A 57,671-nucleotide genomic window follows, 5' to 3' on the forward strand; every position below is an offset into this window, starting at 1 on the left:
TCCGATTCGTTTTCCTGGTCCGCCGAAATGACGTTGGCCAGCACCTGCACGTCCTCATTGAGCCCCTTGGGGAACAGGGGCCGGATGGGCCGGTCGATAAGCCGCGAAACCAGCGTCTCGCGCTCTGAGGGCCGCCCGATTTCCCGGCGGAAAAAGCTGCCGGGGATGCGCCCGGCGGCGTACATTTTTTCGGAATACTCCACCGTGAGGGGGAAGAAGCCCTTGTCAAATTCCAGGGGCTGGGAGCACACGGTGACCAGCACCACGGTGCCGCCGCACTGCACCCACACCGCGCCGTGAGCCTGATTGGCCAGACGGCCCGTTTCAAGAATGATTTCCTTGCCGCCTACCTGGGCCGTAACCCGCGTGGGAGTAAAAATATCTTGTTGCATACTGTTCCTTTGCACTGGCGAAGGGGATTCCGGCAAAAGCGGGCAGAGCCGCGCCCTGCCTGATTTTCCCGGACCCCCCTTCCTTGGCGATGTTGGCCCCTTACGGGGCATTGTACCATTGCGGGGGCGCTCCGGCCTGGCCGGAGCGCCCCCGCGCGCCGCGTTACTTGCGCAGACCGAGTTTTTCGATCAGCGCGCGATACCGCTGCACGTCTTTCTTCTTCAAGTAGTTCAGAATGTTGCGACGGCGGCCCACCAGCTTGAGCAGGCCCGTACGGGAATGGAAGTCCTTTTTGTGTTCTTTGAAGTGCCCGGTAAGCCCCTCAATACGTGCGGTAAGCAGGGCCACCTGCACTTCAGGGGAGCCCGTATCGCCTTCATGTTTGGCATGGGCTTCAATCACCGTTTTTTTCGCTTCAGCATCCATAGCCACAGCAGTTCTCCTTGATTCTCGGGGTTAGTTCCAAAGTCCCCGCAAAACGGTCCAGCAGGGCCCGGCGGGCGTTGCCGCCCTTTGCGCCAGGGCCAGAGCCCGCCCCTGCTCCAAAAGCAGGGCGCGCTCGCCCGTGGCCTCCGTGCGGCAGGGCACGGCCACGCCGTTGCGCACCCGCGCGGCTTCGTCCGGCATAAGCTCCACCTGCGGCCAGCACGGCAATGCCGCGCTCAAGGGCTGCACGCAGCCCGGCAACAGGGTGGGATCGGCCGTGAAGTCCGCGGGGTCGCGGGCCAGGTCCAAACCGAAGGGGTGACTGTACTCCCGGGTCAGTTCCGTGAGCACGGCTCCGCACCCCAAGCGCGTCCCCAGGCTGTGGGCCAGGGAGCGTATATAGGTGCCGGAACTGCATGCGACCCGAAAGCGCACAAACGGCAAGCTCACTTCGAGCGTGTCCGCCTGTGAAATTTCTATGCGTTTGACCTTGCTCGGCGCGACAAGCCCCTTGCGCGCCAGCCGGTACAGGGGCTGCCCCTCATGTTTGGCGGCCGAATAGGACGGCACAGGCTGCTCCGCAAGGGCGCGCCAAGCGGCGATCTCTTCCCGCACCCGCGCGGCGCTCACCCCTTCCCATGGCGCTTCGGCCGTAAGCGTGCCCGTGGCGTCCCAGGTGTCCGTGGTCTGCCCCAAGCGCAACGTGCCCGTATAAACTTTGCCCCCCCCTTCCAGCAAATACCCGGAAAGTTTGGTGGCCTGGCCCAACAGCACCAGCAGCACACCCGACGCCATGGGGTCCAGCGTGCCGGCGTGCCCGATCTTCCGCTGCCCCAGGCGCTTGATGGCCGTAAGGCACTGGGCCGAACTGGGCCCAGTCGGCTTGCGCAGCACCAGCACGCCGTGCAGCTGCGGCAATGGCGCAGGCCCGCGGCCCGTGGCCCGGACTGCGCCGGGGGCGGTTTGCCCCAAAGAACCCTCGCGGGGGGCAGCCGAAGCCGCCGTTACTTCCATCATACGCAACAACACACCATACCCGCAGCGCCGGGGCAAGTCAAAAGTCAGATCCACAGGATTTTTGGCCGGATTCAGGATTTTTCGCAACATCAGGCCCTTCTTCCGCCCCTGCCGATCGCTCCCGTTCTTCCAGCCGAATCGCCTCCAGCAAGGCCGCCTGGGCCGCCGGCAACGAAAGGTGCACCGTGCCGCCCGCCGCATTGCGGTGCCCGCCGCCGCCCAACCGGACCGCCACGGCCCGCACGTCCACCGGCCCGAACGAACGCAGGCTGAACTTGCAGCGCTCCGGCGCGTCCTCCCGCAGCAGCACCGCTACCCGCGTGCCGCGCAGCCGCCGCAAATGCTCCACAAAGCCTTCCAGATCTTCCTTAAAGGCCTGATGACGCCGAAAATCTTCCAGATACACCGGACAAAAAGCCACGCTGCCGCCCTCCAGCAGCTGCGCCCGGCCCATGAGCTCGCCCCAGAGGTGCAGATGCCCCAGCGTCCAGGTATTGTCCATGCGCTCGCGCATGTCCGCCAAATCGCAGCCCTCGGCCACCAAATGCGCGGTCAGCGCCAGCACCGCCGCACTGGTGTTGCCGTGCGCAAAGCCGCCCGTGTCCGTAACCAGCCCCAGCAGCACGCCCTGGGCCAGCCCCCCCGTCAAAGGCAGACCGGCCGCCAGGGCCACATACCCCACCAGCTGCGCCGTGGCCGCCGCATCGGGATCCACCCAGTTGTCCACACTGCCCATGCCCTTGCCGCCCAGATGATGGTCAATATTTACGCTCTCCAGCCGCGGCAGCAGGGCCGCCAACTCCGGCCCCAGGCGCTCCGGCTCGCCGCAGTCCAGCAGCAAAGCCGCGCGCGGCGCAAAAGGCGGGCGCTCCAGACTGGTATACAACGGTGCGGGAAGAGTGAAAAAATCCAGATACCGCGGCAGACCAGGCCGGGCGTAAAGCATAAACCGCCGCCCCAGCGCCCGCAAAATATGCCCCGCCGCAGCCAGCGAACCCACGGCATCTCCATCCGGATTCACATGCGCGGCCACCACCACATCGTCCAGCCGGGCCAATGCCGCAGCCATACGCGCGGCGTGCTCCCGGCAGCCACCGGGCACAAGCTCAATCTGCTGCATAGATCTCCACCTGACTGTCCACCATCTCTTCCGGGCAGACAGCCTCCATCATCAACGCGCATTTGTCCATACGGCTGCGTAAATGCCGCTCGCTGTTGGATACGGAAACTACCGCCAGCCGCAAACTGGTCAAACTCTCCTCCGTACCCGCCTCGGCGATGGCTACATTGAAACGGTTGCGGGTCTTCTGCTTCAGACTGTTGGCCACCCGCCGCTTGGCCTTGAGGTTGTCGTTGCCGTGCAGGCTGAACTCCACGGTAAGCACCGCCATGAACATCCGTACACCCTCCCGGTCCGCCGGGCACAACGCCAGGTTGGTATGGTGGGTTGGTGGGGAAGAGGTTTTCTGGTGGGGGGAGGGGAACTTTTGTGAACAAAAGTTCCCCTCCCCCCACACCCCCCACCCTTCAAAAAACTTTCTTCACTCAGGAAACATGCCGGGCATACCCTGAATGAAAGGAGCGCACTGGAGGATAACAGCCCCTGAGCCGCCGGGGAGGCAGCCCTCTGCGTTTATAACTCTGGGGATGGCGACAGCATGGCCGCGCGACACATTCCCAAACTACCACTCTTTACAGCGTTGCGGCTTCTTCAACAGTTTCAAAGACTTCGATGCGCCAGCCTTTACGACAAAGGAAGTTAGGGAAGGCGACAGCATGGCCGTGCGACACATCCCCAAACTACCGTTTTTTACAGCGTTGCGGCTTCTTCAACAGTTTCAAAGGCTTCGATGATGTCGCCGATCTTGACATCGTTGAAGTTCTCCAGGCCCACGCCGCATTCGTTGCCTTTAACCACTTCCTTGGCGTCGTCCTTAAAGCGCTTCAGCGAGGCTATCTTGCCGGTGTAGACCACCACGCCGTCGCGCAGCAGGCGCACGCCGGCGTTGCGGGCTATCTTGCCGTCCGCCACATAGGAACCGGCAATGGCGCCCACCTTGGGCACGTTGAAGGTATCCCGCACCTCAGCCTGGCCCAGATAAACTTCACGCTGCACCGGGGCCAGCATGCCGGCCATGGCGCTCTTGATGTCGTCCACCAGCTTGTAGATGATGTCATAGAAGCGGATATCCACATTCTCGTGTTCGGCAACATCCTTGATCTTGGCCGTAGGCCGCACATTGAAGCCGATGATAATGGCCTTGGAAGCCGACGCCAGCAGGATATCCGATTCGGATATGGCGCCCGTGCCGCCGTGCACCACGCTGATGCGCACCTTGTCCGTGCTCAGCTTGTTGAGGGCCTCGGTAATGGCCTCCAGACTGCCCTGCACATCGGCCTTGACCACCAGATTAAGAGTAAGGGCTTCCTGGTCGGAAGCGCGCTGCGAGAGGAAGGTTTCCAACGTAACGCGGGATTCCGAAGCCAGCTCGCGTTCGCGCTGCTTGACCATGCGCGCGTCGGCAATGCGGCGGGCCACTTTTTCGTCGGCCACCACAAAGAATTCTTCGCCCGCTTCGGGCACGCCCTCAAAGCCCTGCACTTCCACCGGCAGGGAGGGCCCGGCCTCCTTGACCTTCTTGCCCTGGTCGTTGCTCAGGGCGCGCACGCGGCCTGAGAACGAACCGCAGACAAAGTTGTCGCCCTGATGCACGGTGCCTTCCTGCACCAGCACCGTGGCCACAGGCCCCCGGCCCTTATCCAGCTTAGCTTCCACAATGTGGCCGCGCGCGGGCTTGTCCGGGTTGGCTTTGAGCTCCAGAATCTCGGCCTGCAGGGCCACCATTTCCAGCAAAGCGTCCAGCCCTTCACGGGTCTTGGCCGAAACCTTGGCCACAATGGTGTCGCCGCCCCAGTCTTCGGGCTGCAGACCCAGTTCGGCCAGCTCACGCAACACGCGGTCAGGATTGGCGCCGGGTTTGTCAATTTTGTTCACAGCCACCATAATGGGCACATTGGCCGCACGGGCGTGGTTGATGGCCTCGCGGGTCTGTTCCATGACGCCGTCGTCGGCGGCCACCACCAGAATGACCAGGTCCGTCACCTGCGCACCGCGGGCGCGCATGGCCGTAAAGGCCTCGTGGCCGGGCGTGTCCAGAAAGACAATCTCGCCGCGCTTGGTCTTGACGTGGTACGCGCCGATGTGCTGGGTGATGCCGCCCGCTTCGCCGCCGGTGACATTGGTTTTACGGATGGCGTCCAGCAGGGAGGTCTTGCCGTGGTCCACGTGGCCCATAATGGTGACCACAGGCGGGCGAGGCCTGAGGCTCTCCGGCGTGTCCACCTCTTTGGGCAGCAGGTAGTCGTCCTCGGAGAAGCCCACCTTCTCCACCTCATAGCCGAATTCAGAAGCCACCAGAGTGGCCGTGTCTATATCCAGCGACTGGTTAATGGTGGCCATGACGCCCAGACCAAAAAGCACCTTGATGATCTCATTGACCTTGAGGCCCATCTGGTGGGCCATGTCCGCCACGCGGATGGCCTCGGTAATACGGATCTTGCGCTTGGCCGCCTTGAGGGGCTGCGTGGCCTGAGCCACAGGCGCGCCACGCCCCAGCTTGCGGCGGCCTTTGCCGCGGTTCAGCCGACCGCTGTCGTCATCATCGCGGCGGCCAAAATTGCCCTGCTGAAAGTCCACAGTACGCCGCCCCTTAAGGCGCTTCTTCTTGCTCTGCCCTTCCCGACCCTCGGACGCAGGCGCGCCAGGCTGCTGGCCAAACCCGCCGGGACGGGGAGCGCCAGGACGGGGAGCGCCGGGACGGGGAGCGCCAGGGCGCGCAGGGCGGGGAGCCCCGTCGCGGCCGACGCCGGCACGCGCGCCCGCCGCCGGTCTGGCGCCGGCAGGACGTTGCGTGGCGGGATCCGGACGAGAGATGATCCGCACCTGCGGCGCGGCAGACGCTTCCGCCCGAGAACGGTGCGGCGCAGCCTCGCCCCCATCCTTACCCTCCACCCGCTCAGAGCGGCCTTCGGGCGCGCGCGGCGGCAGGGTGGGCGCCGAAGACCCCTCAGGCACGGCAGAGGCGTCGGGCCGGGCCAGACGCGCCGCGCGGGCGGCCTTTTCCGCACTTTCTTCCGCAGCCTTGGGGGCGGCCGCTTCCGGAGCAACAGCCTTGGGAGACGCCTCTTCCTCAGCGAGGATTGCGGATTTTGCGGCAGGGGCGGCAGGGGCGGCGGGGGCAGCCGCCGGAGAGACTTCGGGTTCCACGGCCGCAGGTTCAGCCACAGGGACGGCGGGGGCCGGCGGCGTATCGCCGGGGCGGTGCAGCACGCGCGCGCCGGTGGTTGCCCTGGCAGGCTTGACCACACGGGCAACAGAGGCCGTAGCGCCGGCCTCCGCAACAGGGGCGGCAGCTTTGGCTGCAACGTCCGATGCGGACGCAGCGGGGGCTGCTGCTTCGGGCGCAGGCGCGGCGGCTTCCGACGCCCCAGCCTTGAGGGCCGCCTCCGTTTCGGACGCTTCAGTTTCAGGCGCTTCAGGGGAAGACGCCACAGCCGCAGCGGGCGCTTCCGCAGGCGCATCGACCGATTCCTTACGGCGACGGCGCACAATAACATTGGGGTGGGAATCCACACGCCCGGCTTCGGCCTGTTTCTGCTCGGCCACATGTGCGCGCACGCGGGCCGCCTCCTCCGGGCTTACAGAGCCGGAAGAAGTCCGCGCCGGAATGCCCAGATCACGCAGAATGCGCAACATGTCCTTGGGACTTGTGGACAGTTCCTCGCCGAGAAGTTTAATCTTTATTTTCGCATCAGCCATGGTTACCCCCCTTACGCCGTGTGCCGGGCCTGAATTTGGCGAATCTGGCCGTACAGACAGGATCGGAACACACATACCAGCCCCTGCCCGGTCTGGTTTTTGCAGCGTCAATACTCAAAATTCCTTCCGCCGTGAGCACATGGCGGGTCAATTGCGCCTTGGCGAACCGGCGGCGGCAGATAACACACATCCGCACCGGCCCTTCCGACCCGGCCGCAAGGCCGGCGTCGTGCTCAGGCTTCCCCGTCATGCTCAGGCATCTCCGTCCCGCGTGTCGGGCGTCGCGGCGGGCGCATCCTCCACACCTTCCCCGGCTTCAGAAACGCCGTCTTCAGCGGCCGGGGCCGCATCCGCAGCATCCGTTTCAGCGGCGGGGCCGCCCAGATGCACGGCCGAAGATTCGGGCGTGGTTTCCACCACAGGAGCCAGAAAATTGATGGCCGAACGCAGGTCGGCAATGCGCGAAGCGCTGATAATCAACTTATCGGCCAGGTCTTCATCCGAGGCTTCACGCAGCTTGTCCAGCGAGCTGTAGCCCGCAGCCAGCAGGGCCTCAATGGAAACTTCAGCCACACTGGCCACCTGCTCCAGACCGTGGCCGATGGCGTTGGCCTCGTTGTAGCGGGTTTCGGTAAAGATATCGACCTTCCAGCCCAGCAGGCGCGCGGCCAGCTTAACGTTCTGCCCCTTACGCCCAATGGCGTTGGTAAGCTGATCGTCAGGCACGATGACTTCCAGCAAATTTTCCTCTTCGTCCACCACGATGCGCGAAACCAGGGCCGGGGCCAGGGCATTGCGGGCATAGGTGGCGATATCGGCGCTCCAGACCACGATGTCGATGCGCTCACCGTGCAACTCCTGCACGATATTCTGGATGCGCGAACCGCGCACGCCCACGCACGCGCCCACGGGGTCCACGTCCCGCTCACGCGAGAGCACGGCCACCTTGGCGCGCGAACCGGGGTCGCGGGCCACGCCCATAATCTGCACCACGCCATCGTCCACTTCAGGCACCTCGCGCCGGAACAAGGCCGCCATGTAATCGCGGTGCGAACGCGAAACCACCACCTGCGGCCCGCGTCCTTCCTGACGCACTTCGACAATCAAGGCCTGTACGCGGTCGCCGCGCTTGTAGTGCTCACGCGGGATCTGCTCCTCACGCGGCAAAATGGCCTCGGTACGGCCCAGGTTGATGACCCAGCCGCCCTTGTCGCGCCGCTGAATGATGCCCGAAACAATCTCACCCACGCGGTCTTTGTATTCTTCGTAAATAATGCCCTGCTCGGCGTCGCGCATGCGCTGAATGATGACCTGCTTGGCCGACTGCGCGGCAATGCGGCCCAGATCCTCCACCCGCACGCGAAAGCCCACCTCGTCGTCCAGCTGCACGGAGGGGTCGTGGGTACGGGCCTCGACCAGCTCAATCTGCGTGTCAGGGTTGGCCACGTCGCCGTCCGGCACAACGATTTTGAACTGATAGACCTCAATATCGCCGGTGTCGTCGTTGTAGCTCACCTCCACGTCCGTATCTTCACTGAAGCGACGTAACACCGAAGTGCGCACGGCGTCCTCCAGCGTTTCGATGAGCATATTGCGGTCCAGGCCCTTGTCTTTGCTGATCTGGTCAATGGCCTTTTTGAGTTCAAGATTCATCTGTGCCTCCGGCTGCCGCCAAGGGCGGCGTAACTTCTCTGCTTCCGGCGCATCCGGCCCGCGTCGGCGGGGCGGGACCGGGACTATCCGGGAATGCGGCCCGCCGTGGTTGCGGCCGCCTCTTCCGGGGTTGCGCCGGGCGCGCGTCCGGCTTCCGCATTGCCGCGGCCGCCCTCGTCGCCCTTTTCCTTTTCAGATTTTTTGCTGGGCTTCTTCCCGATGCCCTTGCCGCGCCCTTGCCCCGGCCCTTTGCCAGGCTTGACAGGCTTACGGAACACATACATGCGGCTGACCCTGCGGGCGGCCTCCCAGGGAATGCGCGCCGCGGGCAGATCCTCGGGCAGCACATCTCCTTCGGGGCTCACCTGGGCCGGTGCAAGCACAAAGCCCGTGTCTTCTACTGCCCGCAAAATGCCGCGCCAGACGCGCCGGGCAGGCAGCTCCGACGGGGCCGCGTCCGCAGACTGCGGGGCCAACGGCCGCTCCAGGCGGGCTTCCACCACATCCCCCACATAGGGGGACATCTGCTCCAGGCAAAAAAAGACGCGGGTCAGGCCGGGGGTGGAAACCTCCAGCACATAGGGGTCGGCAAAACAGTCTTCCACGTCCAGGGCCAGACCCAGCTGACGGGAAATTTTTTCGCACTGGTCCACCGTGGCGGAAAGCGCGGACAGCGGCGGGGGCACGGCATCCGTGGCTGGACTTGCGGCTGGACTTGCGGCTGGATTTGCGGCTGGATTTTCGACGGAAAGACCGCATCGGCCATCCGCAGGATGGCCCGCAACGCCGCATGCGGCAACGGGCACGTCCACATACACCCGGACCAGAACGCGCCCGGCGCGCACCACTTCAACGCCCCAAAGCACCAGGCCCAGGGCGTGCGCCAGGGGTTCAACCAAGCGGATTATGGCGTTTTTGCAGGCTTCTTCGGTCATGCGTTCCTTTGGCAGCGCAAGCGCAAGGACAAAAAAAAGGGGGCCCCTTCAGGCCACCCCGCTGGAACAAGTTCCGTCTCAGGATGCACGGCCGACGTGAACGCCAGCCGCCTTGAATGGGTGTCAATACCCTTTGGCAATTTTCCTGTCAAGTCTTTTTGCTTTTGCGCCTTTGGCGACAGGCCCCGGCCTCTACAGCCCGGATCCACGAGGAACCCGCCCAAATGTCAAATTTTCCCTCTCGCGCCCTTAACATGGGCGCAAACCGGCCGTTAAGAAGTAAAAAATTCGTAACAATTTTCTTTTTTAGGGGGAGAAGCGCTATGGTTTCGTCACCCAAGATGTTGCTGCCCGGGGGCGCAGGCCTGCTGCTGGGCGCGGCTTTGGCCGCCCTGGCCGGTGCGCTGGGGGCCGGGCCCGCGTTGGCCGGCCTTGCAGCCGCAGCCGCGGCCGTGATTTGCACGCTGGTTGGTCTGCGCCTGCTGGCGGGTACGGCCCTGCGCGAGAACCTGCGCGTCGTGGCGGCCGCCGCCCAGGGCGCGGCCCTGGACGGTTCCGCCGCCATACCTCCACCGCTTCTCATGGCCCTGCAGGACCTGGGTCACGAGCTGAGCCAGACCAGGGGGCGTCTGCACGGCATTCTGGCAGGCATCCCCATGCCGTATCTGCTGGTGGATACAGAAGAGCGGACCCTGAGCACCAATCAGGACTGCCTGAACATGCTGGAAATCAATGACAGCGTGGAGGATTGCCTGGGCAAGACTCTGGCCGAACTTTTTTACAATGACCCCACGCGGGAAACCGCCGTGGGCAAAAGCATCAAAAACGGCCAGTATTTCCGCAATCTGGAGGTCACCATTGGCGGGCACAAGGGCTCGCGCGTCAACGTGCTGGCCAACGTCTTTCCCATCTACAGCCAGGAGGGCGTCTGCATGGGCGGCATGTGCCTCTATGTGGATATGACCGCCCTCAAAAACGCCCAGCAGCAAATTTCGGACAAAAACCAACGCATGGCCGAGGTGGCCGCAGCCCTGCAGGAAACGATGGATACTCTCAGCGTCATTGCCGAAAGCCTTTCGCAGGGTATCCGCCAGTCGGACGAAAACGCCGCAGAAGCCGCCCGCCGTCTGGCCGAGGCCGCCACAGCCATGGACCGCATGAACGCCGCCGTACAGGAAGTGGCCCACAACGCCGATGTGGCCGCTGAAGCCTCCTCCCACACCCGCGACAAAGCTCAGGGCGGCGCGGACGTGGTGCGCAACGCCCTGGAAAGCATTGAGGCCGTGCACGAGCTTTCCCTGACCCTGCGGGATGACATGACCCAGCTGGACAGCCATGCCAGAGCCATTTCTGCAATCATGAACGTCATTTCGGACATTGCGGACCAGACCAATCTGCTGGCCCTCAACGCCGCCATTGAAGCGGCCCGCGCCGGCGAAGCCGGACGCGGCTTTGCCGTGGTGGCCGACGAGGTGCGCAAACTGGCAGAAAAAACCATGGCTTCCACCAACGATGTGGCCAAAGCCATTGCCGCTATTCAGGACAGCACGGCCAAAAGCATGGTTTCCACAGAAAATGCCGTAGGCCAGGTGGAGCGTGCAACAGACTTTGCCGGGCAATCTGGATCAGCCCTTCAGGATATTGTTGGGACGGTGGAAAACACCGTAGAACAGGTCAAGGCCATTGCCGCGGCCAGCGATCAGCAGTCCGCTACCAGCGAGGGCATCAACCGCACCATCGACCAGGTCAGCACCGTGGTTGCGGATACGGCCCACTCCATGACCAGCGCCCGCCATGAAACCAACAAACTGCTGGAAATCACCCGCTCTCTGGAACAGTTGACGGCGCAATTGCAGGAATGAGACCACACCTTGGGCGACCTACCCCTATCACACCCCGTGTCGTGCAGGGGGAAAAGGAAACTTTTTGAAGGATAGGAAAAGGGGGGGAAGGGAACTATTGGTCAGCTGCAGCCGTTGCGACAAAGAACGTTACGGATGAAGGCAGCGATGATCAAAAGTTCCCTTCTCGCCACAAAATCGCTTTGCTACGACCGCTTCAGTTCCATGGCCTTCTGCAGCATCTGGTCGGCAGTGGTGACCACCTTGCTGTTGGACTGAAAGCCGCGCTGGGTAATGATCATATTGACCATTTCCGTAGCCATGTCTACGTTGGAGGTTTCAGTGGCGTAGGCTTCTATGCTGCCGTAGTTTTCCGTGCCTGCCACGCCCATGTCCATTTGTCCGGCTTCGGGAGTAGCGGAAAAAAGGTTGTTGCCTTCGCGGTGCAGGCCATCTTCACTGGTGAAGCGGCAGACGGGTATCTGCCAAAGATTCATATCTTTGCCGTTGGAGTAGGAGCCGGTGATGGTGCCGTCGCTGCCAATGGAGATGCCGTTGAGCGTGCCTGCGCCATAGCCGTTCTGACTGGCTATGCGGCTGGTGGGTGAGGTATCCGTATAATTGGTGGTAGCATCGGCAGTTACCGTGGCCTTGGCCATGCCGCCCAGAGCCGTGGGGTCGACGCCTACGGCAGCGGCGCTGTCCGGCGCATTGGTCCAGCCGCCCCCGGCGCTGATGCCCAGATTGACGGTAACGGTCTGCCCGTCCACGCTCATCTGCGGCAGGCCGGAGGAGGAGAGCGCCGCGGGCGTCCAGTCGGCCAGGTTGGTGCTGTCGGCCACGCTGGGCGTAAAGGCCGTCATGTCCGTGAGCTGGCCGCTGCTGCTGAAGGTGAGCGTGCCGGACATGAGCAGACCGGAACCCGCCGTGGCGCTGGTGCCGTCTGTGGTCACGTCATCGCTGGCAATAAGGTATTGCACCACAGAATTGGGGCTGTCGGCCGGGGCCGCGTCATAGTAGATGGTGGCCGTCTGGGTGGAGCCGTCCGCGCCGTAGAGGGTCACGCCCGTGCTGTAACCATAGGCGGTATTGGATATGGGCGGGGAGTTGTTGGCGTTGTACTGACCAATCAGGCTGAAGTAGGGGTCGGTGGCGCTGGTGCTGTTCTGGCTGGTCAGCCCCAGGTTGCAGCGCAGGTCCACGCTGGTGGTGGCCTTGGCCGCCATGGTGCCGAATTTGTCCAGAGTCACCTGCTGCAGCGCGCCTTTGCTGCCGTCCGCATTATACATGTAACCGTTGACGGCCAGGCCCGTGGGCGTGCGCAAAACAGCATCGTTATAGGTGCGGAAGTCTCCGGCGCGGGTATAGTAGAGGTTTGTGCCGTCCGTAACCTGAAAAAAGCCTTTGCCGTTGATGGCCAGATCCGTCACGGTATTGCTGGTTTCAAAAGAACCCTGGTTGAAGAGGGTGCGCACCGTGTCGACCTGCAGGCCCTTGCCGGTCTGCCCCACAGCCACATAGGAATCGGTCTGCGCGCCCCACCAGTCGCCTATGCCCCCCTGCCCCGTGGAGATAAGGTCCGAGAACAGGATGCTCTGCTGCTTGTAGCCAATGGTGCTGATATTGGCCAGATTGTTGGTGATGACATTCATGCCCTCACTCAGGCCCTTCATGCCCGTGGCGCCGATGTAGAGTGCGGAGTTCACGGTTGCCTCCCAAAAAAAGGACGGCGGAGGAAAAAACTTCCTCCCCGTCCCTGTTTTAGCAGGAAACGTGCCAGGGCGACCGCTATTCTTGCAGGGGCAGGCCCTGGGCCTGCCAGCCGACAATGCCGTCCTTCATATGCAGAATGTGCCGCACCCCGACCGTGCGCAGGGTTTCCTGCGCCGCCTCGGAGCGGTTGCCCGTGCGACAATAGAGCAGCACAGGCGCGTTCTTGGGCAACGTCTGGATCTGCGCCTCAAAGGGACCACCGAAATAATCCATATTTACGGCGCCGGGCAGATGTCCGGCCCGGAACTCCGCCGGGGTGCGCACGTCCAGCACCACCAGGCCTTCGGGCGGCTGGCGCAGCAGGGCCGCGGCCGCGGACACGCTTATGTCTTCGGCCAGAGCGGAGGCGGCCGCCAACAGCAGGGGCAGGGCCAGGGCGACGGCCAGGGCAAGGCCCGTCCAAGGGCGGGACAGGCGACGGGTGTGGCTTGCATTCATAGCCATAACCTTAAAAGCCAGGGTTAGCCGATCCTGGCCCGCGCGCGGGCAAAGCCTTCGGCCGCGTTGCGGATGACGCCCTCGTCCACGCAGAAGGCCAGACGGAAGTAGCCGGGGCAGCCAAAACCCGAACCGGGCACGGCCAGGACTCGTTCTTCCACCAGGGCGTTGACAAAGGCCACGTCGTCGCCGCCCGGCGCTTTGGGGAAGAAGTAAAAGGCTCCGGCGGGCATAAGGAAGTCATAACCGGCTTCGGTAAGCACCTGGGCCATGGCCTTTCTGCGGGCGGCGTACACGGCCAGGTCCACCTGACTGTCCAGGGCCGCGGCCATGAGGTGCTGGCCCACCACCGGCGGGTTGACGAAGCCCAGAATGCGGTTGGTCAGGGTAAGCCCGGCCATGAGTTCTTCCGCTTCGGGCAGACGGGGCGACACGGCGGCATAGCCCACGCGCTCGCCCGGCAGGGAAAGACACTTGGAAAAAGAGCTGACCACCACCGCATAGGGATAGAGGGGCAGCACCGAAGGCACCTCAACCCCGTCGTAGGCCAGGAAACGGTAGGGCTCGTCAGCCACCAGCCAGATGGGGCGGCCGTATTCCTGGCTCTTGTTTTCCAGCAGCTCGGCCAAGGCCGTGAGGTCTTCGCGGCTGTAGATCACCCCCGTGGGATTATTGGGCGAATTGATGAGCACCACGCGGGTTTTGGGGCCGATGGCCGCCTCCAGGGCGGCAAGGTCGGGCCGGAAATCGTCCTTATGGCTCATGACGGCCCGCAGGCTGCCGCCGTGATTGGCCACATAGAAGCCGTACTCCACAAAATACGGCGCAAAGGCCAGCATTTCTTCGCCAGGATCAATCACGGCACGCAAAAAAGCGTTGAGCACACCAGCCGCGCCGCAGCCCAGGATGACCTGATCAGCCTTGAGCGGCACGCCCTGTTCCTTGCTCAGGTGCGCGGCGAGCTTTTCCCGCGCCCAGGCAAAGCCGCCGTTGGGCATATAGCCGAAAGCGAAGGGCTCGCCCGCGTGGGCGGCAAAAGCCCGCAAACCGTGGGCCACGGCCGACGGCGCGGGCAGATCAGGATTGCCCAGGCTGAAATCGTAAACGTTGTCCGCGCCGTAGCGGGCCTTCAACTGTCCCCCGGCCTCAAACATGCGCCGGATCCAGGAGGCGTGGTCCAGGTACCCCGCCACGCTGTGGGAAAGAATGGACATGACATGACTCCCCGTGGTTGTTGTGTTCAGCATGGCTATTCGTTATGCTTCCAAACGCCGCATAAAGCAATTCCCTTTTTGACGGCCCGGCCCTGTGCGGCCAAACACAAACATCTGGTGGAGGCCCCATGCGCTTTGAACGGTTCCGCAACTGCCTGTGCGCCCTGCTGCCGGCCCTGTGCGCCGCCCTGCTGCTGCCCGCCTGCGCAGCCAAGGAAGACGGCGGCGACGCCCCCAATGATATGACCATCAGCGTCAGCCTGCGTGACGTGCACCGCTGCTCACGCATTTCACCCGAAATACAGCTCGCCAACGCCCCTGCCGACGCCGATTATTTTGACGTGCGCCTGGTGGAATACACCGGCGACTCTCAGGAACTGTTTCTCGGCGGCGGCAGTTGGGACAACGACGGCTCCGGCGTCATCCCCGAAGGCGGGCTTACCCGCCACTACCGCGGCCCCTGCCCGCCCACGGGCAGCCCGCGCGACTACGCTTTTGTGGTTTCGGCCATGCACCGGGGCAACATGCAGCCCTTGTCCGTGCGCATCTACCGCTTCACGCAGGAGTAACCAACAATCCCCGTGGCAGCGCGCCCGGCGCGCGGACCGTGCACCACCCTGGGTGGGTTGCCTTAAAAAAGGCCCTTTGCCACGGCAGGCACAAGACCCGCTCCGGCGCTTTGCCGTGCCGCCGACCAGCGTGCCCGGCCAGGGTCTGTCGTCAACCGGGACGCCTGCCCCCCGGAGAAGCCATGCAAAAACTCTATGTGGCTATGGTGGGGCTGCCTGCGCGCGGCAAATCCACCTTGGCCCGGCGCATTCGTGACGGACTCGCCGCCGAGGGCATCCGCGCCCGCCTCTTCAATAACGGCGATGTACGCCGCGCCCGTCTGGGCGCGGCCTCCACCGACCCGGATTTTTACAACCCCGACAATACGTACGGTCGTCTGGCCCGCGAACAGATCTGCCGCCACAACATGGAGCTGGCCCGCCAGTGGCTCGCCCCGGAAGGCGGCAACGGCGATGTGGCCATTCTGGACGCCACCAATGTGAGCCGCGCCCGCCGCCGCCTTATGGAGGGCACCCTCACCGACCACCCTCTGCTCTTCATCGAATGCCGCAACGAGGACCAGGAACTGCTGCGCGCCTGCATCCGCCGCAAAACCGCCCTGCCCGAATATGCCGGCTATACTGAGGAAGCCGCCCTGGAAAACTTCAACAAACGCATTGGCTACTACGAGCATATCTACGAACCCCTGCGCCACGAGAAGTTCTGGCTGCGCGTGGATTCCACCGCCAACCGCATCCTGGCCGAGCACCCCCGCGAAGGCTGCGCCTACTACCCAGCCATACGCGAGATCGTCGTCAGCGTCTGGGTGCACTGCCTTTACCTGGTCCGCCACGGCCAGACGGAATTCAACCTGCAGGGCCGCATCGGCGGCGACCCGCCCCTCACCACGCAGGGCGAAGCCCAGGCCGCCGCTCTGGCAGAACATTTACGCGACCGCCCCATCCACTGGGTCTTCACTTCCACCCGCCAACGGTCCCACCAGACCGCCGCGCCCCTGCTGGCGCAGCGCCCCCAGACCCACGTCATGGCCTTTCGCGAATTTGACGAGATCTGGGCCGGCGACTGCGAGGGCCTGCGCTACGCCGAAATACGTCAACGCATGCCCCAGGTGGCCAGCGCCCGCAATGCCGACAAATACGCCTTTGCCTACCCCAATGGAGAAAGCTACGCCATGCTCCGCGACCGCGTCCAACGCGGTTTGCGCCGCGCCCTTTTCCTCGCCGGAGACACGCCCTTGGTCATTGTGGGGCACCAGGCCATCAACCGCGTGCTCCTGGCCCTTTTCCTGCGCCAGCGCAAAGAAGACATCCCCTATATCTATGTGCCGCAGGACCAATACTACCACATATCCCTCACGCCCCGCCGCAAGGTTTTTGAACGTCTGCCGTATACGCCGGACAGAGGTGCTGGGGAGGAAGATTTTGCAGGTGAGGACGAAGGATAAAGAGGGGACTGTGCCGCACTGCCATCAAAGCCCGCCCCTCCTACTGTGCCACACTGCCATCAAAGTCCGCCTGCCCCTCCTACTGTGCCACACTGCCATTAAAGTCCGCCTGCCCCTCCTACTGTGCCACACTGCCATAAAAGCCCGCCAACTCTTCTTCGGGAGTTGAGCGCGGCATAAAGGGGTGTAGTCGCGCAGCGGCACACCCCAGCCGCGCCGGACACAGGTACGCTGCCGCCTAACCAACATAGGGCAAAAACTGACGGCAAACGCACGGAGAACCTGCGAGGGCATGAAGAACGCCGAACACGGGACACGGCAGGATATTGGGGCTGTGGGGCCTGCGGCTGTTACGCCCGGCATAAGGGACGCGGTCGCGCAAGCGGCGCGTCCCAGCCGCGCCGAACATGGCGGGGCTGTCTTGAAAAGCGGGGGGTTATGGGGGGTGTGGGGGGCCTAAGGGGGGGCGCAGCCCCGCCCTTGGCCCCCTGCCCTCGCCGGAGGCGGCCCAAACGCTGTACGCAGAAAAGCCGCCATGCCCGCAGGGCAACCAGCCTCCCCGGCCAGGGTACTCCCTTTACTGCATATCCTTTCGCGCAGCCCCCTCGCCGGAGGCGGCCCAAATGCCATAAAGAAACCAAACCGCCGCGCCCGCAGGGCAACCAGCCTCCGGCAGAATCTCCCCCGCCTTCCGGCGGAACACCCAGCCGCGCAGCGCCCCCCTCCGCCCCCGGCGGAACCCCCAGCCCCGCAGCGGAAAGTCACCTCAAAACTGGTACAAAAACGCTGGCGCGCCGCCATCCGCCAGGCCGGCCACGGCGTCGACATTCAGGCCGAGCCAGGTCTTGAGCGTGCGGGAAAGCCAGGAGCCGCGTTCCGGCGGTGCAAGCAAAGGCCGCTGCGCGGACACCTGACATTCTTTGGCCAGCCACTCCAGGGCGTCGTGGCGGTCGCCCAGGGCGTCCACCAGGCCCAGGTCCAGGGCTTCACGGCCTGTGTAGATCTTGCCGTTGGCCAGGGCTGCGGCCTTGTCCACGGGCATATGCCTCCCTTGCGCCACAATGCTCACAAACTGGCGGTGCATGTCCTCCAGCACATCAGTAAGATAGCGCCGCTGTTCCGGGGTCAGGGGCCGCAGATAGGAACCAGCATCCTTATACGGAGCCGTAGTAAGGGTTTCCTGCCCCAGGCCCAGCTTCTGCAGCAGGCCCTGAATCTGCGGGATATCCATACGCACGCCGATGGAACCGGTGACGGTGGAGGGATTGGCGAATACGCGCCGTCCCGCCATGCTGACCATAAGCCCGCCTGAGGCCGCCAGTGAGCCCATGCTGACGACCACGGGCTTTTTTTCGGCCAGTCGGGCCAGAGCTGTGTAAATTTCCTGCGAGGCCGCAGCGCCGCCGCCGGGCGAATCCACGCGGACCAGCACGCCTTTGACGCCGGCGTTGCGCTCCAGCTTGCGCACCCAGTCCAGGGTAGGTTCGGCGCTGAGGATGGGGCCGCGCACAGTAACCAGGGCCAGGCGGTCATGACTGCCCAGACCGTCTTCCGGGAAAAAGGCGTAGCCCAGGGACAGGAGCAAAAGGACAAGCCCGCCCCAGAACAGCAGAGGATGCCGCAGCCGGAAGGGCGGCCGCAGCAGGCTGCGCCAGATTGAGGCCGGAATCTGCGCCAGGGGACAGCCCATGGCGCAATCGGCCTGGGGGGCCTTTTGCAAGGACGCGGCCGGGTCGGCGAGGGGAGGCGTCATGGTCAGGGGGGCTTCGCCTGCGTGGGGATTCGGGGCGTTGTCGGTGGGAGATGCGGACGCAGCTGCGTCGGGGGGAAGTATGCCGCTCATGAAGGGGCCTTTGCGCGTGCGGCGCGGTTACAGGTAGGGGGAAAAAATCCAGCAGGCGGCGTTGCGCAGCCGCTTGGGCAGGGAAAAACGGCGCAGGTCATGGGTGGTGCATTCTGTGCCGCGATTGATGGCCGCATCGATATGCGCGGCAATGGCGTCGTGGGCCTTGGCGTCGAAGATTTCCATATTGAGCTCAAAATTGAGGCGCAGGCTGCGCGCGTCCCAGTTGGAGGAGCCGATCTGGCTGTAATAGCCGTCCACGGCCAGCAATTTGGTGTGGGCGAAAGGGGGAGGCTGGTACCAGACGCGCACGCCGGCCTCCAGCAAGGTGGGCAACAAACGAAAGGTGGCCCAATGGACGTAGAAGAGATTGTTTTTGGCGGGCAGCACAATGCGCACGTCCACGCCGCGTTGTCCGGCGGAACGCAGGGCGGCCACCAGGCCGTGGGAAGGCAGAAAATAGGGGGTCATGACGCGCACGCTGTGGCGGGCGGCATTGATGACCCCGCAAAAGATGTCGCTCAGAGGATCGTCGTCGGAGCCGGGGCCGTCCATGATGATGCGGCAGCGGCTATTGCCCCTGGCCTTCGTGCTGGGGGGCGGCAGGGGCGAATACTGCCCGGTGCAGAAACCCCAGTCCAACAGAAAGGCCCGGCGCAGCTGGTCCACAATGGGGCCTTGGCAGCAAAAGTGCACGTCCTGCACATAGCCGCGCTTGCCGCTGGTGAGGTTTTCGTCGGCAATATTCATGCCGCCGGTAAAGCCTGTCTGGTCGCAGACCAACAGCTTGCGGTGGTTGCGCAGGTTGATGCTCAGGTTGGGCGGCAGCAGGCGCGGGGGCAGAAAGACGGCCACGCGCACGCCCTGGCGAGCAAGTTTTTTCCACGGACGGCGCAGGGAATAGAGCTGGCCCACGCCATCCACCAGCAAGCGGACGTCCACGCCTCGGGCCGCAGCGGCGGCCAGGGCCTCGCAAAAGGCCGTGGCGCTTGCGCCGGCGTTGAAAATGTAGGTGGAAAGATAAACCTGATCCTGCGCCGCGTTGATGGCCTGCAGCATGGCGGGATAGGCTTCGTCGCCGTTATGCAGGGGGGTGATGGCGTCGCCCACGCTGAGGTGCTGTGCGGTGAGCACGCGCCCGATGCGCTCCATACTGACGATATTTTCGGGCACAGGGCCGGGCGGCTTGCGGGGCAGGGGCGGGTGCGCGTAGTCCGGTTCCAAAGGGGCCTGCCGCTGCATGATGCGCGTGGCCCGGCTCTCGGCCCGGCTGATGCCAAAGGAGGCGTAGAGCAGCGGCCCCACCAGGGGCAGCAGGAGGGCCGTGACCGTCCAGCCCAGGGCCGCGCGCGGGTCGTGTTTGGTAAGTAAGGCGTGCCCCACGGCCACCCAGGAAAGGGCGTGTACGGCCAGGATGGCAAAATATTCCACTATATCCCACATGAGAAACCCGGCCCGCCGCCAGCAGCGGAAAGAACGCCCGCCGCAACGGTGTAAGGCAGATTGCCGGCGCGGCTGCGCGCCGGAGCGGACGCCGTAGTTTTGAGAATGCACCTTCTCAAAACACATCCGCCCCCAGTAAACCAGAAAAGGCCCTTGAAGACCAGTCCGCCTTCTGTGGAGGAGTCCGCCACCGCGACCTTGCGCCCATGCGGCCCTCGGCAAAAAGCATCGGACGCGCCGAAGCGCCGCTTCCTGCCGTCGCCCGCAACGGCAAAAACGCCTCGGCCTTTGGGGCCGGGGGGCGCTCTCTGCGGTTCTGCGAAGGAGAACGAGGGGCGTTCCCTTCCCCCGCACACTGCGCCGGCATCGTTACCGCTGCTTCTCTATTTTTGCTCTTCTGCTTTGGCGAGGCCCTCACTCTGGCCGAAGATGATCAGTTCCATCCAGTCCAGGGCGAAGTTCAGGGCGGCCACATCGCCTTCTTCGCTGTCCTGCATGACGGCTTCGCGGCGGGCTGCGTCCACCTCCACGCGGGAAAAGATACGCATGCGCTCGACGAGTTCGCGGAATTTGTCCAGCTGATAGAGGCAGAGCACAGCCATGGTGGTCATGCGCTGCTCCAGGGGTTTGCCCGTGGCGCGCACCATGGCCATAAGGCGCATGTAGCGGTCGTTGGCGGCGTTGTAGGGGGCCAGGCCCTGGTTCTCAAGCCACTGGGCGGCGGTGCGATCCGTGCCCTGGTCAAAGCCGTGGCAGTGGGGTTCGCGCACCACAAAGAAGCGCTCGGCCACGCCGTTCTCGGCCATCTTGGTGCCCCGGCCCAAGGGGTAAAAGCGACAAGCGCCGGGGCGATTGTCGTAGACGGAACAGCCCACGGGGCTCACAAAAGGACAGGGCTCGCCGGGGCCTTCAAGCATGCGCAGCAGGGGCAGGGGAAAGCCCGTGTCGGGGAAGGTGCGCATGCGGGTGAAGGAATTGAGGAAGTCCTCGCTGCCCAGGCCCAGGTGGCGGCGCAGGCGCAGCACGTCGTAAGGGGTCAGGGGCAGGGTCAGTTCCGCACAGCAGCGGTTGAAGCAGGGCACTTCCGGGTTGCAGTCAAAGCAGAACGTCGTGCCGGGGGCCAGTTCAGGCAGATTTTCCATAAACTCGCGGCTGGCGTCGTCAGAAGACATGGTCATGGGGGCTCCTTGCGGTGCGCTGCGCCGCCGGATGGGGTGGGGCTGCCTTTGTGCGGGACAGGGGGCTGCCGGGGGGGGATCAGATGACCTTGTTCAGGCCGTATTCGATAATGCCTTCGGCTCCGGCCTGGCGCAGGCGGGGGATGAGGTCACGCACCACGTCGATCTGCACCACGGTTTCCACAGAAAGCCAGCGCGTATCGCGCAAGGGGGCCACGGTGGGGGAGTTGAGGGAAGGCAGCATTTCAAGGATGGCGTCCAGGTTGGCGGCCGGCGCGTTCATTTTGAGGGCCACAAGGTTTTCGGCCCGCAAAGCGCCCTGCAGCAGCAGGTTAAGCTGCTCCACCTTGGCGCGCTTGCGCGGGTCCTGCCAGGCGTCCTTGTTGACGATGAGCACGGGGTAGGAGCGCATGACTTCATCAATGATGCGCAGGCCGTGGGCGCGGATGGTGGTGCCGGTTTCGGTGACCTCCACAATGCCGTCAGCCAGGCCTTCCACCACCTTGGCCTCGGTGGCGCCCCAAGAATAGAAGACTTCCACGTCCACCCCGGCCTTGGTGAAGTAGCGGCGGGTGAGGCCTTCCACTTCAGTGGCGATGCGTTTGCCCGCCAGATCCTGAGGCTTCTGGTAGGGGGAATCGCCGGCCACGGCCAGCACCCAACGGCAGGGGCGGTTGGAGGTTTTGGAGTAGACGAGGTCGGCCACGCGCACCACCTTATCCTCGTGCTCGCGCTCCACCAGCCAGTCCAGGCCGGTGATGCCCGCGTCCAGCACGCCGGCGGCCACATAGCTGCCGATTTCCTGCACGCGGCAGAGAGAGGCGGCGATTTCGGGATCATTAATGTCAGGGAAATAGTTGCGCGTGTGCTTGCGGATTTTCCAGCCCGCGCGTTCAAAAAGATTGATGGTGGCTTCTTCCAGCGAGCCCTTGGGCACGCCGAGCTTGATGATGGGGGTAGTTTCCGCGCTCATGGGCTTGTTTCCTTATCCGCCATAGACTTTTTTGGGGTCAAAGACCTGCGGAGCGCATTCCCGCAGGCGGCCGTCCTTCCATTCCCGGTAGAAGCAGGAGCGCCGCCCCGTGTGGCAGGCCGCGCCGCCCTGCTGCTCCACCAGCAGAAGTACCGTATCATTGTCACAATCCAGCCGCAGGGCGCGCACTTTCTGCACATTGCCGGAGGTGCCGCCCTTGTGCCAGAGTTCCCGGCGGCTGCGGCTCCAGTAATGGGCCTCGCCCGTTTCAAGGGTTTTGCGCCAGGCGTCCTCATTCATGTAGGCCAGCATAAGCACTTCGCCGCTCGCACAGTCCTGGGCAATGGCGGGCACCAGCCCCTTGCTGAAATCAGGAATAAAGTCTGCGTCGGGCGGCAACTGGGGCATGGGGGCGTTCTCCTTATAACCTTGCGTCAATGTAAAACGCTTTATTATAGTCGTTGCACCCGCAAGACGCAAGGGGTTGTGGCGGCCCTTGCGCGCCGCGGCAGACTGTGGCACATTGCTGTGTTAACAGAAACTCCAGAATAAGGCGGACTCGCCGCCGGGAACATACATGTCCGAACCTCACGACATCACAAGCGAAGTACAGCAAACCACGGCGGCGGAACAGCCCAAAGCCGCGCATAAAACAACAGAACAGCTTGAGAATATGGAAGAAATCGCCGTCAGCGAGCCTGAAGACGCTCTGCCCGGCGTCACCCTGGACGACCTGCCTGAGGCCGTGCGCGCGGCCTGCGCCCGCGCCGGCTGGCAAAGCCTCATGCCCGTGCAGTGCCTGGCCCTGCCCTATCTGCTGGAAGGTCGGGATATCATGGTGCAATCCCGCACGGGCAGCGGCAAAACCGGCTGCTACCTGCTGCCCATGCTGCCCCGGCTCGCGCCGGAGCTCAAGGCCCCGCAGGCCCTGGTGCTGACCCCCACCAGGGAACTGGCCGTTCAGGTAGAACGCGAAGCCGCCACCATTTTTGAAGGCACGGGCATCCGCACTGCGGCCGTCTACGGCGGCGTGGGCTACAAAAAGCAGATGGACGCCCTGCGCGAAGGCGCACAGCTCATTGTGGGCACGCCGGGCCGTGTGCTGGACCATCTGCTGCGTCGCACTCTGGATCTGGAATCCCTGCGGGAACTGGTCTTTGACGAGGCCGACCGCATGCTCTCCATCGGCTTTTACCCGGACATGAAGGAAATCCAGCGTTACCTGCCCCGCCGACGCATCCACACCTGCCTGTTTTCGGCCACCTATCCGCCGCATGTGCTCAAACTGGCGGAAGAATTTATGGCCGCGCCGTCCATGCTTTCCCTCTCGCAAAAAGAAGTGCACGTGGCCGCGGTGCAGCACCTGTTCTGTCAGGTCAAGCCCATGGATAAAGACCGCGCCCTGGTCCGCCTGCTGGAAACGGAAAACCCCGCTTCAGCTCTTATTTTTTGCAATACCAAGGCCAACGTGCACTATGTGGCCGGCGTGCTGCAGGGCTTTGGCTACAATGCCGACGAGCTTTCGGCCGACCTTGCCCAGGCACGGCGCGAAGAAGTGCTGGAAAAAATCCGCCAGGGTCGCCTGCAGTACCTGGTGGCCACAGACGTAGCCGCGCGCGGCATCGACATCCCCCAGCTTTCGCACGTTTTTCTTTTTGAGCCGCCCGAAGACCATGAAAGCTACATCCACCGCGCCGGGCGCACCGGCCGTGCGGGCGCGGCGGGCACGGTCATCTCTCTGGTGGACGTTATGCAGCGCATGGAGCTGGACCGCATCGCCAAGCACTATAAAATCGGCTTCATGGAGTTGCCCCTGCCCACGGATGAAGACGTGGCACGGGTGGCCGGCGCGCGCCTCACAGCCATTCTGGAGGCCCGCTTCCGCGCCCTCACCGGGCTGGAACGCATGCGCGTGGCCCGCTACGCCCCCCTGGCCCACGAACTGGCCACCCAGAACGACGAAGAAGACAATGCGCTGCTCCTGGCCATGCTGCTGGACGCCTGCCATCAGGAAAGCCTGCACAACAGCCGCTTCCCCGATCAAAATGCGCCGTCCCGCTCCCGCCAGCGCCCGCATGCGCCCAAACCTTCGCAACGTCAGGAAGACGCCGGGTCCGGCGAGGCCGCCGCACCGGGCACAGGCCGCCGCCGGCGGCGCTCCTCTCGCCGCCGCAAACCGGGCGACGCCCCCGGTACTGAAACCGCCTGAAATCCATGACCGCCACCGAAGTCGCGTCCAGCCCCGCCATCGCTTTTGTTTCCGCCGCCCCCGCCGAGGCGGTGCGCACGGCTCTGGACAATTTTGCGGCCCTGCTGGCGGACGCCGACTTCACGGCGGAGCTGGTGCTCTTACAGGTGAAAAGGCTGCAGGTGCTGCGGCGCAGGCAGATGCTTTTTGAACTGCGCGCCCTGTATATGGCCCTGTGGCGGCTGGCTTTGGGGCGCTCTTTTCCGCAGGACGCGGACGCCATGTTCGCCCAATTTCAGCGCGAATACCGCCAGAAGCGCAAAGACCGTCAGTGCGCCGGCCTGCTGACCCGCGCCCGCGAGTACTGGGGCATGCTGGAGCCCCGCGGCGACGCGGACTTCAGTCCTGTGGCCCGGCACATCTGCTCCTTCAGCCCACAGGACGAAAAACAGGCCAGAAACATGACCCTCAAGCTGGTGCTGCACATCCGCCAGCATTACAATTTCATCTTCGCCCGGCTGATCTGAGCCGGCCAAGACCGGGAATCTGCGGACCCATGAACATCGCACATACTGTGGCGTCTCTCGGCGCGCCCGCCGGTACGGGCGTCACCATCGGCAATTTTGATGGACTGCACCTGGGGCATCAGGCCCTTATCCGCCGCACGCTGGAAGTTTGCAGGCAGGACGGGCTTGCCCCTGTGGTGCTGACCTTCTGGCCCCACCCCCGGCTGGTGCTCTTTCCCGACCAGGGGCACATGCCCCTGTGCACCAGGCAGGACCGCCTGGACCGGCTGACCCAACTGGGCGTGCCGCAGGTGCTGGAGCTGCCTTTCGACCGCGACCTGGCCGCCCTGGACGCGGCCGCCTTTGTGCGCCGCTATCTGCTGCCCATGAATCTGCGCCGTCTGGTGGTGGGCTATGATTTTTCCCTGGGCCGCAACCGCGGCGGCCATGTGGACGTGCTGCGCAACCTGGGCGCGGAAGCAGGCTTCAGCGTGGAGCAGCTCGCCCCTGTGGTTGTGGACGGCACGGTGGTGAGCTCCACCGCCCTGCGCAGGCTCATCGGCCGGGGCGACGTGCGCGAGGCCGCCGTACTGCTGGGCCGCTGCCACGGCTTCAGCGGGCCCGTGGTTCACGGCGACGGCCGCGGCAAAGGGCTCGGCTTTCCCACCGCCAACCTCCAGTACCCGCAGGTAGTCCTGCCCGCCAGGGGCGTCTACGCCACCCGCGTAACCCTGGAAGGCCGCGTCTGGCCCTCGGTGACCAACGTGGGACACAAGCCCACCTTTGGCCGCAACGAGCTCACGGTGGAGGCTTTTTTATTGGAAAACTGCCCCGACCTCTACGGCCGGACCCTGCGCCTGGATTTTGTGGACCGCCTGCGCGACGAACGCCGCTTTGCCGACGCAGAGGAGCTTAAAGCCCAGATCAATGCGGATGTGGCCGCCGCCCGCCGCACGCTGGCGGCCGCTGCGCGGGGATAAACCGAGGACACGCCTATGGGAACTATTGTCTTGCTGTTTGTGGTAGGGCTGGTCGGCAGCGCTCTGTTTGACCACTTTAACCTGCCCGGCGGGGCCATGACCGGAGCCATGCTGGCTGTCATCCTGTTCAAAAGCATGGGCAGCGTCACCACGCCGCCCACGCCGCACTGGCTCAGGTTTGTGGTCTATGGCTGCGTGGGCGTTCTGGTGGGCAATATGTACAACCCCGGCATGCTGGAGGCGGTACGCGACACCTGGCCGGTGATGTTGCTTTCCACCAGCATGATCATGCTGGCAGGGATTATCTGCACCTGGGTTGTAGCGCGCAGCGGGGCGCTCTCCGTGGGCGGCGCGTATCTGGCCACCAGCCCCGGCGGCTTCAATGCCATGGTGGCTCTTTCGGGCGGCACAGGACAGGAAGCGCCCATAGTCATGGTCTACCATCTGGTGCGCATCTACACCATTGTACTGCTGGCCCCGCTGGTGGGCCGCGTGCTGGGGGTCTTCATCAAATAAAAAGGACGCCTTCAGGAACACGCTGCCCTCAAAGGCGTCCTTCGCCGTTTCGCAAGAAATCTACTTGAGGATGTACGCGCTGACGATTTCGCCGTAATAGGCGATATGTGCGTCCCGGTTGGAACCCACGGCAGAGCCGTCCACATCCTGCGGATAGCAGGCGTCCTTAAACTTTGGAGTCAGGGCGGCCAGATCCTGCTGCTGGCTGTAGACGACCTTGCATTCCAGCGTCAACGGAAACTCCCTGACGGCCGGCACGGACACGACCTCCGGCGCAACCAGCGTGAGCCCGGCCGCCTGGATCTTGTCCATATTCCTGCCGCACTTGCCCCCGCACACGCCGATGATTTTTTTGTCGTACGGACCCACCGGCACGTTGACGGTAAATTCCGGATTCTTGTCCAGCTGCTCCCTGGTAAAGCGGTGTTCGCGCACAAAGGCAATAAAAATGGGGGTCTGCCACTCAAGGCCCAGGGTTCCCCAGCCGATGACCATGCTGTTGACCTTGTCGCCGGCCTTGGTGGTGAGCAACACGCCCTTGGGCAGGGCCGCAAAAATGTCTTTGGCGTAGTCAAAAGGGACGATTTTCATTTTTTCCATTGGATGCACCATATTCCTGTTGCAAGAGGGATAATGCTTTGCCCACGGCGTCACTGTACCGCTTTTCCGCAGCGCGGCCAAGGGCGGCGGGGCGGCGTTGGCCGGGACGCAGCAGGGAATAATAAAACAAGCCCCACAAGGCGCGATAGGCCTTGCAGGGCTTTGTGGAGCCATATTCTGGCGGAGGGAGAGGGATTTGAACCCCCGTGGGGCGTAAACCCCAAATGGTTTTCAAGACCACCGCGATCAACCGCTCTGCCATCCCTCCGCAGCTCGCGCCGGGCCGCCGACACAGCCGAACCCGCCCGCAGAGCCCGCACAGCATACCCGGAACAGCCGCAATATTCAAATGAAAAGCGCGCGAACTTCCGCGCGCGCCCAACCCTTTTTATGAAGCCTCAAGGGGGCGGCGCGCCAGCCGTAAGAGCAGCCCCGGCCCCGGCGGACTTGCCACTTTCTGACGCAGGTTGTAGGCTGCCTTGCAGGTAAACCGGCCGCGCGTCGGCTGTCAGGAGGTTTTTCATGGCCAGTGCACAGAGCAACAAGGGCGACGCCCCCACCCCCAAGTCCACCCCGGACGCAAGGCAGGCCCCCGCCGCCGGGCAGGATTCCTCCGCGCCAGGAACGGACGGCACGCCGCACAAGCGCGCCGTCAGCCCCTTGGTCTTCGGCCTGGCCGTAGCTCTGGCCCTGGTGCTGGGCCTCTATGTGGGCTCTCTGGCGCCTGCCCTGTTTGCGCCCGCGTCGGATTCCGGCCCCGGACGACAGGCCGCGCCCGCGGCCCCGCCAGCGCCTTCTGCCGCGCCTTCTGCCGCACAGGAAAACCAACCGCCCATGCCGCCGGAGCTCGCCGCCAAAATCGCGGAGTTGGAAAAAGCCGTGCTCGCCGCCCCGGACAAGGCCGCCCTCTGGACCAGCCTGGGCAACCTCTACTTTGACACAGGGCAGGCCCGCAAGGCCGCATCCGCCTATGAGCGGTCCCTGGCTCTGGCTCCGGACGACCCCGACGTGCTCACCGACCTGGGCATCATGCACCGGGAACTGGGAGAATTTGAAAAGGCCGTGGCCGACTTCCGCCGCGCCTCCACCGTTAATCCGCGTCATGAAAACGCCATGTTCAACGAGGGCGTGGTCCTCTACTACGACCTCAAGCGCAAAAATGAAGCGCTCAAAGCCTGGCAGCGCCTGCTGGCGGTCAACCCCGCGGCGCACGCTCCTGACGGCAAGGCGGTGGCCGATCTCATCCGGCAATTGCAGTAAGCGCCCTTGGCAAAGATACAGGCGGAGCACCCATGACTGCATTTTTTCCCGGCCCGGGCCGTTCTCCCGGGCAGACCCCATCCCGGCGCGGATCCGGCGTCATCCACACTACCGTCATCCCGTACCCCCGCCCTGCAGCAGCCTCCCCCTGCGCGCCTGCCGCCCTTGACACGGCCCGGAAGACGAAACTCCGGCAGGTCGGCGTTCTGCTGCTTTGCCTGCTCTGCCTCTGCGTCCTGCCCTGCCGCGTGACCGCGGGGCCCATACCGCCCACGCCCGCCGCGCCCCACATGGGCCTGCTGCCCTATCTTGAAGCATTTCTGGACCCCACGGGCAGCATGGACGTAGATGAAGTGGCGGCCCCGGCCAACAACGCCGCCTTCCGGCCCCTGACGCTCCAGGCCCTGCCCCGAACCACGGGCGTGCTCTGGTTACGCTTTACCCTTGCCCCCTTGCCGCAAGGGCTGCGCCCGCCCACCCTGCTGCTGGACCTGGGCCCCGCCGTACCGGCAGACCCCGTGCTCTACGCGCCGTACACCGACCCCCTGACCCAGGCCGCCGCCTGGCGCGAAACCAGGCCCAGCCAGCGCAATGTGCTGCTTTTGCCTGAAGCCGCCGACCAGCCCCGGACCTGCTTCCTGCGCCTGGACGGCCTGCCGGGGCCGTGGTTTGCGCCCACGCTCCGCACCCCGCAGGACGCCGCCAGCAACTGGGACAGCCTGGCGGGCACGGCGGCCGTGCTGGCTCTGGGCGTAGTGCTGCTGCTTTGCCTGCTGCGCGGCCTTTCAGAAAAAGGCCAGTGGCGCGCCTGGACAGCCCTGTATGTGGGCATGGCCCTGCTCCAGGCCGTACTGGGCATGCCCGCCTACGGCGAAGGCCGCATAACCCCGGCTGAGGCAGCCGCCGTACTTTCGCCGGGCCTGGCCCTCATGCTGCTGCCCCATGTGGGACGGCACCTGCTGCGCACCCGCGGCCGCTCCCGCGCCCTGGACGTACAGTTTCTGCTGCTTTCCCTGCCCGGCGCGGCCTTGGCCCTGCTGCCGCTGCTGCCCGGCTACGGCTGGCTGATCCGCTACCTGGCGCTCTGGCCCGCAGGCGCCCTGCTGTTTGTGCCCACGGCCCTGGCCGGGGCGCTTATGGGCCTGGGCGGGGCGCGGCGCTTTCTGCTGGGCTGCCTGGTGCCGCCGCTGTTCGTGGCCGCCAGCATTCTGGGGCTGGACCAAGGCTACGCGGCCGGGCTGCTGGCCGCGGCCCCGCTCTGGGGCACGGCCTTGAGCGCCCTGCTCATCGCGGGCACGGGCCAGCCCAGAGACATGGCCGCCGCGCAGACAAAGGCCGCCGCACCCGCAGCCGACCCCCTGCTGGCTTTGGCGACAGATCCCGTTCAGCCCGGCCAGACGGCATCCGCCGCCTCCGGAAACCCGGATGTCATCATCCTGGACCAGCCCCTGGATGACCCCAATCTGCGTCTGCTCCCCAGCCTGGAGCCCGCGTCTGGCGATGCGCTGTCGGACCTTTCCGGCCTGCCCGATGGCTCGGACTGGTCTCCGTCCGCAGCCCCCATGCCCGCAGCCCCTACGCCCACGCGTTCCGCCGACGCGGCAACGGCGGCGCACAGAGAAGCCCTGCGCCCGCCGCTGGAAAAAATCTTGCGGGAGGGCACGGCCCTGCTGGGCTGCGCACTGCCGCCGGCCGTGCGCCAACACGCAGAGAATCTGCGCAGCGCCGCCGACGAACTGGCGCGCGTCCTGGACAATCCCGGCGCGCTTGCCCAGGCCCCCGCCGGCCCGCCGGCCCGTACAGCCTTCAACCTGCAGCACCTGGTGCGCGAAGCCCACGACGCCGTATCCGTGGCGGCGGAAAACGCGGGCATAGGCCTGGCGTGGTATTTGCCGCCCCTTTTGGGACATATGTATGAAGGACCGGGCCAAGCCCTGCGCCAGGTGCTGGACGGCCTGCTGGAAAGCGCCGTACGCGCCACGGCCCACGGGGCCGTACACCTGACCGTGCGGCGCGTGCCCGAAAGCGCGGACCCCGGCCACCTGCTCTTTACCGTTACAGATACGGGCGCGGGCCTGCCGCCGCGCAGCCGTTCGGGCCAAGCCCTGCTCCGCGCCTGGGAGCTGGCCGGCGTCTGCAACGGTTACCTTACTGTGGACAGCGGGCCGCAGGGCGCGTCCATTGCCTTTACCCTGCGCCTCACGCCCCTGGAAGCGGAGGAAGAAGAGGAGGCCCCTGCGCCCACCCCCACAGTGGCAGTAGTGGGCGCGGACGCCGAAGAGCAGGAATCTCTGACCAGTCTGTGCCGGGAACAGGGCTGCCTTTGCCTGGCGGCCCCGGATCTGGAAGAGGCTTTGCGCCGCAATGCCGCCACCCCCGCCGTACTGCTCACGGCCCTGCGCCCGCAATACGGTCCGGCTCAGGCCGATCTGCTGGGGCGCTTTGAGGCTGAAGCCCGCCGCGCAGGCCTGCCCGTGTTCAAGGCCCTGGCCGTAACGCCCAACCAACGCCACTGGGACGCTTTGGCGGAAACGGGGTACACCCACGCCCTGCTGACGCCTCTGGACGCCGCCGCCTTTACCGCCACGCTGCGCGAGGTTCTGGACGAAGCCGGCCTGCAGCCAAGGCCCGACGCGCTTCCCCAAGACGCGCCGCACCAAGACGCGCCCCGCGAAGACGCCGCCCCTCCCGCCCACGGCACAGCTGCCCCCTTGCCGGACCTTTTCGGCCCACAGCCGGAACCGGAGGTGACGCAGACAGACGCAACGCCCCCCGTCGTCATTCCCACACACAGCGGCTCTGAGGGGCCAGACCCGGTTCTGAACCCGCCGCAACAGGGCGCGGCCTTGACCCCCGCGGCAATCCCGGCCGTACCTGACGCAGAGGCCTCCCCGCGGGCGGAAGCATCCCCCACGCTCGCCCCAGCCAACCCGCAGGCGGCGGAAACAGTGGACGCCGCTCGTGCGGCACGGTACGCAACGGATCCGGAGCACCTCGCGCCGCCAGCCGAAGAAGCGCCTGCGCCGGAAGCAGCCCAGGCGACGGCAGACAGTCCGCTGCCCGATCTGTTCGGGCCAGATCCCTTTGGCGCCGCCCCCAAAGCCGCGCCTGCCGCACTTGTGGCGACAGTCCCTGCTTTGGGGCAGGAACAGGTCGCTGCCCGCACGGCCAGAACATCGCAGGAGAACGCCGCATCCCCGGCGCAGACGACGGACAACGCGGACGACCGCCCGGAAGCCCCCGTACCGCCGGAAGCGGCGGCGTCACGCCTGGAAGCCGCGCCCTTGTCTGCGCCCGCTGTTGTTCTGGCGAACCAGCCGGACATGGACAACATGGCGGCCGCGACGGATGGCCCCGCGCCGGACGCCGCAACGGCGGCCATGACCGACCCTGCGCACAAGCCTGATACGCCGGCGGACGCAGCCGTCATTGCGGAGAGCCCGACCGCAACCGACGCCGCTTCACCGCCAACCTTTGCGCCGGAGGAGGCCGGGCCGGAAGCGCGCTTGCCGGAAGAAGCCGCGCCGCAGGACGAATTTCTGGTTGCCGCCGGGCTGGGCGGCCCCCAGTGGGAGGAACCCACAGTTTCCGCCGCTGCGGCAGGCGCGCTGCTGGCGCAGCGGCCCGGCGAGGCCGTACTCACCCCGGTGGGCACAGCCGATGCCGCGCCGTCCGGGCCAACCCCCGTCCCGGCGTCCACCGACATCCCCGCCGGACAGGCCACGGACGTCGCCCCCCAGACCAAGCCGGCCCCCTCTTTGCCCGCGCAGCCGGAGGAGCCCCTGCCAAAGGCGGCAACGCCCGCGCCTTCTTCTGAGGCCACCGCGCCTTTTAAGGCCGCTGCAGACCCGTCGGATTCCGCCCCGTCCGCACCCCAGGCCGGCTTTGTCCCGCCCAACGCCGCCCAAGCCATGCCTGGCCCGGCAGGCTGGGCAAACTACGACCTGGCCGACGAATGGGTGGGCGAACCCATGCCTGTGGGCACGCCCGTGAACCCGGCCCGCTCTCCGGCTGCCGCGCCCAAGGCTGTGGACGCCCCACCGCGCACGACAGCCGCTGCAAACCCACAGCCCGCGTCGTCCGCACAGGACCACCGGCGCTATGTGAGCCCCAGCATTGCCACCGCCGGCGAATGGGTGGGCGAGCCCATGCCCATGACCTCAAAGCCCGCCGCCTCCGCTGCAGAGGCAGACGCGCGGCCTGCGGCAACGTCCCGGCAGACCGGCACTTCCCCCCAGCCCGCTGCACCGCGGCAGACTGTGCGCGTGACCTCTACCCCGTGGCCCGTCCCCAAATCCACACCCGCCGTGCCGCCAACAGCCGGGCAGCCCGCCCCCCTGACCCTCACGGGCCTGCCGGAACAGCCCCCCCAGACCGTGCCGCCGCGAGACATGCCCCGCACCGCCGCAGGCAGGCTCATCCTGAAACTTCTGGGCGGCCTGAGCGACCACGCCTCTCCGCCTGCAGACCCCCTGGCCGTCCCCCCCCCCACGGCGGCTCCGGCTGCAGCGGCGCACTCCACAGCCGCCAACGCCGCCAATGGCCAGCAGACCTCCATCGTCAATTTCATCGCCGGGGCCGCGCCTTCTGCGAAAATGCAGCCTTCTGCAGCCGTGTCAGGGGCTGCGGCGCAGTCCGCCGCGCCTTCTTCCAGGCCAGCCGCTCGCACGCAAGCCCCACCGCAGGCTCCAGAGCGGGACGCGCCGCCTGCGCAGCAATCCCTGGCAACTTCAACGCCCCAAGCAACGCCTTTCTCCGCCCCGCCCAAGGAAGACGCCACGCTGATCCGTCTGGTGGAGCGCCTGGACGCCGCCATGGAAGACGCGCAGGAAGGCTACCGCAACCGGCGCTGCCCCGTGGTGGGCGAAGCCGCCGCCCGCATTGCCGCAGAATCGGACGCCTTCGGCTTCCGCGTATTGGCCCGCATGGCCCGTTGCGTGGAACGCGCCGCCCGCGCCAGCGACATGAACGCGCTCCACGACCTGCTGCCGGAACTGGCCGTGGCCGTGGAACGCAACCGCATCGCCCTCAATCCCCACGGCCTGGGGGGATAAAACACTTTTACGGCATGGGGGACTTTTGCCTGCAACCGTCCCCCGTGCCGCAAAAATCTCCCGCGCAGAGCTGTGCCGGGCGTCCCCGCATCGTGCGGCAGGCGCGGTCATGGCGGGCGGGCGCACGCTTAAAAACGGACACATGCCGCAAAGCTCAGGCAACAGCACGGCCAGGGAGCTCAGCTATACGCCCCGCAAACCTTGACCTTAAGATTTTTGAAGCGTATTTTGTTATTATTGTCAGATGCCTGTTCCTTTTTTATGACCCATTGCCGGGGGGGATTGCATGAACGCTTGCAGTAAAAAACTTTGTTCCCTGCTTGTTCTGGTGGCCTTGACGCTCTGCCTGGCCACTGCGGCCGTAGCCAGGGAAGTAGTCCTCTACTCCTCCAACCAGCCCGACATGCTGGACGCCATCTCGCTGGATTTTGAAAAGAAAACCGGCATCAAGCTCACCGTGGTGCGCATGGGCACCGGCGAAGCCATGAAGCGTATCGCCGCAGAAAGGGCCAACCCCCTTTGCGATGTGTTCTGGAGCGGCGACGTGGCCGTACTGGATAACGCCAAGGCCGACTTCATGCCTTACGCTTCGCCCGAAGCCGCCGTGCTGCCCCCGGCCTTTGTGGAAAAAGACCACCGCTGGACCGCCGCCAACATGCACCTGATGATCATCATGGCCAACACCCGGCTGGTGCCGACCGCAGACATGCCCAAAACCTGGAAGGATCTGCTGGACCCCAAATGGAAAGACAAGGTGGTCATGGCCAACCCCCTGAAATCCGGCTCGGCCTACGCGCAGGTCTACGGCATATACAAACTCTACGGCTGGGACGGGCTGAAGCAACTGCTCAATAACGTTAAAATTCTGGACAGCTCCAGCCTCGTATACAAGGGCACCGCCGAAGGGGAATTTCCCCTGGCCATAACTATGGAATACGCCGCCCACCGCTATGTGGCCGGCGGCGCGCAGGACGTGCGCGTCATCTACCCCGCCGACGGCGTCATCGCCGCCCCTGAAGGCGCGGCCGTCATTGCCGGCTGCAAACACCCGCAGGAGGCCAAAGCCCTGGTGGACTATCTGCTCTCCCAGCCTGTGGTGGACGGCATCTTCCAGAAATACTTCCGCCGCCCCGCCCGGCCCGACGCCGTTGCCGTGGCGGGCATGCCCACACTGCAAAACATCACGCTGCTGCAGAGCTATGATCCCGCCGAGGCCAACGCGCTGCAAAAACAGCTCCTGGGCTGGTGGAAAAAACAGGTTCTGCAAAAGCCGTAGGCGTATTTTCCCGGGTGCGGCGCAGGCCGCGCCCGGGATGCGTCTGGAGTACGACCGTTCTGCTGATACCACCTCAGCGCGGCTCTTGAGGACGTTCAAGAAGGATACGCCAGTGCACATTGAGTTAGTGGATGTTGTTAAACAGTTCGGCCAGCTGCGGGTGGTCGACAAGGTAAACCTGAAGATCGGCGACGGCGAATTTTTTACCCTTCTGGGCCCCAGCGGCTGCGGCAAAACCACCCTGCTGCGGATGATAGCCGGCTTTAACGACCCCGACAGCGGCGACATCCGCTTTGACGGCACATCCATCCTGAACGCTCCCGCACACCTGCGCAACACGGGTATGGTCTTTCAGAACTACGCTCTGTTCCCGCACATGACGGTTTTTGACAATGTGGCCTACGGTATGGCGGCGCGCAGGCTTCCCCACACGACCATACGCAGCCGGGTTGAGGAAATTCTGGAGGCCGTGCAGCTTCTCAACCTGCGTGACCGCTACCCCCGCCAGCTCTCAGGCGGGCAGCAGCAGCGCGTGGCCCTGGCCCGCGCCTTGGTCATCCGCCCCGACGTGCTGCTCATGGACGAGCCCCTGTCCAACCTGGACGCCAAACTGCGCGTGACCATGCGCGAAGAAATCCGCCAGATACAGCAGAGCCTCGGCATCACCACCATCTATGTGACCCACGACCAGGAAGAAGCCATGGCCGTGTCCGACAGGATAGCCATTTTTTACAACGGCAAGCTGCAGCAGGTGGACAGCCCGCGGGGCATCTATTTCTCGCCCGTCAACAGGTTTACGGCGGAATTCATGGGCGCCTGCAATATGCTGGAAATGCGCCCTCTGGATTGGGATGCGCCGCGCCGCACGGCCAGAATGCTGTGCGACGAGACGGAGTTTGACGTTGTTATGGACGACCCCGGCCTGAGCGAACCCGTGCACCTGATGCTGCGCCCGGACTGGCTGCGCGAAATCGCCCCCGACGCCGCAGCGCCCAATGCCTTTACCGGGCGGGTGCGCGACGTCATGTTTCTGGGGGCCACCCTGGTCTGCCATGTGGCGGCGCTGGGCACGGTGCTGCGAGTGGACGTGCCCGCCCTGCGCGGCGGTGAAACCAAACAACCAGGCGACAAAATTCGGCTCTGCTTCGCGCCGACCAGCCCGGTCAGGGTGGAAGGCTGATGGCCCTGCGCAAACTTTTTTCCGTCTGGAACCTGATTTTTCTGCTGGCGGCGCTGACGCTTGTACTGCTGGTGGTGTACCCCATGTACGCCATTTTTCAGGCCAGCCTGCTCAGCGCGGAAACTGGGGCCTTTACCTGGGACAACTACCTGAGCGTGTTTACCACGCCCTTTTACCGCCGCTGCCTGTGGAACAGCCTGTTCATGAGCGGCCTGGCCACCTTCTTCAGCGTGCTCATCGGCGTGCCCTTCGCCTTTTTTACCACCCGCTACAAACTGCCCGGCGCTACCGCGCTGCGCACACTGGGCACCCTGCCGCTCATTCTGCCCACCTTTATCGGCGCGGAAGCCTGGCTGCTGCTTCTGGGCCGCAACGGCATCATCACCCGTTTTTTTGCCGATCTGGGGTTGCACATCCCCAGCATCTACGGCTGGCAGGGCGTGGTGCTGGTGTTTACCCTGCAATTTTTCCCCTTTGTCTTTCTCATGGTGGGCGCGGCCATCAATTCCGTGGATCGCTCATTGGAAGAAGCCGCCCGCAACCTGGGCGCTTCGCCCTGGCGGGTTTTCCGCACCGTAACCCTGCCGGTGGTCACGCCGGCCATAGCCTCCGGCGCGCTGATCGTTTTTTGCATGTCCATTGAAAACTTCGGCGTGCCAACCATCATCGGCAACGACTACAAGGTGCTGGCAGAGCAGGCCTACAGCGAGTTTGTCAGCGAAATGGGCGGCAACCCTTCCATGGCGGGCACGCTGAGCACCGTGCTGGTGGTGGTTACCCTGGCCCTCACCGTGCTGCAGAAGCTGTGGGTGGAACGAAAAAATTACGCCATGTCCGCGCTGCGCCCGCCGGAAATCAAAACCCTGCCCCCCCTGGGCAGGGCGCTGGCCTGGGGCTTTTGCGCCCTTGTCGTCTTTATTTCCCTGGCGCCCTTTGTCATGGTCATGGTGGCGGCTGTGACCAAAACCAACGGACCGGTCCTCTACTACGGCCAGTTTACGCTGGACAACCTGCTCATCGCCCTGAAGGTCGCCCCCCGGCCCATCCTCAATTCCTTCTTTTTGTCCACCACAGCCACGGTCATCGGCATGGTTTTCGGCCTGGCCGTCAGCTACCTGGTAGTGCGCAAGGGCGGGGTCATCGGCTATGCTCTGGACCTGGCCATGATGCTGCCCCTGGTCATTGCCGGATCCGTGCTGGGCATCGCCCTGGCGGCCACCTACAATACGGGCCCTGTGGTGCTCACCGGCACCTGGATGATCATTGTGCTGGCCTACTTCATCCGCAAAACGCCCTTTTCCGTCAAAACCACTTCCGCCCTGCTGCGACAGATCGAGGTTTCGGTAGAAGAGGCCTCCATCAGCCTGGGCGTGCCCCCTCTGCGGACCTTTCTCAAGGTGGTGGTGCCCGCCATGCTGCCCGGCGTGGCGGCCGGGGCCATCATCATGTGGGTGACAACCCTGGCGGAACTGAGCTCCACCATCGTCCTCTATTACGGACCGTGGAGCACCATGACCGTACAGGTCTTTCAGTATATCGGCAGCGGTGACTTTGGCCCGGCTTCGGCCTACGGGGCCATCCTCATCGTTTCCGTACTGGCGCCCCTGTTTATTCTCAACAAGGCGCTGGGCAAGGATCTGACCACCTCGCTGTAAGGAACAGCCCCTTTACAACCGCAGCTGGGCATACACGGCGGGCAGGTCCAAAGCCGCCTCCAGACAGTCCGCCAGGCGATCCAGCTCCGGCCCCAGGTCGTAGGCGGCCTGAGGGGCCGGAGGCAGGCCGGCCTCTGCCCGCCGGGCAGCCAGAAAGGCGTGCCGGAAAACGTCGGCGTCAAACAGGCCGTGCAGATAGCTGCCCCAGACCCGCGCGCGGCCCGCGGCGTCGCACAGGCCCCAGCCCAGGGCCGCGCCAGCCGCGTCCCGCAACAGCACCGTAGGCTCTCCCGCTGCGGGCAGACGCGCCACCCTGGTCACAACTTCTGTGCTGCCGTGGTGGATCTCGTAACCGGTCACGGCCGCGTCCGCCTCGCCGTCCGTCAACGCCGCCAGGGCCGTGCCCGTGGTCCGGCGCAGTTGCTTGGCCGCCTGCAGCGTGGTGCGCAGGGGCAGCAGATTGAGCCCTGCCTCCCGCCCGCCTTCTTCCAGGGCCAGTGGATCCAGAATTTCCGCCCCCAGTAGTTGCAGGCCGCCGCACACGCCCACCAAGGCCCCGCGCCCGGTGCGCAGGCAGCGGGCCGCAAAAGCCACAACAGACGCAGCCAGACCGCCGGCGCGCAAAAAACGGGCGTCCGCCGCCGTATTCCGGCTGCCGGGCAAGAGCACGACTTCAGGCGCACCCCAGTCCTCGGTCCGTCGGGCTACCCGCAAGCGCACGCCCGGCTCGTTGCGCAGGGCGTCCAGGTCGGTGGCGTTGCTGATGTGCGGCAGGTCCACGACCAGCACGTCCAGCAGCCCCCCGGCCGCCTCCCCGCCCGCGCCCGCGTGCAGTCCGGGCGTAAGCCCGGCCTTGAAACTTACGGAATCTTCCTCCGGCAGGCGCAGGTCCTCCAGCATGGGCACAACGCCCCAAAAGGGCTTGCCCGTGCGGCGGCTGATGGCCGTGAGGGCCGGGGTGAGCAGGCTGGCGTCTCCCCGGAATTTATTGAGAATAAGCCCGGCAACGCGCGCCCTGTCCGCGCGGGTGAGCAGAGCCAGGGTACCCGCCAGAGCCGCAAAAGCTCCACCCCGGTCTATATCCGCCACCAGGGCCACACGCGCCCCGGCATAGCGGGCCATACGCATATTGACGATATCGTGGGCGCGCAAATTGATTTCCGCCGGGCTGCCCGCGCCTTCCAGCACCAGCACGTCCCGGTCTGCCGCCAGCTCGCGGTAGGCGCGACACACAGCCCGCCAGGCCCTGGGCTTGTACTCCAGATACTGGGCCACGCGCATCTGCCCCACGGGCCGCCCCAGCACCAGCACCTGTGAGCCGATCTGCGAGGTAGGCTTAAGCAGGACGGGATTCATGCGCACGTCGGGCGCGAGGCCGCAGGCCAGGGCCTGCAGCACCTGGGCCCGGCCCATTTCGCCCCCTTCCGCCGTCACAAAAGAATTGAGGGACATGTTCTGGGCCTTGAAGGGGGCTACCCGCAAGCCCTGCCGGGCCAGCAGACGGCACAGGCCCGCTGTGAGCAGGCTTTTGCCCGCATTGGAACAGGTGCCCTGAAACATCAGGGCGGGGGGCAGACCGGCCCGCCCCGGCGAGAAAAAACGGCGCTGCGGCATGGAGATTCCTGCCTTATCAAAGGCTTTTGCCGCAGTGTAGCGTTTGCGGCGCAGGGCCACAAGCCGCGCAAAGGCGCTGACGCAGCCTGGCCCGTCACCGGCGGGCCAACACAGAACGCCGGTGGCGGGGCCAAGGCGGCAGTGCTGTTCATTGCACTGCCAAGCGCCAAAATGGGCGCCGTTACCCGTTTAAGAAGGTACGCAAAACCAAACGGCTTCGGCTCAGCGCTCGCCTTGCAGTTTGCCGTAGGCTCCGGGCAGGCGGCCCGGCCGCTCGGGGGCAGGGGTAAAGGCCTGGACGCGGGCCTGCGGCGGTTCTTCCCCGGCCGCGGCGGCCGTGCGGCCATAGACGGCGCGGGCCTGGGCACTGGGCACGCCTATGGACCGGGGCGGCAGGATGGGCTGGGCCGTGCGCAGGGTCGCGCCCTGGGGCTGCAGGCGGCTGGCGATGTCTGAGGCGGCCCGTCTGGCCTCGGGGGTTTCAATGATCTGGGCGTAGGCGTCGCGCAGGCCGGAAAGGATATGCTCCACGCTGTCCAGGGATTCCAGATCCATTTTGAGGTTGGCGCGCAGCAGGCGGGCCGTACAGAGCAGATAGAGGTTATTGAGGTTCACGGCAAGACTGCCGCCCTTGTCCATATTCAGGGAGGCGGCCAGCTCGTTGACGATGTCAATGACGCGAGAGATGAGCATGCCCTTGGCGGCAAAGTCGTTGGCCAGCATTTTGTCACGGGCCTGATGCAAGTATTTGAGAGCGCCGTCGTAGAGCATGAGCAGAAGCTGCCCTTGGTCGGTGGTGGCCACATTGGTTTGAAAATAGGCTTGCGCCGCTTTGTTCATAGTCTCATCCTCAAGCCCCTGGGGGCGACGGTTGGTGGCTGCTAATCACTGCTGCTGGAGAGTTGCTTGAGCTGGGTTTCCAGCTGATCTTGCATGGTGCTGTATTGCTTGAGCAGGGTTTCAAGATTGGCAAAATAGGTTTTTTGCCGAGACTCCCAAAGTTCAAGCCTGTCCTGCTCTTTTGAAATTTTGTCTTCAATATTTTCCATGATGGTTTTGTAGTTTACCTGCAAAACCATCAGCGCGCCGTTTTGTGATTTGAGATATATCGCGTCGGCGATCTGATCATCCGTGGCATTGGCGCTGACATTGACGTCGTTGTAGGTCAGTTCGCTTTTCAGAAAACTGTTGACAGTGGGGATCAGGCCTTCCTTGATGCGGATCTGCCCTGAGTGGGCGCCTTCGCTGAGGTCATCGATGCTCAACGAAAGACCGCGCGCGTCACCGCTGGCCACACTGTAGTAATAGCCGGGCTGGCTGGTATCGCGGGTGGCCTCCACCCCGCCCACATAGACGTGCTCTATATTGCCGTCCGCATCCACGGAATAGCTGACGTCATACGTGCCGCCCTTAGTGATGCCGGCCACATGGCTGTTGTAACGAAAGTCTGCGGACGAGCTGGCCCCGGTGCCGCTGGAGCAGAAAAAATCCACCACGGCTTCCAGGTTGTTGTTGATCATGTCCTCATAGTTTTCCTGGTCCAGCTGCTGCAGGGCAGCGAGGCTGGATTCGGGCGCTATGACCAGCAGGCCGTAAGTATCGCTGTTTTCGTCGGTGTCGGTCTTGATGCCCATGTTGGCCAGGTTGGCCAGCACGTCGCCCGAAAGCAGGTCTGTGGCGCTGGTGCGGCTTTGGAAACCTGGCGGAGAGCTGCCCAGAAGGCCGGAAAAGCGCGAGGCGAAAAGCTGCACGCCGTAGTTGCCCTGCAGCAAACCGCCTTTTTCGGAAGTAAGCTGTGAAGCGCTGTAGTTGTCGTTGCCTATATCGTCGGGATCACTGGAGGTGGTTTCCTTGGTTTCATCGTACTTCGTATAATCCTGGATGGTCAGCAAAACGGAGTTTACCGCGTCCAGAAAAGTCTGGATGGATTCCTCCACCGAGGCAATGTCCGTGCTCACGCTGATGCGGGCCGTACCCGTATCCTGAATGCTGAAAACCACGCCCTCAATGACGTCGCTCACGCTGTTGCTGGCGGACTCCATCTCCATGGGCCAGTTGTCCACGGTATAGCGGGCGTTGGCGGCGCGCTGGATGTTCCAGACCGAAGAGGAAGCCACCTGACCGCTGATGCCGGGGCCGCTGACGCTTTGGACATTGCCGACCTGGAGGTAGTAGGAACCGGTGGCGTCCGTGCCGTCCCAGGCATTACCCTCAGCGTCCACCAGGGTGGCCGTGGCGCCGGTGCCGTCCAGCGCTGCGGCAATTTTTTCGTAAATGTCTTTGATGCTGGATCCGCTGGCGATGCCGTCCACGGTCACGGTTTCGCCACCGTTAAGGGTAATGGAATAGCTCAGCTCCGGCTGCGTGGCGTCTATGGTGGCGCTGCCATCCATGCCGGTCAGCCGCGTTGTGGCCTGGACGCTGACGGCAAGGCCGTCCAGGCCCCCGCCCAATCCGCTGCTGAGATAAAAATTCTCCGTGTCGTCCAGGGTGACAACGGTGTTGCCGTCGCTGTCGGTGGACGTTGTGCCGCCCAGTTGCGTCAGCAGATCGTCGTATGTTGCCGTGTTGGCTATGGTAACCTTTTGCGTAGTGCCGTCGGTTTTGATAATGGTATATTCGTAGTCGCTGCCGTCGGCGCTGTCGCCACCCAGCTTCTGGCTCAGCATGTCCTTGTCGAAGGTCAGCTTGACGCTGGCCGAGAGTTCACTGGCGTCGTCCTGCCGCGTCCCAAGGTTGGCGGTCGTTTCACTGTGGGTAATGCCCACATCGGCGCTGAAAGTAAGGTCGCTGACGTTGGCGATCTTCATCTCCCAGCCGCCGGCGCTGTTGAGGGTCATCTCAGCGCTGCTGCTGCCCGCAGCCTGGGCAATCTGCAGCAGGGCTTCCTTCATGGTAGCGCCGGCCTTGAGTTCCAACGTGTGGGTGCTGCTCACCGCGCCGTCGTTGACCGTGAAGCTGACCGTAGTATCCGCGCTCAGCGTGGCTTTGAGGTTGGAACCGATGCCCAGGGTGGTGCTGCCGGAGGTGCGGCTTGCCTGCGCTTCAGTATCGCGCCGGTATACGGCCTTGACATCCTGAAACTGCAGGTTGCCGTCCTGGTCCAGACTGGCTACGCTGCGGCCGGTCTGGGCGTTGATCTGATTGACCAGATCTTCATTGGTTTTGTCGCCGGTGATGCTGACCGTAAACCAGTTGCCGTCCTCCGTAAGCAGATCATAGGCATACTGGTTGGGGTCGGTAATGGTTTTGTTCAGGGCCAGCAGTCCGTTGGTCTGCCAGGAGGAGGTCGCGCCGGCAGAGGTCATGCCCACCAGGTCGGCGTCGTTGATGACCAGGTCGTTGGCTTCGCCCGTGCTCGTGCCGGCCATCTGAAACACATAGCCGGAACCGGTCTGCACCAGGCTGACCTTGACGCCGGGGTTGTCGACATCGCCGTTAATGAGGCTGGCGAAAGATTCCAGGGTGGTTTTGGGGGCTATTTCCAGGGTGTGTGTGGTCCCCGCATAAGTGTAGGAAAACGTCTGGGTTTCCCCGGAAGTATTGATGATTTCCGTTTTGGAATCGTAGATGTGCATATTGGCCCAGACGGCGTTGCTGGCCATCTGGTTTACCGTGATGTTGTGCTGCACGTCCTGCGCCGAGGCGCTGGCCACGGCGGTGACGACATTTTCATCACTGCTGGTAACGTTTTTGCTGACGAAATTATTTTTATTGGCCAGATTGGAGAGCACATTCTGAGCGGTCTGCACCTGCCCGATGATTTCGCCAAAGGCCTCGTAGCGCAGGTTCCAGTCGTCCTTCCAGGCCTCCAGACGGTTGAGCTGGGTGGATTCCACCTCTTTCAGTTTGGCGAGAACCTCGTCAAAATCAGTATCCATGCCGCTCAGGCCGGAAATGGCGTTGGAACCGGAAATGCTGATGGCCATAGGCGCCTCCCCGCACGATGTGCCGCGCATGCCGTCGGCACGGCGCGGTTTGCCAAAAACAATGCAAAAAGCGTGCACGCGCGCCAGGGGAAGATTTTTCCGCCGTAAACGCGTTTGCCTCTGCCCGTATCTTCGGCGGCGTATCGTCCAAGTTTAGGGCCTGAGGCCATTGCTTTCAGGTTTACTTGGAATTATTATTAATAATAACCGATTGTATCGTTACGGTGGACGCCTGTCCGTGCAGTTGCCGGAGCGAGTGCAAAACAAAAAAAGCTCCAGGGAGGATATATGGCGGATTTGCTGGTGTTGCTGCTGGTTTTCGGCGGTGTGGCGGCTTTGTATATTCTGGCCTTGCGGAAAGGCTGGCTGCAGGTAGACCGCATGAGCTGCGGCTGAGTGCCTTTTGACAAGCAGCGTGCTCTGCTTGAAGAAAAAGAACGCCGCAAGCGGCGGCACAAAGAAAAAGCCTGAGGAATTTTCCTGGCGCGGGGCTGCGGCAGCCTCGCGTGGAACGCGCCCTGAGGCAACACACGTAAAGGAAATATGCGCTAACTGCGGTTGCGGGCCAGAACGCAGCCCACGGCCAGAAGGTTAAGCAGACCGAAGATGGTCAGGTCCAGCCGCATGGCGGCCATGAAGGCGTCAATATTTTCAGGACCGGCGGGCTGGTCGCCCAGAAAAAAGCCCAACGTCAGGGTGATGCAGGCCATGTTGATGAGCTGCCCGCCCGTGCGCACCGCGCCGGTGAGGCCTGAGGCCTGCCCCACATGGTCCCGGCCTGCGCTTTCCAGAATGATGGTGGTATTGGGCAGGGCAAAAAGGCTGATGCCCGAACCCAGCAGGCCCATAGCCGCAAACAGCAGCCAGTAGGGCGAATCCAGCCGCAGGAAGCCGCAGACCAGCAGGCCCAGACCGCAGAGGGCCACGCCCACAGCGCTGACCCGGCCCGGAGGAAAGGCGGCGCAGAGCCGGGCGGCCAAGGGGGTGGTCAGGGCCTGGATAAGGGACTGCGCGGCCAAAAAAAGCCCGGCTTGCTCTACACTGCAGCCCCGGCCCAGCTGCAGATAGAGGCTGAAAAAAAACATGACCCCGAAAAACGAGCTGTAGTTGATGAAGGCCGCCAGGGAGGAAAGGGCAAAGACCCTGTTGCGGGCCAAAAGACGCAGGTCCAACAGGGGATGGGGACTGTGGAGCTCCATACGGCAGAACAGGGCCAGCAAAAGGACGAAGCCCGCCAGCAGGCCCCCGGCCAGGGCCGGGGCGTCGGCCAGCTCGGAAGAGCCGAAGGTCAGGGCGGTCATGGCCGCGGCATAGACGCTGCAGCCTTTCCAATCAAAGGACTTGTCTTTGGCGGGGCTCCAGTCCAGGCGCACGGCGCAGCGCATAAGCAGGAACACGCCCACACAGGCCAGGGCATTGCCCCAGAACAGCCAGCGCCAGCTCAGATTGCCGGCCACAAGTCCGGCCAGGGGCGGGCCGCAGGCAATGCCGGCGTAAACGGCCGAACCGCTGTAGCCCAGGTAAGAGGCGCGTTTGCCTTCGGGCGCGGCCGAGGCCAACAGGGCCAGGCCGCAGGCGTTGAACATGGCCCCGCCCACGCCCTGCACAAAACGCAGGGCCAGGAAAGCGGGCACAGAGTTCACAAAGCCGAGCAAAGCGCCGGTGGCGGCAAAAATGCCCACGCCCCAGAGGAAAACGCGGCGGTAGCCCCAGATATCGCCCAGGCTGCCGCCCGCCAGCTGAAATACGGCAAGCCCCATGGCGTAAAAGGCCCCCATGAGGCCCAGTTCGCGCGCGCTGGCGTGCAGACTGAGGCCCAGAGGCGGCAGTACGGCGTTAACCCCTGCCATCATAAAGGGCATACAAAAAAGGGAAGCGCATACGGCCAGGAGCAGACTGCCATGGCCTTTCTGAATGGCACTGGACATGGCGCAACCTACCCTGTGTGACAGCGGGCGGTCAATATGGCTTGTGGTCAGGTGCGGCGCGCTTTACTCGCTTGACATCAAAATGTAACATAAAAAAATGTCCTTCCCGTCGCCCCTGCCCCGGCACGCGCCCGCCGCGCAGCTTGGCTTTCGCCAAGAGCGCAAATACTACCTTACTCCGTCCGACGCGGCCGTGCTGCGGCAAAGGGTGGCCTGGCTGCTGTGTCCGGACGCGTATTCGCAGGACGGCCCCTACCACATCAGCAGCCTGTATTTTGACGATATCTACGACACGGCCCTGCGGCAGAAGCAGTGCGGGGCGCTGGTGCGGGACAAATGGCGGGTACGCTGGTACAACGGCGCCACGGCGCAGGCGCGGCTGGAGCGCAAGCACAAGTGCGGCGATCTTTCCCGCAAGGAGCAGACCTGGCTCAATGCGGCGCAGTTTGAACGGCTGAATCGGGGAGATTGCGCCTGTGCTGCCGGGGAGGATGCGCCGGTGTGGCGGGCGCTGTACGCCGCCTGGCTGCGGTCCTGGCTGCGGCCGGTGGTGCGGGTGGACTACGACCGCGAGGCTTTCAGCTATACGCCGGGCAATGTGCGTGTGACGTTTGACAACAACCTGCGGGCCGCCCGGCCCGGCGCTGCGTTTTCTTTGCCCGTGCAGACGGACGGGCTGGTCATTCTGGAACTGAAATGCGACGGTTTTCTGCCCAGCGTGGTGGCCGGTTTGTTCGCGGGCATGGAGTTCAACCAGTTGGCCATCTCCAAATACGTCATGGCCCGATTCTGCCTCATGGAGCACGGCTGCAGTTAAACGTAATCGCCGTTGTACTCCACCAATGTGGCGGTTTCCACGCCAGGGGCGGCGGCCAGGGTTTCCAGAAAAACGGTCCGGCTGTTTTTGAGCCGGACTTCCAGGGTCAGTTCCGTCAGCCCGTTGCGGCAGCTTTTGTTTTTCAGCTTGCCCTTGAGGGGCGTGAGCAGGGCGGCGACAGCCGCATCGACCTCGGTGGCGTAGCGCAGGATGAGCAGGAAAACGCGCTTTTCCTTGCGCGCGTAATTCATGAGGATGTAGACCAGCCCCAGCACTGCCGTGCCGAAGATGGCCACCGTGTACAGCCGCGCCCCGGCGGTGAGCCCGGCGGCGATGCTCCAATACAGAAAGCCCACATCCAGGGGATCCTTGACCGGCGCGCGGAAGCGGACAATGGAGAGCGCGCCCACCATGCCCAGCGAAAGCACAAAGTTGGTGCCGATAGTAATAATAATAAAGGCCGTGACGCCGCTGACCAGCAAAAGCAGGACGCCGAAATTTTCGCTGTAGACCACGCCGCGGTAAAAATATTTGTAGAGCAGATAGATGGCCAGACCGCAGCCCAGGGCTACGGCCAGGGTGGTGGCCAGGGAAACAAGGCCGAGGCTCTCCTGTTGTGACAGCAGAAGCAGGATCTGGCGGATTTCTTCGGTCATGGGGCACCAGGGCGGGCCCGGAGCGGAGTGGGCGCGTTACCGCACGCGAACGGAGGAAAGGATGTTTCCGGATCCGTCGCGCAGATAGACGGTTTCACCCCGCCTGGGGTTGAAGTTGACGTTGCGCTGCAGCAGCGCTTTGGCATGGTGATGTTTCTTGCCCACAAATCGGACGCGCTCGCCGGGCTGCAGCACCAGATCCTTCACAGAAAATTTACGCGGCCTGTCCAGCCTGTCGCTCAGGTAGAGGCCGTCCGCGCGCTGCGGCGCCGCACTGATGTTATGCAGAACAAAACCGCACAGGACATCCTGGTCGTAGGCGTCCTCCAGCACAAAGGGCACAGGGGCCGGCCGGCTCACCAGCCTGACCTGCACGCGGCCGTCCACGGCGTCTTTGGCGGAAACCGTCAGGGTTGCCCCTCGGCGCACAAGGCCATTGACCTCCCAATGGTCCAGGGCAGTGCCAGGCAACAGCAAAGGTTCTATGATAACGGAGTTTTCTACAAAATACCAGCCCGCGGGGTTTTCTCCCCCCACAGTGTTGCAGCGGGCCCGGCCCTGAACCCTCACCGCATAGAGATCGGTATAGCCGAAGGCGGCGCGCAGCTCGCGCAGCACAGCTTCTGGACGTTTTTCAAAGAAATGCAGGATGTTTTGTCGACCTGTGGTGATGGTTTGCCACAGGCCAGGCGGGCTGTATGCGCCGTATTGGGCCGCGTAACGGACTTCTTTTTGGCTGCGGGCCTCCAGAGCCGTCATACCCTTGCGGACCTTGTCGGGAGTAAAGTGGGCAAAAGCCATGTCACACATATTGTTGGCAAACTGTGCCGCCAACTGGGGCTGCTTAAGCAAGGCGGCAAAAATCGGACTTTTTTCCATGACCCGCGCAAGGCTGGGGTTGTCGGGCTTTTTCATGCCGTGCCAGGGGCTCATGGTGGTGGCGTCCAAGTCGTAGAGCACATAGCGCCAGCGGCCGTCCAGTTCCGGCAGAGGCTGGGGCGCGTCGCCGCTGTAGCGCCAGACTTTGGTGTTGTTCTGGTCGTCGGGCCAGTCCCGGTTGTCCAGATAGATTTCTATGGCGTAGTAGAAAAGCAGATTGTCCACATCTATTTGCCGGGCAACAGCCGCCGGCAGCGTGACGTCCGCAGGACGGTTTGCACAGTCCAGGGCAAGTTCGCGAAACGTTTTTATCTCATAAAGATGCAGCAAACGCGGATACTTATGAGATGCACGCAGCTCCCGCACGCCGCCGCCCAGTACAGTGATGTCCTTTCTGGGCACATCCAGAAGATCGGCCAGAAAGCTGTCGTCCACCCTTGTGGTCAGGAAGGCGTGCCCATAGTAGACGCCGTTGAGGAAGACGGCGGCGGAATCAACCGGGGCCACCCAGGGGTAACCGGCCTCGGCCGCCAGGCGGGAAAGCAGGGGCGTGCGCAGCTGAGCGTCTTCCAGGTCCTGGCCGCCGTTGCTGAGCACCAGCCCGTCAAAGGAAAGAACGGGGCGCGGGGCGGCCGGGTCAGCCAGCTCCGGGAAAAAAGGATAGGGAAACTTGCCACGTCCCCCGGCATAGCTTTTGCGAGCCACAAGCCGCAAGGACTTTTGCGCTGCCGCGCGTGAAACGCCGCCAAAAACCCGCAGCCCGGCCTGCTGCTCCAGAAGACGTGTGCCCTCCGGGCTGAAGACTTCCACATGGACGGGGCGCTCCCATGCGCGCCCACGGCCCTTGTAGTTGGCGTCATGGGCTTCGGGCGGGCGTTCCGGGTATTGCGCCTCGGAGAGCGCGCGCCGTTTGCCCGGCACCAGGATGCCGCGGTCATCGTCGTAGAGGTTGGCCGGGTTTGTGGAAAGGGAAACGACGTAGGACGAAAACCGCTCGGCAATGTGGGAATCAAAAAAATAACTGTGCGTGCTGACGGCACTGGTCCGGCCTTGGGCCACGGCCATGGCCCTGATCGCCACGCAGGTGGTGTTCTGTTGCGGCGTCAGGACAAGAGGCGCGGCGTACACAGGGCTTTGCGGCGTAGGCTCGGAACCGTCAAGGGTGTAGTGAATACGGGTCTGGGCCTGCGGCGTGGACAGGGTTACGGTGACGGGCTCCGCAAAAAAATGCTCTGCGGGATGGAACTGCGGCGCCAGCAGGCTCTGGGCGGCCTGGGTGACCTGGGTGCAAACGCTTTCCCTCTGGGTGGGTTCTGCGCTGGCAGGCGAGCTCTGGCGGGCCGCTTCCGGCGTCAGCGAGGCAACACCCACGCAGGCCAGCAGGGCAACGACAAACAGCGTCAGGAGCGCGTTGCGCATGGCTGTCCGCAGGCCAACCCAGCCTCCTGCGCCAGGCGCAGGCAGAGCTCGGCCTTGTTGAGGGTGTACAAATGGATGCCGGGTGCGCCGCTGTCCAGCAGACGGCGGATCTGTCGCACGGCAAAGTCCAGACCCACGTCGCGCACGGCCTGCGCGCCGCCCCTGGCATCGGCGGCTTCCAGGTCCAGATAAAGTTTGCCGGGGATGTTGGCGCCGCACAGGGAAAGCACCCGGCGTAAGGAGTCAAAGCTCTGGATGGGCAGAATGCCCGGCACAATGGGGATGGCAATGCCCTGGGCGCGCAAATGGGCCACCAGATCTTCATACTCGCGGGCGTCAAAAAAAAGCTGGCTCAAAGCAAAGTCCGCGCCGGCCCGGAGCTTTTCCGCCGTGCGGCGACGGTCTTCGGCAAAGGAGGGGGATTCGGGATGCGGCGCGGGGTAGGCTGCTACCCCTATGCCCATACCCGGTTCGCGCTCGCGCACAAAGGCCACCAGGTCCGCCGCGTGACGAAAGCGCGCCCGGCTCCAGTCCCAGGGCTGGTCGCCGGCCTGGCGGGCGGGCGGATCGCCGCGCAGGGCCAGTACATTATCCACCCCGGCGGCGCGCAGGGCAGCTACAAAGGCCGCGATGGACGCCGCCTCCGCCCCCACGCAGGTGAGGTGGGCCATGGCCGTGAGACCGCGCCGGGCCAGTTCCGTGGTGACGGTGAGGGTGTTCTGCTGCCGTGCGCCGCCCGCGCCGTAGGTTACCGAAACAAACAGCGGGGCCAGGCCGCGCAGACGCTCCACCGTGGCGTAAAATTCCGGCAGCTGGGCCGCATCCGCGGGCGGAAAAAATTCCAGGGAACAAAAAGGCGCGCCGGCGGCGCGGATTTTTCGGCCAATGTTCATACTGCCGTCCTTCTCAAAGATACGATACACCAAGATGGCGTTAGCGGGATACTTAATAACTGCATCAAGATAAGCTGATATGTCAAGGCTGCCGCCATGGTAGAATACGGGCTGAACAAAAACAGGCCGGACCCGGCTTGCCAAAAATGACGTCTGGTCGTAATTCTGAGGCAGCAGGGGCAGTATGGCAGCAAAAAATGCGCACGCAGCAAACCCGGCTTCGGCCGGCAGGCCGACCCGCCCCCACAGGCGGAAGCGGCGGGCATTCTGGTTCGCGGCGGGTTTGTGCAGCATAGCGCTGCTCTGGTTTGCCGCGGCCCATGGACCCACGCGGCCTGGCGCGGACGCGCCGACGGCGGCCATTTCTGCCTCGCAAACGCCGCCCGCGCAAGGGCCTGCGGCCCTGCAGCCTTCACCGGTTCCACCCGCGCCGTCCGCAGCGGCCGTGCCGTCCTCTGCAAGGCTTGCGCCGCCGGCCGAAAACCTCGCCCCGCCCGCGGTACCGCAGCCCCAAGCGGCCACAGGGCCCGCACACTCTGAGGAAGGGGCGGTTGCGCTGCCCGCAGACGCCGCGTTGCCAGCGCCGGAATCTCCGCCGCAGGCCGAAGCGGCCATGCCGCCCGCCGCGCCGCCCCAGGGCGGGGTGGACAGCGCCGGCCGCGCCGCCTGGCGGGAGCTGGAGCCGGGGCTGCTCTTCGGTGAATTTCAGCTCCATGAGAGCGAAGCCCAGCTGACGGCCCTGCGCATTGACCCGCAACGCTTCGACTTTGTACTCTGCGCCCGCTCCCTGGACGGCGGCCCGCCCCGGACATTGAGCCAGTGGGGCGAACAGTACGGCCTTGCCGCCGCCATCAACGCCAGCATGTATCTGCCCGACGGCCTGACCAGCACGGGCTATATGCGGGAGGACGCGCACGTCAACAACGGCCGCCTGGTGCGGCGTTTCGGAGCCTTTTTTGTGGCCGGCCCCCATGCGGCGGATCTGCCGCGCGCCACCATTCTGGACAAGGACGCCCCCGGCTGGGAGGAGCAGCTCAAGCGCTACCGCCTGGTGGTGCAGAACTACCGCATGATCAGCGCGGACCGCCGCATTCTCTGGTCGCCGGGGGGGCCGCTCTATTCCATTTCAGCCGTGGCTGTGGACGGAGAAGGGCAGATTCTTTTTCTGCACTGTCGCCAGCCCGTGGAGGCCTACGCCTTTGCCCAGCAACTGCTGCACCTGCCGCTCAACGTGCGCACGGTCATGTATGTGGAAGGCGGCGGCCAGGCCGGGCTGCTGGTGCGCTCTCCGGCGCTCACGCGGGAGCTGGTGGGCCAAAGCGCCGCCGGACTGCTGGTGACCGGCGACCTGCGCGCCCTGCTGCCCAATGTGCTGGGCGCGCGCCGCCGCTGAGGCGGGGCCCCTCCTTTTAGCGCATTTAACACTTGAAATGCTCGCTTACGGCAGGCAAAAGCCTGCCTTCTCGCATTTTGTGGCAAGGATTTTCAAGAAAATTCTTGCAGAGCAGTTAGCTCATTTCATTCGCTAATTGCTCTAGCGCAGATTAGCTTTAAGAATAGGCAGTTGCAAAAGTTACGGCACGCTCGTTCCGGCGCTCAAGCGCGCAACTGCATAGCGCTGCTGTCTTTGCCCGTACCTTCCTTCGCCGCAACGGGCTAAAATCCTGCGTCGCAACGGCTGCAGCTGCGCTTGTGCCTCCACGGCGGGCCTGCTTATGCAGCCGCCAGGGCAGTGCAACCTTGCAATGTCTTAATCTCCCACCACAAAGGCGCTGGGATACAGCGCGCGGAAGGCCGCGAGCTTCTGCTGGGCGATAAAGGTGTCCGGCCAGGGGCCCACCTGAACGTTCCAGAGGCTGTTGCTGCCATAGACCAGGCGGCCGCGGTGCCCGGCACGGCTCAGAATGCTGATCAGCGCGTCGGCATTGGCGCGTTGGGCAAAGGCCCCCACCTGGACATAAAAATCCCCGGCCAGATCGCCGTCGTCGCGCATGCGGTCCACGCCGCCCAGGCTCTGCACGCGCACGCGGCCGGTGCCGGGGCCGAGGATCTGCAGGCGGCTGGCCGCCGCGCGGGAAAGATCAATAACCCTGTCGCCCACAAAAGGGCCGCGGTCATTGATGCGCACGATAACGCTGCGGCCATTGCCCAGGTGGGTAACGCGCACCTGCGTGCCCAGGGGCAGCAGCTTGTGGGCCGCAGTCATGGCATACTGGTTGTAGCGCTCGCCGTTGGCGGTGGTGCGTCCGTGAAAGCCGGGGCCATACCAGGAGGCCACGCCTTCTTCCACAAAACCGTGGGCGGATTTGAGGGGATAATAGGTTTTGCCGCGCACGGTATAGGGCTTGGTGCCCCGCACGCCGCCCTTGCGCCAGGAGGAGCGACCCCCGCAGCCGGCCAGCAGGGCGCAGCAGAGCAACGCCGTCAGGGCGCACAAGGCCCAAAGGCGGACGGCCGATGAAGGTTTCTTTTTCAGGAGCACGCGGGCCCCTCCAGGCCGCAGAGGCAAGGCAAAGGGCTGTTACGGCCACATTCGGCGCACACGCCGGGATTGTTTTTCTCTTCCGTCTGACTGAGGCTTGCCAGCAGCTTGTGCCCCTCCATGCCCAGATGACCGGCGGCGCGGGCGCGGAGGAGCAGGCCCAGAGCCGGAGCGCGGCGGCCCGCTTCCAGAAAGTCGCGGGCGGCCAGAAGATAGAGGCGTTCGCGGTCGCTGTCGTAAAGGGCGTCCAAAAGCAGGTTATAACTGGGGCCGAAGGCTTTGGCGGCCAAGGCTTCTTCACTGGCCAGCCAGCGGGCCAGACGGGTGTTTTGCCGCTCTGCCGCCAGATAGCGGGCCAGCAGGCGCAGGCCGTGCCCCAGCACGTGCATGATGCGGGCCAGCTCGCGGGTGGAGCTTTCGGCAGTCTGCCCGCCCAGGCCCCGCAGGGGATTGTAGGCCTCGACGCTGACGGTCATGCTGCGGGCTATCTGCACCAGACGGTTGGCGTAGTGCTGACCCTGAAAGGCGTCTTCCTTGAGCTTGGCGCATTCGTGAAAAGCATAGCCCACGCACCAATCTATAAGGGCCTCCAGGGCGCGGGGGTCGTCCGTACCGTCGGGAAGCGTCCGTGGAGCGGGGTCGCCGTCCGGGGGGGGCGGCGCGTCGGCTTCGGTGAGATCCACGGCATGGGGCGTGTTGCGAAAAAGATGGTGGGCCGTGTCCTTGAGCCGCCAGAACACGCCCTTGCGCATGGATTCGCCCAGCAGGTCGCGCAAAGCGCTGTACGAAACGGCCCCGTCCGCTTCAAAGCGGCGGCGCTGATCAGCCAGCAGGCTGTAGACAGTGCAGTAGTCGCGCACCAGGTCGCGCACCAAAAAATCCCGGTTGGCCACCAGCCAGCCTCCGTTCACGCTTCGGCCTCCTTGAGCAGGGCGCGGGCCACGGCCAGGTCGTAAAGGCGCAGGGGGTCGGCCTCGCCGTTGCGCTCCTGCTGGTAGAGCTGGGCAGCCTGCCGCACCACGGCCAGGCTGAGCCAGGGATGACGTTCCCACACTTCGGGATGGTCGGCCCGCCAGAGGCGAAATTCCACCTCGCCGTCAGGGCCGCGTCGCACATAGACGCGCGACTGCGTGTCGCCCGCCTGGGGATGGTAATACAAACCGAGCTGGTCTCTCATGCGCGCCTCGTCGCAGGCTGGTGCATTGTGCGTTTGTCGCAAAAAAGGCCGCGGGACAATGCGTCCGCGCGGCTGCGGACTGAAGCAGTATAAACGCACCGAAGCGCTTTGCCAAGGGTTGCGCCCCACTATATTGTGAAAGATTGCACAATAACGCAAAAATTCATTGCCATTTTTGCAAAAAAAGGGGAAAGCAAAAGGTGTCGCCGTTGGGCAACACCGCGCCCCGTGGAATGTTACAGGCTTTCCGGCAGCGCAAAAGCCGCATTTCACGGGCTTGCAGCGGGGCTTTGCGCCCGACGGGGCACCCCGGTTGTCATCAGGGCAGAAATGACGTATACAGGGCTTTGACCGCGTTGCGGCCCGATGGGGGCCGATGCCCGGATCGCTCTTGGCTCGCGCCCCGCGCGCGCCCGTTTTTTAAGGGCGGATTATTCCGGCGGCAGTCCGGGGATGGCTTGAAGGTTGTGACGGCCTTTCTGCCCGGCACACCCCGGCCGCCCGCCATGCGGCTCGCTGCGCCGGTTTGCTGCGCCGGACCGCTGCGCCGGATCCCTGTAGTTGACCGGCACGTCACGCTGCAGCGTGATACAAACAAACCATGTGGAGGTATGGCAATGGCGAAACATGCAACCCCCCTGTTGGACCAGCTGGAAAGCGGCCCCTGGCCGAGCTTTGTGTCCGACATCAAACAGGAAGCGGCCTATCGGGCCAAGAATCCCAAGGGACTGGACTACCAGATCCCCGCGGACTGCCCCGAAGACCTGCTGGGTGTGCTTGAGCTTTCCTACAACGAAAAGGAAACCCACTGGAAGCACGGCGGCATTGTGGGCGTGTTCGGTTACGGCGGCGGCGTTATCGGCCGGTACTGCGACCAGCCCCAGATGTTCCCCGGCGTGGCCCACTTCCACACCATGCGCGTGGCACAGCCTTCGGGCAAATACTACCACAGCAAGTTCCTGCGCGACCTGTGCGATATCTGGGATCTGCGCGGTTCCGGTCTGACCAACATGCACGGCTCCACCGGCGACATCGTGCTGCTGGGCACCCAGACCCCCCAGCTTGAGGAAGTGTTCCACGAGCTGACCCACAAAATGCACGTGGACCTCGGCGGCTCCGGCTCCAACCTGCGTACGCCCGAAGCCTGCCTTGGCATGTCCCGCTGCGAATACGCCTGTTACAACACGCAGGACATGTGCTACCAGCTCACCATTGATTATCAGGATGAGCTGCACCGTCCCGCCTTCCCCTACAAGTTCAAGTTCAAGTTCGACGGTTGCCCCAACGGCTGCGTGTGCGCCATGGCGCGTTCCGACTTCGCCGTGGTGGGCACCTGGAAGGACGACATCAAAATCGACCAGGAAGCCGTCAAGGCTTATGTGGCCGGCGAGTTCTCTCCCAATGCCGGCGCCCACGCCGGACGCGACTGGGGCAAGTTCGACATCCAGAAGGAAGTGGTCGACCTCTGCCCGAGCAAGTGCATGAAGTGGGACGGCTCCAAGCTCAGCATCAAGACCGCCGACTGCGTGCGCTGCATGCACTGCATCAACACCATGCCCCGCGCCCTGCACATCGGCGACGAACGCGGCGCCAGCATCCTGGTGGGCGCCAAGGCCCCGGTGGTGGACGGCGCGCAGATGGGTTCGCTGCTGGTGCCCTTCATCTCCTGTGAAGCCCCTTACGATGACGTCAAAGAAGTCATCGAAAAGATTTGGGACTGGTGGATGGAAGAAGGCAAAAACCGCGAACGCGTGGGCGAAACCATGAAGCGTCTCTCCTTCCAGAAGCTGCTGGAAGTGACCGACACCCCGGCCGCCGCCTACCATGTGAAAGAACCGCGCTCCAACCCGTATATCTTCTTCAAAGAAGAAGAAGTGCCCGGCGGCTGGAAACGCGACCTCGCTGCTTACCGCAAACGCCATCAACGCTAGTCAAAGGGGGAGAAGAACATGGCTTTTATTTCTTCCGGGTACAATCCCGAAAAACCGATGGAAGGCCGCATTACCGACATCGGCCCCCACAAGTACGACGACTATTTTCCGCCGGTCATCAAAAACAACTTCGGCAAGTGGCTCTATCATGAAATTCTTGAGCCCGGCGTGCTGCTGCACGTAGCCGAAGGCGGCGCCAAGTGCTACACCGTCCGCGTGGGCGGCACCCGCACCATGTCCATCACCCACATCCGTGAGCTGTGCGACATCGCCGACAAGTACTGTGGCGGCTACCTGCGCTGGACCACCCGTAACAACATCGAATTCATGGTGGAAGACGAAGCCGCCATGAAGGCCCTGCGCGACGACCTGAACAGCCGCAAGTTTGACGGCGGCTCCTTCAAGTTCCCCGTGGGCGGCACCGGCGCCGGCATCAGCAACATGGTCCACACCCAGGGCTGGGTGCACTGCCATACCCCGGCCACCGACGCCTCCGGCCCGGTCAAGGCCGTCATGGACACCGTGTTTGAAGACTTCAAGAGCATGCGCCTGCCCGCCCCTGTGCGCATCGCCCTGGCCTGCTGCATCAACATGTGCGGCGCGGTGCACTGCTCCGACATCGGCCTGGTGGGCATCCACCGCAAGCCCCCCATGGTGGACCATGAGTGGGCCGACCAGCTCTGCGAAATTCCGCTGGCCGTGGCCGCCTGCCCCACCGCCGCCGTGCGCCCCACCAAGGTGGAACACGACGGCAAGAAAGTGAACTCCATCGCCATCAAGGAAGACCGCTGCATGTACTGCGGCAACTGCTACACCATGTGCCCTGCCCTGCCCATTTCTGACGGCGAGGGCGACGGCATTGCCATCATGGTGGGCGGCAAGGTTTCCAACCGCATCACCATGCCCAAGTTCTCCAAGGTGGTCGTGGGCTACATCCCCAACGAACCGCCCCGCTGGCCTACCCTGACCAAGACCGTGAAGCACATTGTCGAGGTCTATGCGGCCAACGCCAATAAGTACGAACGCCTGGGCTCCTGGGCGGAACGCATCGGCTGGGAAACCTTCTTCAAGCTCACCGGCCTGGAGTTCACCCACCACCTCATTGACGACTTCCGTGACCCTGCCTACTACACCTGGCGGCAGAGCACGCAGTTCAAGTTCTAGGCTTTATCCCTCTAACCCCGGCGGCGCACCAGCGCCGCCGGGACAGGAGAACATCATGGCTGACGACAAAGACGTTGTTATCGACTTTCTGAAAAGCAAATCCGCAGCCAAGTCCAAGTTCTATTTCAAGGACTTTCTGGAGCTTTTTCCGGACAAAGGCCCCCGCGACGTCAAAAAGGTGCTCACCAAGCTGGTGAACGAAGAGGTGCTGGAATTCTGGTCCTCCGGCTCCACCACCATGTACGGCCTCAAGGGCGCGGGCAAGCAGAGCCACGCTGAAGGCGAAGACTAGCGAGCCCTGGGGACGCTCCAGGAAAATCCGGCCGCCAGGCACGCCCGGACGTAACCGCAGCACAAGCGATTGTTGGCGGAATACCCCGGCGTTGCGCGGGGGCGTCCGCCCTACACAGGTGCAGCGCAGGCCGGACCGGCCTGGCGGTCTTGCACCTGTTGACGAGCCCTTTACAAGTGATGCCGCAACCCTGTTGTGGCATTTCTTGCTTGCAGCGCAGCGGGCCTGCGCTGCCCCGCCACTCGCGGCGCTCCGTCCATCCGTCCGCCGCAGGTCGGGCGTGTCGCGCGGGCGCAATGTTCGCTCAGAGAAACCTTGCAACGGCGTTTGCCCGACCCTTGACGCAGATTCGGCAAACCCGCCCGTGCTTCCCCCTGCGCCCGCGGCAAGGAGGTCACATGCCCCTCTCCTTCAGCCTTACCCCTGCGGACAAAACATTTCTGGGCCACCAGGCCCGCACCGCCATTGAGGCCGGGCTGGCAGGCGTTTATTCCTCCACGCCGCCCGCGCCGCCGCAAGGTCTGCCCGACGACGTTCTGACCCGCAGCCTGGGGGCTTTTGTCACCCTCACCATCAACCACGGCTTGCGCGGCTGCATCGGCAATATCATCGGGCACGAAGCCCTCTACGCCACTGTCTGGCACATGGCCGCCGCAGCGGCGTTTCAGGATCCGCGCTTTCCGCCCCTCACCGCCCCGGAATGGCCCCAAACCCACCTGGAAATCTCTGTTCTGGATGAACCAACCCTCTGCCCCGACCCGCAGGCCGTGCAGGTAGGCCGCCACGGCCTCGTGCTCCAGTACAACGGTCACAGTGGCGTGTTCCTGCCGCAAGTGCCCGTGGAACAAGGCTGGGACCGCGCCGCCTATCTGGAAAACCTCTGCCGCAAGGCTGGCCTGCCCCCGGACTCCTGGCGCAAACCCGGCGCGCGCCTTTTCTGGTATGAAGCCCTGGTCTTTCCCGTGCCGGACGCGGCAGCGTGACAAAATCAGAAGAGTTGTGGGGGGAGGGCTCCCTCTCCCCACACGCCCCATGCTGTAAAAAACGTTTCTCCCCCGCAACCGCGCAGGGCGCTTTGCCCGAAAGACAGGGATATTGTCTCCAGAGAGCCGGATATAAACCGCAGCGCTGCCGTCTTTGGACGGAGTATCCCCCCGATTATGGGCTGGGGCATGGGGCGCCCCCCCCTTGTGGCGCGGGCCGGGCCTGGGCTACAACAGCAATGAGCTTGGAACGCCAGGCGGGGGTAGTCCCGCCGTTTTCAGCCAGAGAGAGTGACGCATGAGCAAGTTGGTCCCCGGCCTGCACGGCCGCA

The 57,671-nt window shown here is 64.2% G+C and carries 47 protein-coding genes and 1 tRNA gene (2 of these 48 running past the window's edge); 19 read left to right on the forward strand and 29 right to left on the reverse strand.

Annotation, left to right across the window (positions count from 1 at the left end):
• The 9 genes from pnp to rimP all read right to left on the reverse strand — a co-directional run.
• On the reverse strand, positions 1-392 hold the 5' end (the start) of the coding sequence (gene pnp / locus J7I12_RS08630) for a polyribonucleotide nucleotidyltransferase (protein WP_498793557.1). The gene continues 1,849 nt to the left of window position 1, outside the view; the window shows 392 of its 2,241 coding nt (coding positions 1-392); it begins with the start codon at positions 390-392; the stop codon falls past the left edge of the window.
• Positions 393-555: 163 nt separating this feature from the next.
• A complete protein-coding gene (gene rpsO / locus J7I12_RS08635) occupies positions 556-825 on the reverse strand; it encodes a 30S ribosomal protein S15 (RefSeq protein ID WP_092153515.1) in 270 nt (89 codons plus the stop codon).
• A gap of 24 nt (positions 826-849) precedes the next feature.
• Complete coding sequence (truB, locus tag J7I12_RS08640; protein WP_288908557.1) at positions 850-1,737, reverse strand: tRNA pseudouridine(55) synthase TruB; 888 nt, start codon at positions 1,735-1,737, stop codon at positions 850-852.
• A 136-nt stretch (positions 1,738-1,873) separates the two neighbouring features.
• Positions 1,874-2,956 (reverse strand): DHH family phosphoesterase, encoded by a 1,083-nt coding sequence (locus tag J7I12_RS08645; RefSeq protein WP_118230862.1) that lies wholly within the window; start codon positions 2,954-2,956, stop codon positions 1,874-1,876.
• A complete protein-coding gene (locus J7I12_RS08650; RefSeq protein WP_092153518.1) occupies positions 2,943-3,233 on the reverse strand; it encodes a DUF503 domain-containing protein in 291 nt (96 codons plus the stop codon). Before J7I12_RS08650 ends, J7I12_RS08645 begins: the two co-directional genes overlap by 14 nt.
• Before the next feature lie 413 nt (positions 3,234-3,646).
• Positions 3,647-6,655 (reverse strand): translation initiation factor IF-2, encoded by a 3,009-nt coding sequence (gene infB, locus J7I12_RS08655; protein WP_302413174.1) that lies wholly within the window; start codon positions 6,653-6,655, stop codon positions 3,647-3,649.
• Positions 6,648-6,905: a YlxR family protein gene (locus J7I12_RS08660; protein WP_118229278.1), complete on the reverse strand. Its 258-nt coding sequence runs from the start codon at positions 6,903-6,905 to the stop codon at positions 6,648-6,650. Before J7I12_RS08660 ends, infB begins: the two co-directional genes overlap by 8 nt.
• A 2-nt stretch (positions 6,906-6,907) precedes the next feature.
• Positions 6,908-8,308 (reverse strand): transcription termination factor NusA, encoded by a 1,401-nt coding sequence (gene nusA / locus J7I12_RS08665; protein WP_118229279.1) that lies wholly within the window; start codon positions 8,306-8,308, stop codon positions 6,908-6,910.
• Positions 8,309-8,391: 83 nt separating this feature from the next.
• Complete coding sequence (gene rimP, locus J7I12_RS08670) at positions 8,392-9,243, reverse strand: ribosome maturation factor RimP (protein ID WP_288908152.1); 852 nt, start codon at positions 9,241-9,243, stop codon at positions 8,392-8,394.
• A 323-nt stretch (positions 9,244-9,566) separates the two neighbouring features.
• Here rimP and J7I12_RS08675 point away from each other — a divergent pair, with 323 nt between their 5' ends.
• Entirely contained in the window at positions 9,567-11,105 is a 1,539-nt protein-coding gene (locus J7I12_RS08675; RefSeq protein ID WP_288908150.1) for a methyl-accepting chemotaxis protein, read from the forward strand.
• Between the two features lie 185 nt (positions 11,106-11,290).
• Here J7I12_RS08675 and J7I12_RS08680 read toward each other — a convergent pair whose 3' ends face one another.
• From J7I12_RS08680 to J7I12_RS08690, 3 genes are all read right to left on the reverse strand, one after another.
• Positions 11,291-12,790, reverse strand: a complete 1,500-nt coding sequence (locus tag J7I12_RS08680; protein WP_118229281.1) for a flagellar hook protein FlgE — start codon at positions 12,788-12,790, stop codon at positions 11,291-11,293.
• 82 nt (positions 12,791-12,872) lie between these two features.
• On the reverse strand, positions 12,873-13,295 hold the full coding sequence (locus tag J7I12_RS08685) for a rhodanese-like domain-containing protein (protein WP_118229282.1): 423 nt from the start codon (positions 13,293-13,295) through the stop codon (positions 12,873-12,875).
• 23 nt (positions 13,296-13,318) lie between these two features.
• Positions 13,319-14,509 (reverse strand): pyridoxal phosphate-dependent aminotransferase, encoded by a 1,191-nt coding sequence (locus tag J7I12_RS08690; protein ID WP_118229283.1) that lies wholly within the window; start codon positions 14,507-14,509, stop codon positions 13,319-13,321.
• Between the two features lie 128 nt (positions 14,510-14,637).
• Here J7I12_RS08690 and J7I12_RS08695 point away from each other — a divergent pair, with 128 nt between their 5' ends.
• Together J7I12_RS08695 and J7I12_RS08700 are read left to right on the forward strand one after the other, a co-directional pair.
• Positions 14,638-15,078 (forward strand): YbhB/YbcL family Raf kinase inhibitor-like protein, encoded by a 441-nt coding sequence (locus tag J7I12_RS08695; RefSeq protein ID WP_118229284.1) that lies wholly within the window; start codon positions 14,638-14,640, stop codon positions 15,076-15,078.
• Positions 15,079-15,260: 182 nt separating this feature from the next.
• Positions 15,261-16,523 carry a histidine phosphatase family protein gene (locus J7I12_RS08700; protein WP_118229285.1) on the forward strand — a complete coding sequence of 421 codons (1,263 nt, stop codon included), beginning with the start codon at positions 15,261-15,263 and terminating at the stop codon, positions 16,521-16,523.
• 766 nt (positions 16,524-17,289) lie between these two features.
• Here the strand turns inward: J7I12_RS08700 and sppA are convergent.
• The 5 genes from sppA to hisI form a co-directional block, all read right to left on the reverse strand.
• Positions 17,290-18,366 carry a signal peptide peptidase SppA gene (gene sppA / locus J7I12_RS08705; protein WP_302548553.1) on the reverse strand — a complete coding sequence of 359 codons (1,077 nt, stop codon included), beginning with the start codon at positions 18,364-18,366 and terminating at the stop codon, positions 17,290-17,292.
• 27 nt (positions 18,367-18,393) lie between these two features.
• Entirely contained in the window at positions 18,394-19,809 is a 1,416-nt protein-coding gene (locus tag J7I12_RS08710; RefSeq protein ID WP_302413173.1) for a phospholipase D-like domain-containing protein, read from the reverse strand.
• A gap of 383 nt (positions 19,810-20,192) precedes the next feature.
• Positions 20,193-20,981 (reverse strand): YkgJ family cysteine cluster protein, encoded by a 789-nt coding sequence (locus J7I12_RS08715; protein ID WP_288908355.1) that lies wholly within the window; start codon positions 20,979-20,981, stop codon positions 20,193-20,195.
• An 85-nt stretch (positions 20,982-21,066) separates the two neighbouring features.
• On the reverse strand, positions 21,067-21,960 hold the full coding sequence (hisG, locus tag J7I12_RS08720) for an ATP phosphoribosyltransferase (RefSeq protein ID WP_118229287.1): 894 nt from the start codon (positions 21,958-21,960) through the stop codon (positions 21,067-21,069).
• 12 nt (positions 21,961-21,972) lie between these two features.
• Entirely contained in the window at positions 21,973-22,368 is a 396-nt protein-coding gene (hisI, locus tag J7I12_RS08725; RefSeq protein ID WP_118229288.1) for a phosphoribosyl-AMP cyclohydrolase, read from the reverse strand.
• A gap of 169 nt (positions 22,369-22,537) precedes the next feature.
• Here hisI and J7I12_RS08730 point away from each other — a divergent pair, with 169 nt between their 5' ends.
• The 4 genes from J7I12_RS08730 to J7I12_RS08745 are packed head-to-tail and all read left to right on the forward strand — an operon-like array spanning position 22,538 to position 26,150.
• A complete protein-coding gene (locus J7I12_RS08730; RefSeq protein WP_417038736.1) occupies positions 22,538-24,169 on the forward strand; it encodes a DEAD/DEAH box helicase in 1,632 nt (543 codons plus the stop codon).
• Positions 24,170-24,174: 5 nt separating this feature from the next.
• Positions 24,175-24,675: a hypothetical protein gene (locus J7I12_RS08735; protein WP_288908347.1), complete on the forward strand. Its 501-nt coding sequence runs from the start codon at positions 24,175-24,177 to the stop codon at positions 24,673-24,675.
• Between the two features lie 29 nt (positions 24,676-24,704).
• Complete coding sequence (locus J7I12_RS08740; RefSeq protein WP_288908345.1) at positions 24,705-25,634, forward strand: bifunctional riboflavin kinase/FAD synthetase; 930 nt, start codon at positions 24,705-24,707, stop codon at positions 25,632-25,634.
• A 15-nt stretch (positions 25,635-25,649) separates the two neighbouring features.
• Positions 25,650-26,150 carry an AbrB family transcriptional regulator gene (locus J7I12_RS08745; protein ID WP_118229290.1) on the forward strand — a complete coding sequence of 167 codons (501 nt, stop codon included), beginning with the start codon at positions 25,650-25,652 and terminating at the stop codon, positions 26,148-26,150.
• 60 nt (positions 26,151-26,210) lie between these two features.
• Here the strand turns inward: J7I12_RS08745 and J7I12_RS08750 are convergent, their stop codons facing one another.
• Positions 26,211-26,750 (reverse strand): flavin reductase family protein, encoded by a 540-nt coding sequence (locus J7I12_RS08750; protein ID WP_288908342.1) that lies wholly within the window; start codon positions 26,748-26,750, stop codon positions 26,211-26,213.
• Positions 26,751-26,928: 178 nt separating this feature from the next.
• Positions 26,929-27,018, reverse strand: a tRNA-Ser gene (locus J7I12_RS08755).
• A gap of 254 nt (positions 27,019-27,272) precedes the next feature.
• Here J7I12_RS08755 and J7I12_RS08760 point away from each other — a divergent pair.
• From J7I12_RS08760 to J7I12_RS08780, 5 genes are all read left to right on the forward strand, one after another.
• A complete protein-coding gene (locus J7I12_RS08760; RefSeq protein ID WP_118229292.1) occupies positions 27,273-28,010 on the forward strand; it encodes a tetratricopeptide repeat protein in 738 nt (245 codons plus the stop codon).
• Between the two features lie 32 nt (positions 28,011-28,042).
• Positions 28,043-33,064, forward strand: coding sequence for a 7TM-DISM domain-containing protein (locus tag J7I12_RS08765; protein WP_498793564.1), 5,022 nt, complete (start codon positions 28,043-28,045; stop codon positions 33,062-33,064).
• A 286-nt stretch (positions 33,065-33,350) separates the two neighbouring features.
• The gene (locus J7I12_RS08770) at positions 33,351-34,340 is read left to right on the forward strand and encodes an extracellular solute-binding protein (RefSeq protein ID WP_288908166.1); all 990 of its coding nucleotides are present in this window, start codon (positions 33,351-33,353) and stop codon (positions 34,338-34,340) included.
• Positions 34,341-34,452: 112 nt separating this feature from the next.
• A complete protein-coding gene (locus J7I12_RS08775) occupies positions 34,453-35,520 on the forward strand; it encodes an ABC transporter ATP-binding protein (protein ID WP_270229062.1) in 1,068 nt (355 codons plus the stop codon).
• Positions 35,520-37,175, forward strand: coding sequence for an ABC transporter permease (locus J7I12_RS08780; protein ID WP_288908170.1), 1,656 nt, complete (start codon positions 35,520-35,522; stop codon positions 37,173-37,175). Before J7I12_RS08775 ends, J7I12_RS08780 begins: the two co-directional genes overlap by 1 nt.
• Before the next feature lie 12 nt (positions 37,176-37,187).
• Here J7I12_RS08780 and J7I12_RS08785 read toward each other — a convergent pair whose 3' ends face one another.
• The 4 genes from J7I12_RS08785 to J7I12_RS08800 all read right to left on the reverse strand — a co-directional run bounded on the left by J7I12_RS08785 (position 37,188) and on the right by J7I12_RS08800 (position 44,646).
• A complete protein-coding gene (locus J7I12_RS08785; RefSeq protein WP_302413168.1) occupies positions 37,188-38,789 on the reverse strand; it encodes a cobyric acid synthase in 1,602 nt (533 codons plus the stop codon).
• A 222-nt stretch (positions 38,790-39,011) separates the two neighbouring features.
• On the reverse strand, positions 39,012-39,629 hold the full coding sequence (fliS, locus tag J7I12_RS08790) for a flagellar export chaperone FliS (protein ID WP_118229297.1): 618 nt from the start codon (positions 39,627-39,629) through the stop codon (positions 39,012-39,014).
• 41 nt (positions 39,630-39,670) lie between these two features.
• Positions 39,671-42,718 (reverse strand): flagellar filament capping protein FliD, encoded by a 3,048-nt coding sequence (gene fliD, locus J7I12_RS08795; protein ID WP_118229298.1) that lies wholly within the window; start codon positions 42,716-42,718, stop codon positions 39,671-39,673.
• A gap of 548 nt (positions 42,719-43,266) precedes the next feature.
• On the reverse strand, positions 43,267-44,646 hold the full coding sequence (locus J7I12_RS08800) for an MFS transporter (RefSeq protein WP_118229299.1): 1,380 nt from the start codon (positions 44,644-44,646) through the stop codon (positions 43,267-43,269).
• A gap of 97 nt (positions 44,647-44,743) precedes the next feature.
• On the opposite strand from J7I12_RS08800, the gene J7I12_RS08805 reads away from it, so the two are divergent.
• Positions 44,744-45,463, forward strand: coding sequence for a polyphosphate polymerase domain-containing protein (locus J7I12_RS08805; RefSeq protein WP_288908179.1), 720 nt, complete (start codon positions 44,744-44,746; stop codon positions 45,461-45,463).
• On the opposite strand, the gene J7I12_RS08810 is transcribed toward J7I12_RS08805, so the two are convergent.
• Genes J7I12_RS08810 through J7I12_RS08820 form a run of 3 tightly spaced genes read right to left on the reverse strand, consistent with a single transcriptional unit; the run spans position 45,460 to position 49,310 of the window.
• A complete protein-coding gene (locus J7I12_RS08810; RefSeq protein ID WP_118229301.1) occupies positions 45,460-46,119 on the reverse strand; it encodes a DUF4956 domain-containing protein in 660 nt (219 codons plus the stop codon). The genes J7I12_RS08805 and J7I12_RS08810 overlap by 4 nt on opposite strands.
• A gap of 36 nt (positions 46,120-46,155) precedes the next feature.
• Positions 46,156-48,417, reverse strand: a complete 2,262-nt coding sequence (locus J7I12_RS08815; RefSeq protein WP_302548448.1) for a CotH kinase family protein — start codon at positions 48,415-48,417, stop codon at positions 46,156-46,158.
• A complete protein-coding gene (locus J7I12_RS08820) occupies positions 48,399-49,310 on the reverse strand; it encodes a methylenetetrahydrofolate reductase (RefSeq protein ID WP_118229438.1) in 912 nt (303 codons plus the stop codon). Before J7I12_RS08820 ends, J7I12_RS08815 begins: the two co-directional genes overlap by 19 nt.
• 613 nt (positions 49,311-49,923) lie before the next feature.
• On the opposite strand from J7I12_RS08820, the gene J7I12_RS08825 reads away from it, so the two are divergent.
• Positions 49,924-50,703, forward strand: coding sequence for a phosphodiester glycosidase family protein (locus tag J7I12_RS08825; RefSeq protein WP_118229439.1), 780 nt, complete (start codon positions 49,924-49,926; stop codon positions 50,701-50,703).
• Between the two features lie 357 nt (positions 50,704-51,060).
• Here the strand turns inward: J7I12_RS08825 and J7I12_RS08830 are convergent, their stop codons facing one another.
• Genes J7I12_RS08830 through J7I12_RS08840 form a run of 3 tightly spaced genes read right to left on the reverse strand, consistent with a single transcriptional unit; the run spans position 51,061 to position 52,969 of the window.
• Positions 51,061-51,786: a septal ring lytic transglycosylase RlpA family protein gene (locus tag J7I12_RS08830; protein ID WP_165450890.1), complete on the reverse strand. Its 726-nt coding sequence runs from the start codon at positions 51,784-51,786 to the stop codon at positions 51,061-51,063.
• Positions 51,783-52,703 carry a hypothetical protein gene (locus tag J7I12_RS08835; protein ID WP_302548446.1) on the reverse strand — a complete coding sequence of 307 codons (921 nt, stop codon included), beginning with the start codon at positions 52,701-52,703 and terminating at the stop codon, positions 51,783-51,785. The genes J7I12_RS08830 and J7I12_RS08835 overlap by 4 nt, the downstream gene beginning before the upstream one ends.
• The gene (locus J7I12_RS08840) at positions 52,700-52,969 is read right to left on the reverse strand and encodes a hypothetical protein (RefSeq protein WP_118229304.1); all 270 of its coding nucleotides are present in this window, start codon (positions 52,967-52,969) and stop codon (positions 52,700-52,702) included. The genes J7I12_RS08835 and J7I12_RS08840 overlap by 4 nt, the downstream gene beginning before the upstream one ends.
• Before the next feature lie 617 nt (positions 52,970-53,586).
• On the opposite strand from J7I12_RS08840, the gene dsrA reads away from it, so the two are divergent.
• The 5 genes from dsrA to J7I12_RS08865 form a co-directional block, all read left to right on the forward strand.
• Positions 53,587-54,900 (forward strand): dissimilatory-type sulfite reductase subunit alpha, encoded by a 1,314-nt coding sequence (gene dsrA, locus J7I12_RS08845; protein ID WP_118229305.1) that lies wholly within the window; start codon positions 53,587-53,589, stop codon positions 54,898-54,900.
• 18 nt (positions 54,901-54,918) lie between these two features.
• Entirely contained in the window at positions 54,919-56,064 is a 1,146-nt protein-coding gene (dsrB, locus tag J7I12_RS08850; protein WP_118229306.1) for a dissimilatory-type sulfite reductase subunit beta, read from the forward strand.
• Between the two features lie 55 nt (positions 56,065-56,119).
• A complete protein-coding gene (locus J7I12_RS08855; RefSeq protein ID WP_118229307.1) occupies positions 56,120-56,356 on the forward strand; it encodes a dissimilatory sulfite reductase D family protein in 237 nt (78 codons plus the stop codon).
• Between the two features lie 398 nt (positions 56,357-56,754).
• Positions 56,755-57,339, forward strand: coding sequence for an AmmeMemoRadiSam system protein A (gene amrA / locus J7I12_RS08860; RefSeq protein WP_118229308.1), 585 nt, complete (start codon positions 56,755-56,757; stop codon positions 57,337-57,339).
• Positions 57,340-57,637: 298 nt separating this feature from the next.
• A protein-coding gene (locus J7I12_RS08865; RefSeq protein ID WP_118229309.1) for a thioesterase family protein crosses the window boundary here: on the forward strand, positions 57,638-57,671 show its beginning. 374 nt of this gene lie beyond the right edge of the window; 34 of the gene's 408 nt are visible here — the first part of the coding sequence; the start codon lies at positions 57,638-57,640; its stop codon lies off the right edge, out of view.

It is taken from the genome of Desulfovibrio diazotrophicus (assembly GCF_902498985.2).
GTDB classification, from domain to species: domain Bacteria; phylum Desulfobacterota; class Desulfovibrionia; order Desulfovibrionales; family Desulfovibrionaceae; genus Desulfovibrio; species Desulfovibrio legallii.

Bases quoted from the DNA above. Each gene is read 5' to 3' on its own strand.
- J7I12_RS08645 (WP_118230862.1), bottom strand. From the start codon at position 2,956: ATGCAGCAGATTGAGCTTGTGCCCGGTGGCTGCCGGGAGCACGCCGCG.
- J7I12_RS08650 (WP_092153518.1), bottom strand. From the start codon at position 3,233: ATGTTCATGGCGGTGCTTACCGTGGAGTTCAGCCTGCACGGCAACGAC.
- infB (WP_302413174.1), bottom strand. From the start codon at position 6,655: ATGGCTGATGCGAAAATAAAGATTAAACTTCTCGGCGAGGAACTGTCC.
- J7I12_RS08660 (WP_118229278.1), bottom strand. From the start codon at position 6,905: ATGACGGGGAAGCCTGAGCACGACGCCGGCCTTGCGGCCGGGTCGGAA.
- nusA (WP_118229279.1), bottom strand. From the start codon at position 8,308: ATGAATCTTGAACTCAAAAAGGCCATTGACCAGATCAGCAAAGACAAG.
- rimP (WP_288908152.1), bottom strand. From the start codon at position 9,243: ATGACCGAAGAAGCCTGCAAAAACGCCATAATCCGCTTGGTTGAACCC.
- J7I12_RS08675 (WP_288908150.1), top strand. From the start codon at position 9,567: ATGGTTTCGTCACCCAAGATGTTGCTGCCCGGGGGCGCAGGCCTGCTG.
- J7I12_RS08685 (WP_118229282.1), bottom strand. From the start codon at position 13,295: ATGAATGCAAGCCACACCCGTCGCCTGTCCCGCCCTTGGACGGGCCTT.
- J7I12_RS08690 (WP_118229283.1), bottom strand. From the start codon at position 14,509: ATGTCCATTCTTTCCCACAGCGTGGCGGGGTACCTGGACCACGCCTCC.
- J7I12_RS08695 (WP_118229284.1), top strand. From the start codon at position 14,638: ATGCGCTTTGAACGGTTCCGCAACTGCCTGTGCGCCCTGCTGCCGGCC.
- J7I12_RS08700 (WP_118229285.1), top strand. From the start codon at position 15,261: ATGCAAAAACTCTATGTGGCTATGGTGGGGCTGCCTGCGCGCGGCAAA.
- sppA (WP_302548553.1), bottom strand. From the start codon at position 18,366: ATGAGCGGCATACTTCCCCCCGACGCAGCTGCGTCCGCATCTCCCACC.
- J7I12_RS08710 (WP_302413173.1), bottom strand. From the start codon at position 19,809: ATGTGGGATATAGTGGAATATTTTGCCATCCTGGCCGTACACGCCCTT.
- J7I12_RS08715 (WP_288908355.1), bottom strand. From the start codon at position 20,981: ATGTCTTCTGACGACGCCAGCCGCGAGTTTATGGAAAATCTGCCTGAA.
- hisG (WP_118229287.1), bottom strand. From the start codon at position 21,960: ATGAGCGCGGAAACTACCCCCATCATCAAGCTCGGCGTGCCCAAGGGC.
- hisI (WP_118229288.1), bottom strand. From the start codon at position 22,368: ATGCCCCAGTTGCCGCCCGACGCAGACTTTATTCCTGATTTCAGCAAG.
- J7I12_RS08730 (WP_417038736.1), top strand. From the start codon at position 22,538: ATGTCCGAACCTCACGACATCACAAGCGAAGTACAGCAAACCACGGCG.
- J7I12_RS08735 (WP_288908347.1), top strand. From the start codon at position 24,175: ATGACCGCCACCGAAGTCGCGTCCAGCCCCGCCATCGCTTTTGTTTCC.
- J7I12_RS08740 (WP_288908345.1), top strand. From the start codon at position 24,705: ATGAACATCGCACATACTGTGGCGTCTCTCGGCGCGCCCGCCGGTACG.
- J7I12_RS08745 (WP_118229290.1), top strand. From the start codon at position 25,650: ATGGGAACTATTGTCTTGCTGTTTGTGGTAGGGCTGGTCGGCAGCGCT.
- J7I12_RS08750 (WP_288908342.1), bottom strand. From the start codon at position 26,750: ATGGAAAAAATGAAAATCGTCCCTTTTGACTACGCCAAAGACATTTTT.
- J7I12_RS08760 (WP_118229292.1), top strand. From the start codon at position 27,273: ATGGCCAGTGCACAGAGCAACAAGGGCGACGCCCCCACCCCCAAGTCC.
- J7I12_RS08765 (WP_498793564.1), top strand. From the start codon at position 28,043: ATGACTGCATTTTTTCCCGGCCCGGGCCGTTCTCCCGGGCAGACCCCA.
- J7I12_RS08770 (WP_288908166.1), top strand. From the start codon at position 33,351: ATGAACGCTTGCAGTAAAAAACTTTGTTCCCTGCTTGTTCTGGTGGCC.
- J7I12_RS08780 (WP_288908170.1), top strand. From the start codon at position 35,520: ATGGCCCTGCGCAAACTTTTTTCCGTCTGGAACCTGATTTTTCTGCTG.
- J7I12_RS08785 (WP_302413168.1), bottom strand. From the start codon at position 38,789: ATGCCGCAGCGCCGTTTTTTCTCGCCGGGGCGGGCCGGTCTGCCCCCC.
- fliS (WP_118229297.1), bottom strand. From the start codon at position 39,629: ATGAACAAAGCGGCGCAAGCCTATTTTCAAACCAATGTGGCCACCACC.
- fliD (WP_118229298.1), bottom strand. From the start codon at position 42,718: ATGGCCATCAGCATTTCCGGTTCCAACGCCATTTCCGGCCTGAGCGGC.
- J7I12_RS08800 (WP_118229299.1), bottom strand. From the start codon at position 44,646: ATGTCCAGTGCCATTCAGAAAGGCCATGGCAGTCTGCTCCTGGCCGTA.
- J7I12_RS08805 (WP_288908179.1), top strand. From the start codon at position 44,744: ATGTCCTTCCCGTCGCCCCTGCCCCGGCACGCGCCCGCCGCGCAGCTT.
- J7I12_RS08810 (WP_118229301.1), bottom strand. From the start codon at position 46,119: ATGACCGAAGAAATCCGCCAGATCCTGCTTCTGCTGTCACAACAGGAG.
- J7I12_RS08815 (WP_302548448.1), bottom strand. From the start codon at position 48,417: ATGCGCAACGCGCTCCTGACGCTGTTTGTCGTTGCCCTGCTGGCCTGC.
- J7I12_RS08820 (WP_118229438.1), bottom strand. From the start codon at position 49,310: ATGAACATTGGCCGAAAAATCCGCGCCGCCGGCGCGCCTTTTTGTTCC.
- J7I12_RS08825 (WP_118229439.1), top strand. From the start codon at position 49,924: ATGCCGCCCGCCGCGCCGCCCCAGGGCGGGGTGGACAGCGCCGGCCGC.
- J7I12_RS08840 (WP_118229304.1), bottom strand. From the start codon at position 52,969: ATGAGAGACCAGCTCGGTTTGTATTACCATCCCCAGGCGGGCGACACG.
- dsrA (WP_118229305.1), top strand. From the start codon at position 53,587: ATGGCGAAACATGCAACCCCCCTGTTGGACCAGCTGGAAAGCGGCCCC.
- dsrB (WP_118229306.1), top strand. From the start codon at position 54,919: ATGGCTTTTATTTCTTCCGGGTACAATCCCGAAAAACCGATGGAAGGC.
- J7I12_RS08855 (WP_118229307.1), top strand. From the start codon at position 56,120: ATGGCTGACGACAAAGACGTTGTTATCGACTTTCTGAAAAGCAAATCC.
- amrA (WP_118229308.1), top strand. From the start codon at position 56,755: ATGCCCCTCTCCTTCAGCCTTACCCCTGCGGACAAAACATTTCTGGGC.